Here is a 44798-nt window from a genome sequence, read left to right as displayed (position 1 = left end):
CTGCTCTTCCGTCAACCAAAACAGGTCGCTCATGCCAGTCTCCTTACGCAACCTGAATCAGATCGCGGCCATCACATCAATGGGTCCTGACCCTAAGGCAGCTGCCATCGGATTGGTTGTACCTGCGCTCGGCATGACCGGGGCACCCCGGCCGTCTTCGCCGGCTCGTAGGTGAGGGTCAAGCTCTTGGCGAGCGCAACCGCGTCAAAGGCAAAGGGCGGATCAGAAACGAGAACGCGCGCGGCTGTCGCCGTGCCTGTGGCGCTGATGCTGAATTCGAGCATCGTGCGTCCCTGCAGCATCGCCTGCACGAGGTCCGGCGGGTAATCATCGGCGGTGATGTTGGACGAGGTAAATCGCACGGGCGGAACGGCGACGTTGCAAAGGTCGGGTGCGAAGTCGAACTGCTCAATCAGAGCGGCAACCGCCGCACTGTCTCCTTGCTCGCGTCTGACGCTCAGCAGTCGAAGCCCCAGTGCCATCAGTCGCGGGTCAGTGGCAGGCACGTGCGCGCGTAGCACGGCAATGGTCTGCTCCAGCAACTGCACTCGTAGAGCGGTGGGGGCTTGGGTATAGGCTGTCGCGTTGCTCACCACCGTGAACAGGTTATCGAGCGATACCGCTGAATTACGTGCTGCCTGACCCAACAACGACTGGAACTCGGCCTGCGCGGCAGTAACGGACTTGCTTTGCGCCGCGACGTCCAGTCCGGTTGTGGAGAGCGCACTGAACAGAACCATGTCTGCCGGGGCGCCGTTGGCCGCGATGATGTCGGCGATCCGGTGGGACAGCGCGGCAGCGCGAGCTCGTGCCTCTTGATTGTCCATGCCACTCGCTACCGTTGGGCCCAGTATCTGGACCAGAACGGGCAGCAACATGACCGAGGTCGATCCGTAACGCCGCTCACGCTCGGCAAGCAGGCTTGCCAGCGATGGCGTGTCGCTCTCATCCCCGGTGTCCAGCAACGGATACGCCCCGCGGCTTGTACTCCAGCTAAGGATTTGGTCGTCGAGGTCCGCTCTTACCTGATAATCGGCCGCTGGACCCAGGCGACACTTCAGGACAACGGTGGTCGCTTGACCGTCCTGAACTTGGAACCCAGGGTTCCGTGCAACGCCATCGAGAAACGCCGCGGCAATGCCTGCCCGGCTTGCCCAAACCAACGAGAAGCGCGGTCGTCCGGGAGGAGCTTGCCGCGAGAACTCGACGGCAACGCTGTCGTTCGGAGTAATGCCGGCGGACCCGCAGATCGGCACGTCGGCACCGAGCACCTCTTGACCCGTGTTGGTGCCGCGATTCAGCCGATCAACCGCAAGCATCGCGATCAGCCGTCCCCGATCTCCTTTCCTGCCGGCCGTCACCATCATGTCTGAAGCGACACGGGCTGCGGCACCTTGTTCTGCCCCAGCCATGGGAGCTTCCGACCATGCCCGCTGCATGGCGGCCTGCGCGGCATCGTCGCGGCCCGCGAGCGCCTCGGCTCGTGCCCGTTGCAGATCCACTTCCCATGCCTGAGCCGGTAACGGCTGCGCTGATTGTAGGGCAAAAATCGCGTCGTCTGGGCTGGTCATCATCCGCAACCGTGCATAACCGATGACGCTGCTGGTGCGATCTTCCGCAGACGCCTGCCGATCAGCACTCACCGACTGGTACAGCCGCTCGGCGTTGGTGAACTGGCCGCTCTCTTCCCGCGCCGTTGCCAACAGGAGCTGATAATGCCCGCGGTTCTTCAAGCCTGGCTGCGCGTTCAGCCGCAAGAGCAACGTTGTCGCGCTCGCGGGCGTCCCGTTCGCCGAGATCAGCTCCGCAAACAGCCGGTCGAGAACGGGATCGGGTCCGCCCTTGTCTGACCCTGGCAAACGTTCGGTAATCAGCTTGTTGAGCTCGATGCCGGCTCGTCGATAATCATGGGCATCGAGCGCCCGTTGCACGACGGCGCCGTCCGGCTGCGGGCTCGAAAAAGCGGCCAGTGCCGCCGAGCCCACCCCAACGGACATCAATCCTGCGCAAATCACGTTCAAGCGTTTCAATGCCGTCCCCCCGTTTGCTGAAGCATTCCCGACGGGGAAGTGAGCGTCAAGCAATACGATGACGGCTTGCTAACCGTCAGAGCGGTAGCCGATCTACGTGAACGGACTGCCGCTCTGGGGAAGCGGTGAGGTGGTTCTGAATGACCGCGAATGGGTCTGCCCCGTCGCCCCCGCCAATCTCGTACCGGTAACGAGGCATGCGCATGCTCCGTGTCGGTCGGTAAAAGGCGTGAAGTCTTGTTTCGCAGCGACTGCACCCGCCTTCGTAAAAAAAACATGGGGCGGATCAGCCAACATCGCATGATCAGGCGGCTAAGGCGCGCTCCGTAAATTGCACACTTCCGCCCGCAGGTTGTTGCCGGGTTGCGGACGTCCGTTCACGAAACCGAGATAGGTTTTCGTCGCCAGGTCGTAGCGCTTCCAGTTTGGAAGGCCTGCTGCGCTGGGTGCGCCGGTGCGCGCGAAGGCCAGCCAATAAGCCTGCATCGGCGGCGCGCCGGCTTCAAGATCCTGAGCGCTTTGCATCACGTAGCGGATCTCGCTGCCGTGGGTCACGGGCTTGGCGTCGGGGGCGGTATAGTCGAACTGATATTGCCACACTGGCTGGCCAGCGCGTGCCCGAGCAGCGGAAACTACCGTCACCGGGCAGCGGAAGTTTATGTCGTTCGACAAAATCAGGCCGAGATCGCCCAGTCGCGGATCGGCCGCCGGAGTCGCATTCACCCCGTACGCTTTCCGCGCGAGCGCAGCGTTGCTACCGAACGCGTCCGCGATTGCTTCGTCGGCACGCGACATGCCGCCGTGGAGCGTCAGTTCTCTCGCGTTGCTGCCGATGATCAGCGGGGCGGGGTTGCCGCCTTTTGCCAAAATAGTCGCGGGGGTTTCGGTGAGAAAGCGGCCGTCGACGATCGCCTGGAGCCAGATGAAGCTCTTGTCGGCGAGATCAGGTACGTCGATCGCCTCGCTCGCGGCGATCAGCGTGGCGACGGGGAGTGCGCGCAGCGCCGCAGCCGTCTGCGCGATGCCTGCCTTGGCCGCGATCGCCATGCCAAGGCGTTCGTTCTCGGCGAGGCTGCGGGGTGGCGTGCCGAAGCCGGGCGTGCCGCTCTCCTCGATTGCCTTGGCGAACAGCCCGCGCGATCCGAGGCTGAGCAGGTGCAGGCCGACATCCATCGCGCCAGCGCTCTCCCCGAAAAGCGTGACGTTGGCGGGATCGCCGCCGAAGGCCGCGATGTTGGCGCGCACCCAGCGCAACGCCGCCTGCTGGTCCATCAGTCCGTAATTGCCTGATGCGCCGCCGCTTTCGCGGGTCAGTGCCGGGTGCGAGAGAAAGCCGAGCGCGCCAAGCCGGTACTGGATGCTGACGAGCACCACGCCCTTGCGCACCATTCCGGACTGGATCGTTCCTGAACCGCCCCCCGCATAGTTGGAGCCGCCATGGATCCAGACCATCACCGGCAGCGGCTTGCCTGGCTTGAGATCCGGCGTCGCGACTTCGAGGTACAGGCAGTCCTCGCTAGCGAAGCTTGCCGCCTGCGTGTTCCAGCCGCGATCGACCTGCGGGCACGACGCCGCCGATTTGGTCGCGTCGCGCGCGTGCGTCCAGCGCCGCATCGGCTGTGGTGGTTTCCAGCGGAGAGGGCCGATGGGCGGTGCGGCATAGGGGATGCCGCGGAACAGGTTGCGGCCGTCCTCGGTGACTTCGCCGCGTACGGTGCCCTGCTGCGTCGGCACGACTGTGGTGGCGGCGAACAGCGCGGCGAGCAGGATCACTTGGCGATGACCACGCGTGTCGGGGCCGGACGCGACAATGCCGCGTTGAACGCGCGCTCCGCGACCGGCGCCATGACTGCATAGCCCGCCGGCGTCGGGTGGACGTGATCCGACGATAGGCCTTCACGCATGCCCAGCGTACCGGGCGCGACCAACGCGGACCAGTAATCGGCATAGGTCGAGCCCGTCGCCGCCGCATAGCCCTTGAGCCACGCATTCATCGCCGCGATCTTGCTGCCCGTGTCGAGACCCGGACGCCACGGATACTGATCGGCTGGCGGAATCGAGGCGAGGATGACGCGGATGCCGTTGGCCTGCGCCAATTCTGTCATCGCGCGGATATTGGCCTTGCTCTCGTCCGGTGTCATCGGTCCGGTGTTGAACGCGATGTCGTTGGTCCCGGCCATGATCTGCACGACTGCGGGCTTGAGCGCGACAACGTCGGCGGGGAAGCGCACGAGCATCTGGGGCGTGGTCTGACCGCCGATCCCGCGACCGATCCGGCCGCCCTTGAAGAATGCCGGCACCTGATCGAACCAGCCTTGCGTGATCGAATCGCCGATCAGCACGATCCGCGGTTGGCCTTTGACGGGCGCACGCATCACCGCATTCGCTTCACGGTATCGGCCGAGATAGGCCCAGTCGGTATGCAGCCGCTCCTCGGCCTCCTTCGCCCATTGCGCCTTCTGCTCGGGCGTGGGGTCGGCGGCGAAGGCGGGGCATCCCACGGCAATGGTAAGCGCGGCAAGCAACAGACGGGTCAGTTTCATCATGTTTCCTCTATCGGATCGGCACGAGGCGGATTGCGCCGCCGCCCGATCCTGCAAGCTTCAACGTCACCGTATCGCGTGCAGTGACGATACGACTGGTGGCGACGACATCGGTCGGGCTCGCGCCGTCCTGCCAGATCGTGGCGGTGAAGCGTCCGCTTCCGAGAAAGTCGAGCGGCACGTCGAGGACGCGCGGCGTCTCGTCGGTCATCGCGCCGACGAACCAATCCTTGCCCGATCGGCGCGCAGTCACAATCTGCTCGCCGATCGCTCCCGACACGACACGCGTCTCGTCCCAGCTCGCAGGCACCGCACGCACGAAGTCGAACCCCACCGCGCCCGCGTAGTTGTCGGGGCTGTCGGAGACACCCATGAACGGGCTGTCAAAGACGACGTACATCGCCAGCGCCTGGCCGCGCGTCGTTTGCACCATCGGCGTCTGCGGCTCGATCCGGAACGTCGCGGGCGTCGCGTTGCGAAAGCCGCCCGGCGTATAGTCGTACGGCCCGGCCAGCCCACGCGTAAATGGCAGCGTGACATTGTGTCGCGCAGTGATCCGCCGCGTCCACTTGTTGTATTCGGCGCCGAGCACGCCCTCCTGCGTCAGGAACTGCGGCCAGGTCCGCGTCGCGCCGGTCGGATGATACGCACCGTGCAGGTCCAGCATCAGGTGATGCGCGGCACTCGCCTTGAATATGCGTTGGTAGAAGTCGACGATCTGTTGGTCGCTGCGGTCCATGAAGTCGACCTTCACGCCCTTGATCCCCATCGCGGCATAGTGCGTGAACACAGCATCCATCTTCGCATCGAGCACGCGCCAGTTCGCCCAAAGCCACAGCCCGACCTTTCGGTCTGCGGCATAGCGAACGAGGCTGGGCAGATCGATCGTGGGGACGACCGTCATGATGTCGGCGCCTGGATAGACCACAGGCCCGCCGCCGCTGTTGATGTACCAGCCCTCGTCGATCAGCATGTAGGGCAGGCTGTTCGCCGCGGCAAAATCGATATACGCCTTGATCGTCGCGTCGTTCATGCCCGCGCCGCCGGGGAGCGCCCTCAACGTCGGACCGTTCCACCAGTCCCACGCAGTTTTGCCCGGCTTCACCCATGCGAAGTCGCCCTTCGGGGCCGGGTTAAGGCTGGTCAGGATCGTCGACTCGATCAGTTTGCCGGGCGTGTCGGCGAGCATGACGACGCGCCATGGCGTAACTAGGCCGGTAGTCCGGACATTGGCCTTAACAGCGATCCCGGCATCATCGAGCCGCGGCGTCAGGCGTGTGGCGAAGCCGAGCGCCCCGGTCTCGCGCCCGGTCAAGTACGCGCCTGCATAGTCGTGCAGATCGGCGTCGGTGATTGCGAAGCTCGTATCGCCCGCACCGGTGCGACAGGTGACCGGCATCTCGAATAGGTTGTGCGGACGGACCTGCGACGCCTGAACCGGGTCGTATTCGCCCTCGTGGCTGGTGTCGAATCGTCCGAGGTTGAGACCCCAGCAGCGATAGTCCGCAGGGAAGGCGAATTCGGTCAGTTCACCCGAAAGCCTGAGGTCGGTGAAGCCGGGCTGGACGGGCAATCGGTAGCGGAACGCGACGCCGTCGTCATAGACGCGAAAGACGATATCGAGCCGCCGCCGCGCGCCGCCGGTCTCAATCAGGTTCAGCGTGAGTTCGTTATAATGATCGCGCGCGGTGGAGGTCTTTCCTGCGATCAGCCGATAGCGGGTGTCGACGCTGGTCCGCACAGCGCCGGTGACATTGGTATCGGGACCGAGTTTCTTGTACGCCTCGAACGCGAGGCCGAGCGGGGACATGTCGATCACCGGACGGCCGTGGACCGCGATCGCGTAGGTTGGCCCTCTGGTTGCCGAATCCTGGCCGATCGTGACATCGATCGCGCCGTTCGGGGACTGGAGATGGCGATCCTGCGCCGCGGCAACCGCGGGTGCTGCGAGCAAGGTCAGGGCGGCGAGGATCTTCATCGGCTCAGCGGACCTTGACGGCGGCCGGCGTCACGTTCCAGCCGCGCAACGCCACCGTCGTCCTGCCCTTCGTCGCGGAGGCCGGGTAGCGGATCTCTATTCGGCGTTTGGCGCCCGGCAGCAGCGAGACGTAGTTATCGGTAAAATACGCCGGCAGGACCTGCGTCCCGTCGGCGTTCATCACCGTCAACTTGGTCGCCAGCGCGGCGACGCTGCCCGGATTGGACAGATCGAGCGTGGTGGCGATCTCGTCGCCGTCGCGGTGGCTGGTCGCGGTCGATGTGAGGCGGACCTTCGCCATCTGCGTCATGCCGCGATAAGCGGTATCGTCCGCCCCTTGCCAATAGACGTTCTGCGAGACGGTCTTGCCCGCGACGTCGGTCACGTCGAGCGAAACCAGCACCATGCCCTGCGCCAGTAGCGGCGCGAGATCGAGGGTGAAGGCATCCGCGACCAGCCCGGCGCCGGCGCTGACGGTCGCGCGCTGGTCCGCCAGCACGCGGTTGTCGAGCGACGTCACCCTGGCGTGGACGACAGCTGCCGTCAGCGCCGGACCGTTGTTGACCAGGACGACCTTGTGGTCGGGCAGGTTCATCTGGACGTGGACCGGCTCCGAGGCCTTCTTCGTTCCGTAGAACGCAGCATGCGTGTCATAGTCGGACGAGAAGATCTGCCACGCTGACGATGGCCAAGCCGGCTGCGTCATCCACAGCATCCTCGCGGAATTGGTGGTCCACAGCCCGGCGTTGAAGCCCTCGAAGATCGCGCGATAGGAGTCGTACTCCATCATCTGCGCCTTGCGTTCGAAGTCGGGCAGGCTGGTCCCCGCGCCATAGCGCGTCGCCAGCGTATCCATGTACGTCTTGACCGCGCCGTTCCCGGTCTGGTGCCAGTCGTGATACGCCCATGTATCGCCGATCGGCCACAGGTCAGCCTTTGGGATTGCGCGCGTCCAGGCCTCCAGGGTCGGGAAACTGGGCGTGCCAAGCTCGACCGAAAAGCCCTTGGCGTGATCGGTGAAATAGGTCGACTCCGGCCGCCAGTTATACGGCCCGCTGTTTTGCAGGTTCACGCGGTTCGACGAGCCCATGTACAGCCGCGTACCGTCCTCCCGGTTGATGATCCGCTGCAACGCCTCGTTCAGGATCGGCTGCGGCACCCCCTCGTTGCGGCCGAACCAGACGACGATTGAGGGATGGTTGCGGAAGCGCTTCACCACGTCCTCGGCGTTGGCGGTGAACAGCGGCACGTCCTGTGCCTCGATGTTGTAGTCCTGCGTCGATTCCCAGAAGTCGTTGAGGATCATCAGCCCGTGCTCGTCGGCGAGATCGTAGAACGTCTCTTCGGTATTCTGGCCGACCCAGTTGCGGATGATGTTGAGGTTGGCATCCTGATGCAGCCGGAAGAACGGGAGCAGGCGCGCGCGCTCGGTCCGCTTCATGAAGTCGTCCATGCCGATATTGCCGCCACGCGCGGCGATCCGCACGCCGTTGACCTTGATAAGCAGATACGGCGCGAGACCCGCATCACCCGCGACCGGCGTCACCGCGGGCGACGTCTCCGCGCCGGGGACGAGCGAGGCTGCCCAGCCATTCTCGGTCTGGCGGATGCCCTGGTGCGTGCCGTCGACGATCTGCGTATGTAGCGCGCGCGCCTTGGACAGGTCGATGCCGACGCGGCGCAGCGTATCGGTCTTGTCCATCAGCGAAATCTCGTACGTCACCTGCCGCATGCCAAAGCGCAGCGTCTTGGTGTCCGAAACCGCACCGCCGACCACGCTGGTCAGAGTCAGGTCATGCAACGCGGGGGCGCCGTATCCGTTCGGCCACCACAGCTTGGGATTGCGCACCGCCAGCGTCGGAAACTCGGTGGGGGCCATCGTCACGTCGGCGCTCGCATAGGCGTCTAGCGCGACCGTCCTGGCCACGGTGACGTCATCGAAGGTCGCAGTGACAGTCGCGGTCGTCGGCTGGTCGGTCAGGTTACGGACCGGAACGGTGATCTCGACATTGGCCACGCTGTTGTCGGCGTTCGGCAAGGTCGTCACGACCTGCGCATCCCCCAGCGCCGCCGGTCCGGTCGCGATCAGATCGACGCCCTGCCACAGCCCGGTGTTGCGGTCGCGGATCGAAGGGATCCAGTCCCAGCCCTCGGTGGCGACGAATGTCGGCCCGTCGAGCATCTGCATGCCACCATTCTCGCCGACGCCCGCCGTCATCGACTCCTCGTGCGCTATGCCGGGATGCGGTGGCGGCGAGACCTTGACGGCAATGACGTTGCGCCCCGGTGCAAACTTGCCGGTAACGTCGAACCGTCCGCGGATGAACGCGCCCTTCATCGTGCCGAGCCGAGCGCCGTTGAGCCAAATCTCGGCAGCGTAGTTCACGCCCTTGAAATTCAGTTCGAGATGCTGGCCGAGCGTGCCGGCCGGAACGTCGATCTCGGTGCGATACCAGTAATCCTGTCGCGCAAGCCGCTCGGGAATCGCCATGTTGTTCAGCCCGAACGCAGGGTCGGGATACACGCCGCGATCGACCAGTGTCGTCAGCACGGTGCCCGGCACGGTGGCGACGTACCATGACTTCGCGTCATAGCCAGCGCGCGATACCGTCGCGCCGTCCGCCTTCACATCGGGGGCTTCGGCGAGCCGCCAGCCGGCGACGGTCCATAACCCGGGTGAACGCTGCGTCAGCGCCGGGCCTCCCGGCGCCGGTTTCGCAACCGGCTTCGACAAGGGCGCGCGACTGCGGGGAAGCGTGGCCGGATCCTGCGGAGCGACCTGGCCGAGCGACTGGCGGACCTGCACCGGCCATTCGGACCGAACGGGGTCGCGTCCGGCATACCCGGCGGGAAGCGGGGCGGGCGGTGCTGTCTGGGCGACTGCCGTTGACGCGAGCAGCGACGCGAGCGCAGCGGCGCCGTAGATGCGGATCGAACAGTCGGTCATCAGTCATCCCCTTTTCGGCAGCCGGATCTCTGGCCGGGCTGCACGATCAAGCTCTAAAAAAGCACGAGAAAACCAAAAAGCCAAATTATTTGGCAAATTCGTTTTTACGATCGAACGGGCCGTGGTGGGCGACAAAGTCGGCATGGTTGGGCAATGACTGCGCGCCGCGTATTGTAGCGGCGCGGATCTGGCGGATCGCGTCCGCGACGCGGTCCGCATCGAGTGCATCGACGATCGGATCATGGCCGACCGGGATGACGTTCTGGCCGAGCAGCACCTGCACCCAGCTCGATATCCCGAACAATTCGTCGTCGTAGCGGAACACTCGCCCCTTTTCGCGAAAAAGCGCTAGCTTGCGCGTCAGGCTGTCGGGGATCGGCATCGTCCGGACATGCCGCCAGAAGGCGGAACCGTCGCGGCGGGTGGCATGATAGTGCAGGATGATGAAGTCGCGCACCGAGGTATAGGCGTCGCCCATCAGCCGGTTATATTCGTCGCGCTCGACAGCGGAGAAACCGCGGTCGGGGAACAGCGCGAACAGTTTCGAGATGCCGGTCTGGATCAGATGGATGCTGGTCGATTCGAGCGGCTCGAGGAAGCCGCCGGCAAGCCCGAGAGCGACCACGTTGCCCTTCCACATGCTGGTCCGGCGCCCCGCCTTGAAGCGGAGCTGACGCGGCTCGGCGGTTGGCCTGGAATCGAGATTCGCCAGCAGCACGGCGGTCGCTTCGTCGTCCGAAATGTGCGCGCTGGAATAGACATGGCCGTTGCCGGTGCGATGCTGAAGCGGAATCCGCCACTGCCAGCCGGCGGTCCGCGCCGTCGCGCGTGTATAGGGGAGCAACGGCGCGCTTGGCTCGGTCGGCACCGCCACTGCGCGGTCGCAGGGCAGCCAGTGCGACCAGTCCTCGAACGGTACGCCCATCGTCTCGCCGAGCAGCAGGCTGCGAAATCCCGAACAGTCGATGAAAAGGTCGCCGTCGACCGATCTCCCGTCGTCGAGGCGCACCGCGCGGACATGGCCGGTGTCGGGATCGCGATCGACGCGGGTGATCCGTCCTTCGATCCGGGTGACACCGCCGGCCTCGGCGCGACGGCGCAGGAACGCGGCGTAGAGCCCCGCGTCGAAATGATAGGCGTAGGCGAGCGGCGCGGTCTGCGGCCCGGTGGGCAGGCCGAACCGGTTCAGATAGGCGGCAACGGCGGAGGGGGCATAGGCGTCGATCCCGCCGATACCCGGACGATCGCGCAGCTTGAGCCAGAGCTGATGGAAGGCGAGGCCCTGGATATCGCGGCCATGCCCGCCAAACGCGTGCATGTACCGGTCATCACCGGTGTCCCATCCGACGAATTCTATCCCGAGCTTGAACGTGGCGCCGGTCGCGCGGAGGAACTCGCGTTCGTCGACGCCGATCAGCGCGTTGAACCCCAGGATTGGCGGGATCGTCGCCTCGCCGACGCCGACCGTGCCTATCGCATCGGACTCGATCAGGACGATCTGGCGCTGACCGTCGTCGAGATAGCGCGCGGCGGCGGCCGCGGCCATCCAGCCCGCGGTACCGCCGCCGACGATGACGACCTTGCGGATCGGGCCTGGGTTCGCATCGGTCATCGGCCACGCTCCAGTTGTGCGAGATAGGCGGGGTAGGGGGGCAGGCGCGCAGGCAGCGCCGCGGTCGCGTCGGCAAGCTGCTTGAGCGTCGCTGCGATCAGCTCAGGCGGGCTGGCGGACGCGATCGGATCGGCGATCCGGGGGATCATGCCGAGCCCCAGCAACAGCCCGTGCCAGTCGTCCTTGTCGAAACTCTCGTCCTCGTAGAATGGTAGGCGCCCGCGATGCGCGAATTGCTCGAGCGTGTGCGCCAGGCTGTCGGGCCGCGGCAGGCGCGCGATGCTTTTCCAGAACGGCCCGCGCGTTCGTCCGGTCGGGAGATAATGCGCCGCCTGGAAATCCCGGACACGCGCCGCCTGGCGGTGGCTGCGCTGGTTATATTCGGCAAGTTCGGTCGGCGCGCAGTCCCGCCCCGGCAGCAGGTCGATCGCGCGCAAAATAGCGCTCTGCGCGAGGTGGAGATTGGCGTCTGCCAGCGGATCGAGCACGACCGCGGCATCGCCCAGTGCCAGGACATTGTGCCGCCACGGTTCGGCTCGGACACCCAGTGCAAGCGGAACGACCGTGTCGCCGGCCGGCAATACGCGGCGGGCGCTGGAATCGGACGTCTGATCGGCCGCGTAGCCAAGCCCGACGAGAGTCCGGTCGCGCAGCGGTTGCACGAACCGCCAGCCTGCGGGTACCGCGATTCGGTCATCGGTTGGCGTCGCGACCCGTGCCGGCGCGGCCCCGAGCAGCAGGCGATCGACCGGCAGCCAGCGCCGCCAATCGTCCCACTGCGTATCCAGCGCCGATCGCAACGGTGCGGCGGGGCCCGAACAGTCGAGGTACAGATCGGCTGCGACGCACCGACCGTCGGCGAGCAGGAGCGTCGCAACGTGCCCGTCGCTGCCGCGCTCCACTCCGGCATAGACGCCGGGAACGGGGATGATCCCGATATGCCGGGCAAGTGCTCGCAAGAGGTCGCGGTAGCGCGGCGGGTCGAGCCGCCACGCATAGCCAAACCCCGAGATTGGCGAGCGCGGATCGTCCGACGGATGGACGAACCGGTCCGCGGCAGCGAGCGTCGCAGGTACCGAAAACGCATCGAACGCCGCGGTCTTCCCGGCACGGCGCGCGTTCAGCCAATGCTGGTGAAACGTACCCGGCGCGATCGCACCGCCGCGCTCGCCATGCGCCAGCACCAAAGGCACCCCGTCGGCACGCCAGTCCGACAGCCGTGTGCCTAGCCGGTGTGTCGCCCCCGCCGCCAGCAGATCGCGTTCGCGCAGGCCGATCCGGTCATGAAATTCGGCGATCGAAGGCAGTGTGCCTGCCAGATGGTCGGTCAGTGCGGCCGGATCGTCCGGGGTCTCGATCACTGTCACCGCGAGCCCGGGCAGCACGCGCGCGAACGCGATCGCCGCGGACAGGCCGACGATCCCGGCACCGAGCACCGCGATGCTGCGGATAGGCGGGCGGGCGGTCATGCGGCGATCGTCGCGTTGCGGCGTGCGATGAACGTGCCATGGTCGGGCATCGCGGTTGCCGTGGCGGCAACGTGATCGCGCAGGCTGGCGATCGCGCGATCGAGACCGTCTAGGCCCGGACGGTCGGCACGCTGGTCCCAGGCTTGCGGCACGATGCCCTGTCCGAGATAGACCGCGATCCAGCTCGGTTCGAGGAACAGCCCCTCACTATACTGCGTCACGCGTCCAGCTTGGCGGAACAGCTCGATCTTGTCGGCGAGCGTAGCCGGAACCTCCATCGTCCGGACATGGTTCCAGAAGTCCGAATCGTCGCGGGTCGTCGCGTGATAATGCAGGATCAGGAAATCGCGGATGCGGTCATATTCCATGTCGACCATGCGGTTGAATTCGGTCCGGTCGGCCGTGGCGATACCGTCAGCGCGTATATTCTGCGGGAACAGTTCGATCAGTTGCGTGATCGCCATCTGCGCGAGATAGATGCTCGTCGATTCGAGCGGCTCGAGGAACCCCGACGCAAGGCCGATCGCGACGACGTTGCCGACCCAACTGTTGCGGCGGCGACCGGCGCGGAACTTGAGAACTCGCGGATCGGCGAGCGGCGCGCCCTCGACCGAGGTGACCAGTGCATCGGCGGCGGCCTGGTCCGAGAGATGCGCGCTCGAATAGACATAGCCGTTGCCAACGCGGTGCTGGAGCGGGATGCGCCACTGCCACCCGGCTGGTTTCGCGGTCGCGCGCGTATAAGGCTCGATCGGCCCGTCCGGCGAGGTGCAGGGCATCGCGACGGCGCGGTCGCAGGGCAGCCAGCGCGACCAGTCTTCCCAGGGTTCGGCCATCGCGTCGCCGAGCAGCAGGCTGCGGAACCCCGAACAATCGACGAAAAGGTCGCCCTCGACCGCTTCGCCCGAGTCCAGGCGGAGCGCGCGGACGTCGCCGTTCAGCGGATCCCGGTCGACCGACACGATCCGCGCTTCGGTCCGGCGCGCGCCGTGGGCTTCGGCAAAATGGCGGAGATAGGGGCCGAACAACGTCGCATCGAACTGATAGGCATAACCGAAGCTCGCGGCCAGATCGTCGGGCGCGCCATCCGGGATGGCGAAGCGGTGGCGCTTGGCGGCGGCGACCGCGACCGAATAGTCGCCGATCGGCCCGGCGCGGCCTGCCGCGGCAAGGCGGAGCCAGTAATGGTGGAAGCCGACATCGTCGAGCGGTCGGCCGAAACTGCCGAACGGGTGAATGTAGCTGTCGCCGATCGCGCCGAAATCGCGGAAGTCGATCCCGAGCTTGAAGGTCGCATGCGTGGCGCGCATGAAATCGGCCTCGTCCAGGCCCAGGCGTTCGACGAAGGCACGGATGTGCGGCAGCGTTGCCTCACCGACCCCGACGATCCCGATCTCCGCCGACTCGACCAGATGGACCGAGCACGCGACCGGCAACAGCCGCACAAGCGCCGCGGCCGTCATCCACCCAGCCGTCCCGCCGCCCACCACGACGACCCGCGTTTTGCGCATATCCATTGGCCCTCCATCCTCGCGCCACACCGCTTTGCACAGCCCCTTATCGTTAGGGCCGTTCCGAACCTGTTACACTTTGGCAACACATCGGACGTGTCCGACATATCTGTATTTCAAATTGTCTTATTCAACTTGTGATCCGAAATATTGCTGCCTAACATCTTGGCAAGACGGGCGATGGACGTTCGTCGATCTGGGGAAGCGCGACAAGACCGTCTGCTCGATGAGCAGCGGCGATCGTGCTGAGGATGTTTGGGGAAGTATCATGGCTGGTGTTGCATCATCGCGGGCGATCGCCCGCGCGACGCGTCTGTTTGGCGCGAGCGTTTCGATAATCGCGATCGCCGTGATGGCGCCGTCCGCCTTCGCGCAGGTCGCCGATTCTGGCCCGTCCGATCCACAGGCCGTTCCGGCGCCGGCAGGCTCTGGCGTCGCCAGCACGACGTCTGGCTCTGCCAGCCTGGACTCGGCGACCGCGGGCACGGCGCCCGGTTCAGCGAGCAACACGACCGGCACGTCGGGCGCGGCGCAGGATGCCGGCAACCCCACCCCGGACACCGAGCGCGGCGAGATCGTCGTTACGGGCATCCGTCAGAGCCTCGCCAACGCGCAGAACATCAAGCGTAACTCCGATACCGTCGTCGACGCGATCACGGCCGAAGACATCGGCGCGCTGCCCGACCGCTCGGTCAACGAAGCGCTGCAGCGCGTGCCGGGCGTGTCGATCAGCCGCTTCGCCGCCCCAAGCGACTCCGCGCATTACTCGGCGCAGGGCTCAGGCGTCGTGATCCGCGGCCTCAGCTATGTCCGTGGCGAGTTCAATGGCCGCGACGCGTTTGCCGCTGGCGGCGGCCGCGAGATCGGCTTCAACGACATTCCGGCGGAGATCGTCGGCTCGGTCGAGGTCTTCAAGAACCTCACCGCAGATCTGGTCGAGGGCGGTATCGCCGGCACCGTCAACATCAACACGCGCAAGCCATTCGATTCAAAGAAGGACTTGTTGTTCCTCTCGGCGGGCATGAACCTCGGCGATCTGGAGAAGCGCGGCGCGCCGCAGTTCGTCGGGCTCGTCTCCAAGCAGTTCGATCTCGGCAGCGCAGGCCGGTTCGGTATTCTGGCGAGCGGCACCTATCAGAAGCTGTACAGCCGGTCTGACTCGGTGTTCATCTCGTCGATGCTGCCGCGCTACAACGACGACAAGAACGGCAACGGCGTCCAGGATGCCGGCGAAGGTCGCGTGCTGAACGCGGGTACGCCGTATCAGTCGACGCTGTTCGATACCTTCCCGCTGCCCGCGGGTCGCAACGTGGTGTACGCACCGCTGGGCGCAGGCTCGCGGACGCAGGATTTCGATCGCACGCGCATCGGCTATTCGGGCGCCGCGCAGTACGAGACCGCGTCGGGCAACCTGCTCATCACTGCGCAGTTCGTTCGCGCCGAGTCGACCGACGACTGGCTTGAGCACACCGTCGAGCCGAACGTCTATTACGGCGATGCCAACACGGTGTTCCCGGTCGGCGGATCGGACTTTACGTACGACGACAACGGCGTCTTCACGAGTGGGACTCTGGGCAAGCGCAGCGGCGCGGTGCAGGGCAACGGCCCGAACGGCTATGGCGTGCTGTCGCAGTTTTCGCCAAACGGTGTGTTTACGACCGAATCCAACCGGCACTTCCTCTCGAAGTCGATCTCGCAGGATCAGTCGCTCAACATCAAGTTCGAGCCGATCGATCGCCTCCACCTGAACTTTGACGGGCAATACGCCACGTCGAAGGTGAAGGTTCGCGACGACATTCTCGATACCGCGACGTTCAGCCAGACCGCGATCGATCTGCGCGGCAGCGTTCCGCAGATCACGTCGATCACGCCTGGGTTCGAAACCACAAGCTATTTCGCCAACCCGAACTCGATCTATTTCCGCGACGCGTTCAATGGCCGTCAGGACAACAAGGGTCACGAGTGGGCGTTCCGCGGCGATGCGCAGTTCGATGTCAGCGACACCGCGTTCCTGCGCAACGTGCGGGTTGGTGGTCGCTATGCCGATCGCAAGCAGCTGGTGAAGTCGGTCGACTACAACAACTGGGGCTATCTGTCCGAGACGTGGTCGGCCAAGGGCCCAGTGACCTATGCGGCGCTCGCTCAGGACGAGCAAAGCTTGCATAATTTCACCAACTTCTTCCGCGGGAAGACCAACACGCCGCCGAGCGCGACGTTCGTCGCCGACGACATCCTGCGCGATCATGATGCGTTCACCGATTTGTTGCGCAAGATCACGACGCTTGGGGGCGGTACCTATACGCCAGCCGAGGACCGCAAGACGTCGGATGGCAGCGCGTTGATCGACGGCGCATACCTGCCGAGCGAGTTGTATCGTAACCGCGAGCAAACCATGGCGGCCTATGCCCGGGCCGATTTCGGCGTCGAGGATTTCGGCAACGGCATGAGCCTGACCGGCAATATCGGCCTGCGCTTCGTACGGACCAAGGACAGCTCGGACGGTGCGATCACCTTCCCGCAGCAGAACACGATCTTCGATCCGAACAATCTGCCCGCCAATCCCAATGGCGGCGCCTATCCGGCGACGCTGGCCGGGTTCTGTCAATCGCAGCGCGACGTGCCGCCGACATCGGGTTCGATCAACGCGATCTGCACCGTGCCGGCTGCCCAGCAAGCCGCGATCCTCGCTTATGCCAATGGATCGTCGACACCAGACATCGCCAAGCAGAAGTTCAACTTCTGGTTGCCGAGCGCGAACGTGAAGCTTCAGGTCACCCCGACCTTGCTGTTCCGTGCGGCCGGATCGAAGGCGATCTCGCGACCGAACTTCGGCGATCTGCGCAACTATGTCGGCGTCGGCACGTCGGGTGGCAACACGGCCGGCAACTTCCAGTTCGCCGCGCAGTCCCGGAACCCATTCCTGCGTCCCGTCGAGGCACTCCAGTTCGACCTTACCAGCGAGTGGTATTTCTCGAAGGTTGGCTCGCTGACCGCGACTCTGTTCCACAAGACGCTGTCGAACATCATCGTCGACAATCTCGGCTACACGCGCACGCTGACCAACAATGGCCAGACGTTCGACGTGCAGGTCAGCGGCCCCGCCAATGTCAACGGCAAGTCGCGGATCAAGGGTGCGGAAATCGCGTACCAGCAGACTTTCGACTTCCTGCCCGGCGCACTCGGTGGCCTAGGGCTGCAGGCGAACTACACCTATGTGAAGGCCGGCAAGATCCCCAACCCGGTGCCTGCCAATGGCGCCGCGGACGGTAGCCGCCCACCGCAGGATGTCGCCGGTCTCTATGACAACTTGCCGTTGCAGGGGCTGTCGAAGCATACGGTTAACGTCGCCGGTTTCTACGACAAGGGTCCGTTCTATGCACGTGTCGCGTATAGCTGGCGCTCGAAATTCCTGCTGACGAACCGCGATTGCTGCTTCCCGTTCCTGCCGGTCTATGCACTGCCAACCGGCCAGCTCGACGCCTCGGCGTTCGTGACGGTGAACGAGCATTTCAAGCTCGGCGTGACCGCATCGAACCTGCTGGACGAGACGACCAAGACCAACTTCCTGCTGAACGGCGCGGGGCTCGAAGCGCCGCGCAGCTTCTTCAAGAACGACCGATCGTACACGCTGTCGGCACGCATGACCTTTTAAGGTCTGGCAGGGCCGAAGGCCGGGGATTACACGCACGCTATGAGTGACATCCCCGGCCTCGCCGTCGCCGAGACCGGCGCGATCGATGCGGCGCGGTTCGAAGCCGAAATCGCGCATGGTTACCGGCCCGTGGTCATGCGCGGATTGGCCGCGCACTGGCCCGCGGTGCGTGCCGCGCAAAGTTCCGACCGCGCGATCGGCGAGCATATCGTGTCGTTCGACGGCGGGCGCTCTGCCGACGTGATGGTCGCACAGCGCGACGTTGGCGGCCGTTTCTTCTACAATGACGATCTGAGCGGCTTCAATTTCGAGCGCGCCAAGGCCCCGATCCCGACGTTGGTCGACCAGTTGATCGCGTTGCAGGGTGTGCCGGGTGCGCCTGCGATCTATGCCGGGGCGGCCGCGGCGGGTGAATTCCTGCCGGGGTGGGCCGAGACCAACGTCCTGCCGCTACCTACGCCCGAAGCGGTGCCGCGCGTATGGCTTGGCAACGAGAGCCGCGTCTCGACGCATTACGACGTGTCGAGCAACGTCGCGGTCGTAGTCGCGGGGCGGCGGCGGTTCTGCCTGTTTCCACCTGAGCAGGGGCCCAATCTCTATGTCGGTCCGCTCGATGTGACGATCGCCGGCCAGCCGGTCAGCCTCGTCGATCTCGAAGCACCCGATCTCGATCGCTACCCCCGGTTTGCGGACGCGCGCGCGCAGATGCAGGTGACGGTGCTGGAGCCGGGCGACGCGATCTTCATCCCGTCGATGTGGTGGCATGACGTCAAGGCGCTCGGGCGGTTCAACGTGCTGGTCAATTACTGGTGGGGGCAGGGAGGTGCGGCATCGCCGTTCCCCGCGCTGATCCACGCGATCCTGGCGATCCGCGATTTGCCTGAGGGCGAGCGCGCGGCGGTGCGGGGGTGGTTCGATCAATATGTCTTCGGTGACGAGGCCAAGGCTGCAGCCGCGCATCTGCCGGAGGCGATGCGCGGCGTGCTCGGCGAACCGTCGCCGGAACGGACCGACTCGATCCGCGGGTATCTCGCGCGGACCCTGGAGCGGCTCTAGCGCGCGCGGGTCGCGTCTAGGAACGCGGCCGTCCAGACCAGGGGGGCGTTCCAGTTGATCGCGACCTCGTTGACCGTGAAGGCGCGGTAGTCGTCGATCCAGCAGGTTTGCGGCGCACACCCCTTCATCGGCCCAAGTTCGCGCGCGGCGGCGGAGTTGGGGCCGCCGGACAGGACGCCGGTCGGCGGTGCGGGATAGCGCGGGTCCGCCGCGGCAGCCCAGAAACGGTGGTGTGGGTACTGCATCGGACGCGTACCGATGCCGGTGACGTAGGACCGGTCGAGCGGGTTGCGGCCGACGATATAGTCGACGCTGGCCACCACGGCGTCACGATAGGCGGGTTTGCGGTCGATCTGCCACGCGACGCCGAGTACGATCGCCCGGTTGAGGATCGAACTGCTCGAGCCCCAGGGATAGTTCGTCCCGGCGAACGGAATACCGTAGCCGCTGCGTTTGCCCTCCGCGACGAAGCCGTCAGCGAGCGCAGCGATGCGGGTGCGCAGCATGGCGCGATCGTCGGCAGGCAGCATGCCGCCCGGCAGCGTCGCCAGCGTCAGCGCGCCGGCCAGCCTTAACGAGCCCCAGCTTATCTCCGTGCCTGGATCGGTGAAGAGGCGGTCGTCGCGCAGGCGATCGAGGAACGATGGCTCGCGCGTGGTCGCGTAGAGCTGGGCCGCCGCGAAGGTGAATTCGTCGCGGACGTCCGGGTCGCCATAGCCGCCGCTGCCGGTGAAATCCGAACTGGTGAGCAGCGCGGGGTACCGGAGCGCAGCGGCCCACCCGCGGTGTGCCGCGGTGAGGCAGCGGGTGGCGAAGGCGGGGTCGATCGTCCGCCAGATTCGCGCGCACTGCGCGGCGACGCCGGCCATGTTGAGCGTCGCCGCAGTCGACGGCGGGTAAAGGAATCGGGTCTGGCGATCGTCGGCGGGTGCAGTCGGAATCGTCGTCCAGTGCTCGTCCGCGATCTTGGTATGGACGAGGCCGCTTGCGTCGATCGTCTCGAACCGCGTGATCGCCTTGCCTGCGACGCCGGCATCGGGCGCGACAGCGAGCCGCGTGCCCTCGGGGATCTGCATCGACAGGAGGAACGCGACTTCGATGCGCGCTTCGTCGAGCAGGTCGTCGACATGGTTGGCGTGTTCGGGCAGCGCGAGGCGGCCGTCGGCGAACGCGTTTGCGTCACCGAGCGCGGCAAGCCGTTCGTGGAGATCGAGCAGGGTCCAAGTCGAGACGCCACCGTTGACGACGTATTTGCCGTGGTCGCCCGCGTCGTACCAGCCGCCGGTCGCGTCGATCCGGTACGGGCATCCGGGCCACTGGACGCCCTTCTGATCGCGCCCGGCGAAACAGGTGGCGATGTCGGGGGCGTGGCCGGCGGGGCGCGCAAGGTCCTCGCGTTCGAGGAAGGCGGGGAGGATCGGTACGCCGCTGCGCTGTTGATAGAAGAAGGCCATCGCCGCGGTCGCGAGCGGCGCGAACGGTCGGTCGGCGATCGCGAAGGCGTGGCTGGCGGTCGCTCCGACATGGAGGTGATAGCCGGTACCGGGCATCCGGAATGCGCCGAAGTCGATCCGGTGGACGCTTTCGCCTGAGGCGGAGTCCGGTCCTGCCGGGATCGTCCGGCCCGACGCGACGACGGCGCCGCGCGCATCGGTGAGCGTCCACGCAAGCGGGCTCGCCTGCATGGATGGCAGGACCGCGATCTTGGGACCGCGCGTCTCGAACCCGACCTGGTCGATGCGGATCGGGGCGGGCGGGGCTTGCGTGGCGGAGGTCGTCAGCGCGACCGCCGCCATACCTAGCAGCCGCGGGGTCAGTCGCCGCATTTGGTAATCGATACGGGTGCGGAATCGATCTTCACGTCGGAGATCGACACGCCGAGCGTGCCGTCCGTGGCGATCAGGAACGGCGCGGTGACGTGCGCCATGTCGATGCCGCGCTTGGCGAAGCATTGCAGCGGGACGATCACCTGCTGCCAGTCGCCGACCTTGGCCGTAGCGAGCATCCTGGTGATCGGGACAGTGACCGCCTTGCCGTCGGTGCTGACCATACCGAGCGCGACCGGCGCGGTGGCGGGACGGTCGACGCGGACGTCGACGACCAGGCTCAGTTCGCCGTTGCTCTCGCGTGTCAGGTCGAGCGGGCCCGACGCCTCGATCCGCGTGTCCGCAGGACCGCCCGCCCAGACGAACGCGCGTGCGTCCTCCTGGCGGCGACGATCGACGGCGGAGGCGGCGAGGCGCCTGGTCGCGGTCGTTGCGTTGACACCGAGCAGGCGAACCTTCGACTGGCCCTGCTCGACCAGGGTCAGCGACCAACCCTCGGGAACGCGGCCCTTGCCGAAGACCGTTCCGTTGAACGACGCGGCCATGCCGGCGGGACGCGCCTCGTCGAGCTTGGGGACCGTGCCCGGCTTGGCGTAGCTGAGGCCATAGCCGAACGCGAACAGCGGGTCGTAGCCGGGGTCGGTGCGGTTGAGGACGTACTGGTCGGGGCGCTTCGGCCAGGAGAAGCTCAGCTTGCCGCGGAAGTCGTTGGCGACGCTGCCGTCTTTCTTGCGGAACAGCACATCGGCGACGCCGCCGCCCTCGCTGCCCGGCAGGAACGCCGCGACGAACGCATCGGAGGCGTTGAGTTCGGCGTTAACCCAGAGCGGGCGGCCGGACAGGAATACCGCGACGACGGGGACGCCTGCGGCCTTCAGCTTGCGCAACAGGTCGAGGTCGGCCTTGTCGTCGGGGCTGTATTCGAGGTTCGGGCGGTCACCCTTGAACTCCGCATAGGGCTGTTCGCCGAACACGACGATCGCCGCGTCGGGCTTCTTGGCGTAGCTGCCGTCCGCCGAGAGCGTCGCGGTGCCGCCGGCATCTTTGACCGCGGTGCTGATCCCCGACCAGATCGTCTGCGCGTTGGGGAAGTCCGCATTGGTGGTGCCGCCGCCCTGCCACGTCAGCGACCAGCCGCCGGCCTGTTGCGGGATGTTGTCCGCGCCGCCGCCGGCGACCAGGATGTTCGCGGCGGGTTTGAGCGGGAGCAGGCCGCCTTCGTTCTTGAGCAGGACCATCGACTCGCGTGCCGCGCGCCGAGCGATCGCGCGGTGGTCGGCGGCCCCGATCAGGGTCATCTTGCCCGCGAGCGCACGCGACGACGGGCGACCGCGATCGAACGTGCCCGCACGGATCTTCACGCGCAGGATACGGCGGACCGCGTCGTCGAGGCGCGCGGCGGGGATCTCGCCCGACTGCGCCTGTTTCAGCGTGTTGGCGTAGAGCGTCTTCCAGCCGCTGCCCGAATACATGAACATGTCGAGCCCGGCGTTGATCGCCGCGGCGCAGCTCTCGTTCGAGCAGCCGTCGACCTGACCGTGGCCGTTCCAGTCGCCGACGACGAAGCCGTCGAAGTGGAGGCGGTCCTTGAGCACGCCGGTCAGCAGGCTCTTGTTGCCGTGCATCTTCGCGCCGTTCCAGCTGGAGAAGCTGGCCATCACCGATTGTGTGCCCGCCTCGATCGCCGCGGGATAGCCGCCGAGATGGATGTCGCGCAGCGTCGTTTCGGGGATGCGCGCGTCGCCTTGGTCGCGGCCGCCGGTGCCGCCGTCGCCGAGGAAGTGCTTGGTCGTCGCGATCACGTGGTCGGGGGCGAGGAAGTCCTTCGTGCCGACCTTGCCCTGGACGCCTTCGATCACCGCGCCGGCATAGTCGGCCTGGATCTGCGGCTCTTCGGAATAGCTCTCATAGGTGCGGCCCCAGCGATCGTCGCGGACGACCGCGAGCGTCGGCGCGAACGTCCAGTCGATGCCGGCGGCGGCGGTCTCGATCGCGGTGACGTGGCCGATCTCGCGCATCAGGTCGCGATCGCGCGCGGCGCCGAGGCCGATATTGTGCGGGAAGAGAGTCGCACCGGGGATGTTGTTGTTGCCGTGGACGGCGTCGGTGCCCCAGATCACCGGGATCGCCGGGCGGCCGTCGCTGCGTGCCATCGACGCGTCATAGAACTGGTCGGCGAGTTTGAGCCACTCGATCGGCGGGGCGAGATCGTTGCCGCCAGGGCCCGCATTGCCGCCGTTGAGGATCGAGCCGAGCTTGTAGGTGCGCAGGTCGGACGGCTCGATGCTGGCGATGTCGACCTGGATCAGCTGGCCGATCTTGTCCGCGACCGACATGCGTTTCAGGAGCGCATCGATCCGCGCCTCGACCTTCGGATCGCGCAAGGGGCGCGCGTTGGCGGTCGGCCAGATTTCGGGATGCGCGACCGCCGACACGGGGGCGGTGGGCGGGGCTACCGGCGTCGCCGCCGACTGCAGCAGCAGCGCGATCGTTAACGTGGAAAACCCTGCCGACATCTTACTCTCCCCGGATGGTACGCGATCGTGATCCGTACCTTTGCGGCCTTGCTACCGGCTTCGGGCAACAATGCGCAATTCAATTGCTTATTCGATCACCTACATTTTCGGATACGCGTTGATATCGGTGGATAACCGGCCGGCGATCCGGGCAACGCCCGCGGTTGGGGGATGCGTCTGGCCATCCGTGCGAATCAGGCCTGAAGCGAAATGGTTGAGTTCGGTCTGCGCATACGCACGGGTCTGCCGTGCCGCAGTGGATGCGGCCATTTTCAGTCGAGCGCGATGGCCTGACACATGGTATGGATGCCGCAACGCTGGGGACGTGGCATGAGGCTTGCGCGCATAGTGTGGCTCTTAATCGTTGCGACAAGCGGGGGCGCCGCACAGCGCGCTCCGTCCAATCGCGCAAGCTATGAGTTTTCGTCCCGCTACGACGCCGAAATCGCGGCCCCCATGGTCCATCGCGTGCGGTATGCGGATGACCACATCATGCTGCTGGAGGTCGCAAATCCGCCGGGCTACCCGATGCAGATGCATGGCCACCCGTACCCGTCGGTTTTCGCGCGATCGTCTGGACGGACCAGCCTCGGAGGACTCGGGCCGCGCGAGCAGTATCTCGAACCGGGGGGTGGCCGGAACGGCGAACATTGGCACAGCGCGCCGCCGCCGAAAGGCACGCCGGCGCTCGAATGCACCGCGGCGGATCCGCAGGCGCCGCACCGGCCAGTCAATCAGGGCACCACGCCGCAACATTTTTTTCGGATCGAGTTCAAGCGGACCGACGAGGATTCGCCGAGCGTGGGGTGGTCCGGTCGTGGCGTTGCACGGGACCGGACGCTGTTTGAAGACGCGGCAATCCGTCTGTCCGAAGTAACGGTACCGGCCGGTCGCAGCGGTTCTGCGAGGGCTACCCGCTTTCCAGCGATACTCGCGGTTGATACGACGCGGGCGTTCGATGCGCTCGATGCTGTGGTGGGAGGCGATGCGGGTCGTTCGCAGCCGCCGACCGGATTGTCGATGCCGCGCTGCATCACGCTCGATGCCGGGGCAGTACTGGCCTTTCGCAACACGGGCATCGCGCCAGTTCATTACTACCGGATCGAGTTCAAGAGGATCGAGGGGGATGCGCTCAAGGGCCATTGGCGCGACTGGTATCCGTTCATGGCGACGATGCACTGAGGCCGAGCGGATCGGGACGTCGTGCACTGCGGTCGGGAGCAACTGTCAGAATGCGAGCTTCGGTTAGTGCTGTCGCCTCTCCCTCGATGCAGGTGACCCGCGCGGCGAAAGCCCACCCGTGAGGCCGGTCACAATCCTTGTTACGGACGCTTCATCATGCCTGCTACGCCGTCTAAGCTTGCGTGGCGCAGCCGCATTCATCGTCGGCCGGAACGGTGCGGCGACGTTCGTCGTTGGTGATGGTGAACCGTCGGGGCTGATGTCGGATTACATGACCGCCGTCTTGACCGGGGCGCTGTAGCTCAGCACGCCGTCCAGCCAGCCATCGCGCATCACGACTGCGATCATATGGGCCCTGTTCCGGGTCCGCGTCTTGAGCCGGACATTTTCTATATGCCGCTCTACGGTGCATGGCGCGATGCTGAGCTCAACGGCGACTTCCTTGGCGGAGCGGCCCAGAGCAACGAGGCGGAGCACTTCCGCTTCACGCGCGGTCAGGTGTGAAATTGCTGATGCATATTGCATATCGTCCCCCAATTTATCGCTACGGTGTAACTGAAAAATTGCGGGATCCCCCGCCGCGGCGTGTTTGGATATGCCTTTAGGTCAAGAATCAGCAATAATTGATCATGATTTAATAAGTATAATCAGTCACATACCCCTATTGCCAAAACCATACCTTGATTTATTTAATTAATGTATCGTTAATTCGCTGAACGGGCTGTGCGTAACGTACAAGTCCGCCGTGTAGTCCGCGACCCCGACAGTGCTAGACGCATCCGTTTCGCACTGCGAAGGCGACCATGTGCGAACGGTTGCGGGTCCGGGTCTTGAGACGGACGTGATCGATATGTCGCTCGACGGTTCGCGGTGCTATTCGCAACTGCTTGGCGATCTCCTTGGCCGAAAAACCCGCGGCGGTAAGGCGAAGGATATGAAGTTCTCGAGCGGTCAAGGAACTGACCCCCTCGGGATCAACTGGATCCATAATCTACCCCCCTCGTATTGGCCTCGGATTATATGTCAATGTGGGTTCATATTGGATATCCGTATTTTGCAGTACGGTGTTCCCGCGCTGATTTGGGGCGATAATCGTTTGCCCGGATCGCTGGCATCATTCGGCAGATGCGACATTTTTTCCCGAACACCGCGCTCCGGCAGCCCAGCCTCGGGGACGTGCAGGGCGTCTGGTCGACCGGCCGCACTACGGCCGCGAGGCAATCGCGACCGCGATGGGCGCTGTCCAGAAGGGTGCCCGGCGCGGTCGCCGATATCGTGGCGATCGGGCTCGAAGTCCTGGGGCTTCTCGCCGCCGCGTGGTGGGCGGCGACCTCGCTGTACGGGGCAATCGCGCCTCCCCTGGCAGAGGCCCTTATCCGGTCCACGCTGGTCATCACCATGCTCCATGTCGTCGTGGTCCATGGCTTGGGCGGCCTCGGGCCGGAGGATCGCTTTTCTTACACGGCCGCAATCCGGTCGGCGATCATCTGGTCGTCGGTCATCATGTTCGTTGCGATCATTGGCTTCCTTCTGCGGGCGTCGATCGACGTCCCGTCGCGCTGGGCGATGCAGTTCGCGATGCTGGGGGGAATCGCCGTCCCGGTAATGCGGTTCGCCGGCGTTGCGCTCGCGCGGTGGACGCGGGGTCAAGGTGCGTTCGATCTGCGCAGCGCGGTCGTCGGCACGACCGCCAGTACCCGGCGAATAACCGAGCATCTGGAAAAACATCCATGGCTGACCGTTTCGATCTGCGGGCAATATGCCGATCTCGACACGACGCGCAGCGGCTTGGATGATCACGCCGGTGCGGGGGGAATGTCCGAGCTGATCGCCGCGATCAGGCGCGGCCAGCTCGACCAGGTGATCGTGATCCTGTCCGAGGTTGCGCCGGAACGGATCGCGACCGTCCTCGACCTGCTGGCGCAGACACCCGTGCGCGTCCGCCTCGTCTCCAGGCTTGATCCTGCGCCGCGCAGCCGGACCGTGTTTCTCGGCAATCTGCCGTTGGAAACGGTGGCGGACCCGCCGCTGACCGGACTGGCCGCGGCGACCAAAAGCGTGGCGGATCGCGTGGTTGCCACGGGTCTGCTGGTGATCCTCGCGCCGTTGCTGCTCGGCATCGCGGCCGCGATCTGGATCGAGACGCGCGGGCCCGTCTTTTTCCGGCAGGACCGTGAGGGGTATAATTGCAGGAGCTTCCGCATCTGGAAATTTCGCAGCATGCACGTCCGGGCGTGCAACCACACGACGCTCGAACAGGCGCGGCGTGGTGATCCGCGCGTTACCCGTGTCGGCGCGTTTCTGCGGCGATGGAGCCTCGATGAGCTGCCCCAACTCGTCAACGTCGTGCTCGGCGAAATGTCGATCGTCGGTCCGCGCCCGCATGCCGCCTCGACACGGGCGGGCGGGGTGCGCTTTGGCGAGGTGACGCACGACTATCATGCCCGGCACCGGGTCAAACCGGGCATCACCGGTTGGGCGCAAGTCTGCGGGCTGCGTGGAGAGACGGACACGTGCGAGAAGCTGATCCGCCGTTTGGAGCATGACCTTTATTACTGCGAACGCTGGTCGCTTGCCTTCGACGTACGGATCCTGTTCCTCACGATCGTGACCGTGCCGTTCCAGCGTGGAGTCTAGCGGCTTCGAGACACCGCTGCCCCGTGTTGGATCAGATCGAGCGGGCCACGGGATTTGCGGCCAGCGGACACGGACCGGTGGTCGTCGCGGAGGCCAAGGCGGCGTTTGCGCGAATGTCGAGATGCGCCATCGCGGAGTAGCGTAGAAAGTCCCGGACGAAATGGGGGGACGCACCGTGCGGGCGGCGTCGTATCACGCAGCGCAGGCGCCAGATCGCGATGCCGAGGAGCGTGATGAGGTCCGTGACGACCGCATAGGCGCGCCCGTGATTCTTGACCAGGTACCGGCGGCGGGAATGGTGCCAATAGGCCGGAACGCGGCGTCGTGCGGCGTCGTGCGCGGTCAGTCCGGTACTTTGTCCCGATATGTGCTGCACGCGCGCTTGCGGCACATACCAGCGCTCCCAACCCGCGCGGGCGACGCTGTGGAAGAAATCGGTTTCCTCGAAATAAAGGAAATAGTCTTCGTCGAACATGCCGGTGGTTTCGAACACCGCCCCGCGCAGCACCATGCTCGCGCCCGATACCCAATCGACTTGAGTCGCATGCTTTGCCATTTTCTGGGCAAGGGACCGGTCCCGCAGCAGACGGGTCGCAATACCGCTGCGCAGCGCGTTTTCAAGCTCGCCGGCGAGCGAATGGAAGCGGAAGGCATAGGGCCACAAGTCTCCCGACGCGTCCTCGATAGCGGTCCCGATCGCGCCGGCATGGGGATGGGCCTGCATGAAGCGCAGGATGTGCCCGACCGCGCCGGGCCGTACGAGCGTGTCGGGGTTAAGCATCCATATCAGCGCGCGACTTCGTGATAGTGCGGAGCTGCATGACGCGAGGATCTGCGCGATGGCGATGTTGTTGGCATAGGCAAAACCGCCGTTCACGTCCGATCGGTGGAGGCGTGCCCAGTCGTCCCAGCCTCTGTCCCGTAGTGCGTCTTGCAGCAGCAGGTCGGAGCCGTCGTTCGACGCATTGTCGACGATCAGCACGTGTACGCCCGGGTGCGCGGCGATCTCCGGTGCGAGGCTAGCAAGGCAGTCGATGACCAGCTTGCCGGTGCGATAATTGACGATCACGACCACGAGATCGGTCGCCTGTGACGCCAGTCCGCCGACCTCCGCCTTCACGATTCCACCATTTCCGCCAATGCGCGGGAGGGGCGGTCGTCACTCTCGGCCACCGCGGGGGAGGGCGCGGTGATCGAATGCGACCGCCCGCGTGACAAGCCGGTATAGAGTCCTTCGCGGATCGCCTCTGCCAGCGTGGCGACGTTGGGTTCCTGCAGCGCGCTGACATGGCCGCCCGGCACCGTCAGTATCTCCACGCCATCCGCGACCCGCGCGCCCCAGCCGAGCGCGCAGTCGCTGAACTGCTCGGAGAAGGGCATGTCGTCGGGAGCCCCGGTCCCGGCCTGGGCACGGTACAGGACGACGTGCGCGTTATGCAGCAACCCGTGCGGGCGGTGCTGGCGGTGCGCGATCTTGTACAGGTCGAGGAAGGTGATCCGCGGCGTTCCCTCCGCAATCGCGGCGGTCGAATGACCCGGGGGGGCACGAAGATCGTTCACCTGGCGCTGCATGCGCCGACGGTGGCGCCAATCCTCATGCTCGTAGCGCAGGAATCGCCAGGCCTTGGCCGTGATCTCACGGCTGACCGTTGCCAAATCGGAAAGACGGGACACGGTCAACAGCGCGGCGAACCGCTTCAAGCGCAACCGCGCCACGAAGAAGGGCCGCTCGCGCGCCTCGACATCGGCGGCATCGATGATCCCGACATACCAGACCGCTTCGCCGAGATCCTCGAGCTGGCGGGCCATCTCGAACGCGATGACGCCGCCGGCGCACAGGCCGGCGAGCAGATAGGGGCCCTTGGGCTGGACCTGCCGGATCTTGACGATATGCGCGGCCGCCATCGTGGCGATAGCGGTATGGATGAAGCTCCCGTCGGCGCGCACCTCGGGCTGAAGCCCGTATATCGGTCTCTCATCGCCGATCCTGGTGGCGAGCGTTCGATATAGCAGGATCTCGCCGAGCCCGTCATGGACCAGGAATAAGGGTGTCGCCCGCCCGCCGCCGGCAATCATCACCGCGTCCCGGCCCAGGCCAGCGGGTCGCGCGGCCGATCCCTCATCGTCTGTCAGGCCGGGTGAGGCTGCCGGTTCGAACCGCGCCGCGAGCGCACCCAGCGTCGGCGTCTCGATCAGCGCGGTAACTGGGACCGGAACGCCGAGCCGCTTGCGCAGCTTGTTGATGAACTGAACCGCAAGCAGCGAATGCCCGCCCAGATCGAAGAAATTATCCGCCGGGCTCAGCCGGTCGACCCCGAGCATATCGCGCCACATGTCCGCGATCAGGCCTTCGGTCTTCGTCATTGCCGTCCGACCGGGATCGTCATCACCCGCTCCACCGCCGTCGCGGGCCGCGCCGCGCGAAACCGCCGACGGCGTCCGCGCGGCCGCCAGCGATGCGACGAAGTCCTGCGGCGCGACGACGATCTGCGGGCCCAGCGACTGCGCCAGCAGGCAGTCGATCACGGCCATCCCCTCGTCCGTGCGGATGCCAGTAGAGTGCGTGGAAGCGCGGGTCGGCGAGTTTCCACGACACGTTGGTGCCCGCGCCAGGGGCACTGCCGGTTCCGGTGCAGCCATGGTCCGCCCCTGCACTCGGACCATCGTGAACTCGCGTATGTCCGCGATGACGAGGCCGTGGACGTCGCTGATCGTCACGTCGTAGCACGCAACGTCTGCGCCGGAGGCCTCTGGCAGCAGCCGAACATGGCTGACCATCGTCGCGGTCATCGGGCTGTATAGGCGGATCTGTGCATAGGAGGCCGGAACGAAGAAATCGCGTGCCGGGTCGAGACCGAGGCATATCATCTGCGCGCCTGCGGTCGCGAGATCGAGCAGCGCCGGGTGGATGCCGGGCGTATCGAGGTCCGCCGCAAAAGCAGGGGGCAGGGCGAGCGTCAGCAGGGCTTCGCTCTGGCCGACAGCGATCTCGGCCACGTTTGCCCAGCGCGGACCGAACTTCATGTGCGCGGACGGCACGATCGCCGCCCGCCCGCGACACCGCGCGCGGATCGCGGCGATCGGCAGCCGGTCTGGATCTGCAAAAGCCGCGTGGCTCAGATGCCCGCGAACATGCGCGACCGTGGCGCCAGCCAATGACTGGCTGGTCAGCTCGAACTGCCACATATCGTCGGCGCCACGACTGAAATGAAGGTGGAGGTCGCGGTCGGCGTCGTCCTCGACGAAAAACGGTTCCAGGAAGAGGACGTCCTGTATGCCCGGCGCGCCGCTGTTGGTGCGCGGGATCGTATCCGCCGCAGCGCGAATGATCTCGATAAACCCTGTGCCGGGGATCAGTGCCTTGCCGTCGCCGAGGACGCGGTGTTCGTCGAGCAGCCAATGGCGCCTGGCGTTGAACCGGGTCGCAAACCGATATTCGCGGGGGCTGCTAAGGCGCGTGTCGAGTAGCGGGTAATCAGACGCCGTGCCGGCATCGTCGCCGATGACATCGATCGACAGCCCGCCACGCGCGAGCGCCGCGGCCATGCCGATATCCTGCCATTGCGACCAGTCGACCGCGACGACGGTACCACTATCCTTGAGCGCCTCGGACTGGGCAAAGGCATCGAGAAACGCGGTTGCGCCGGCATAATCGACCTGTCCCGCGGCACCGAGCGATGCGCTGACCGACGAGAACAGCATGACGAAGTCGGGCGTTTCCTTGGCGAGTGCGGCGTGCAGCGAAAGCGTGCCGTGTACCTTGGGCGCCAGCACACGCGCGGCGCCCGTGGCGTCCTTCAGCTGAATGAGCCCGTCGTCGAGGATTCCGGCTGCGTGAAAGACGCCGTGGATCGGACCGAAGGCAGCACGTACGTCGCGGATCGCCTTTTGCATGGCACGGCGGTCGGCAACGTCGGCGGTGACGAGGAGGACGCGGCTGCCCGACTGTTCCATCGCCAGGATCTGGCGCACGCACCGCACGTCGCGAGCATCGCGGGTGCGATCCGTGAGCATTGCAGGCCAAAGCTCGCGTGGCGGCAATGACTTCCGCGCGACGAGTCCGATCTGCGTCTTGGCGGTAGCGGCGAGGTGCTGTCCGAGCGCCAGTCCGATTTCGCCCAGGCCACCGGTGATGACATAGGTGCCGCCCGGCTTGATCCGCGGTGGCGCCTTGTCACGGCGAGACGGGCGAGCGGGCGCGAACTGCTGTACCCAGCGCTCGCGGTGGCGCAGCGCCACCGTCTCGGCGTGGTCCTCGGCATAAGGTTCGGCCAGCAGCGCGTCGATCAGCCACGCCTCGCTCGCCGAGCCGCTGCTAGGCAGACAGACGTCGACCGAGCGCGCGCGGATATTGGGCAATTCGCGTGGGATGACCCGGCAAGGTCCGAGCAGCGTGGCCTTGGTCGGCGAGGGCGCCTGCTCGTCGCACACGCGCTGCATGCCGTCCGATACGACCACCAGGTCGATTGCGTGCGACGCATCGTCCGCGCCGATCGCCTGCGCAAGGTAGAGCAGGCTGTAGAACCCCAGCGCCAGCGTCGTATCGACCGACTTCATAGGGTCGCGTTCGGCTTGCGCACCCGTGACGGACCAGAGATGATAGATGAGGTCGGGCAGTTTGCCATCGGTTGCCAGCGAGGCAATCAGGCGGGCGTAATCCTCAGGCACATCGCAGCGAATGCGATATTCGTCATCGTTAAGACGCGCGAAGCTGCGACCGGCGTGCGCCATGACGACCGCGTCGCCGCGCAAGCGGGCGGCCTCTGCCAAACGGGTTCCGAGTTTGCACCGGTCGGCGAAGATCAGGGTGGTGTGGCAGCTATCGGCGTCCGGCGCGGGCTGTGTCTTGATCCATGACGGGCAGTAGAACCAGTCCGCGATATCGTTTCGGCGCTGCTGCGGATCGCCAACCTCGGCGACGGCGGCGCCGCGGCCAGGCTCGATCCAGTGCCTGACATGATCGAAACGGTAGGTCGGCAGCGGGACGCGCAGCCGCGCGGTGCCGGCATGGAGACAGTCGAGGTCGACCGGCGCGCCGGCAGCCCACAACCGCCCCAGCGCGTCGAGCATCTGCACCGCGTCGTCGACGGGGTCATCGACGTGGCGCGACGACGGTATCACGGCGGTCGTCTTCGCGCGGCTTGGGTGCTGCAACGCGTGGCCGACCAGGACCCGTCCGGGTCCGACCTCCAGCAGCACGTGATCGTTACCGTCGAGCAGGCAGGCAAGTCCGGCATGGAAGCGGACCGGTTCGCGCAAGTGACGCACCCAATAGGCTGGGTCCTGCACCTGATCGGCGGTAACCCAGCGTCCCGTCAGGCTCGAGACGAAGGCGAGTTTGGGGGGGTGAAGCCGGATCGTGGCGAGAAATTCCGCAAATGCCGGCAGCATCGGTTCGAGCATCGCCGAATGGGCCGCGACGTTGATCCGCAACAGCGAGCTCGGCGTCTCGATCTCGAGCAATTTCAGGCGAAGCTGGGTAATCGCTTCGACCGGGCCCGAGACGACGGTTGCGCGTTCGCCGTTGATCGCGGCGATCGATACGACCGGTGGCAGATGCGGCGCGAGGTCATCGACACCGAGCGGTACGCTCAGCATCGCACCGGGCGGCAGCCGCTCGAATAGCTGGCCGCGGCGCTGCACGAGCCGGAGCGCATCGCCGAGCGTGAAGACGCCAGCCAGATGAGCGACCACATATTCGCCCATGCTGTGACCGATCATTCCGGCCCGAACGACGCCCCAGGACTGCCACAGTTTCGCCTGCGCATATTGGATGACGAAGAGAGCGGGCAGGCCGATCGATGGTCGCTCAAGCGCCGCCGCGGCCTCGGCTTCCCGGGCAGGCGGCGGATAAAGCGCGGTGCGAAGGTCCGATCCTTGCTGGCCGCCCAGGAGATCGAGACACTGGCACACCGCATCGCGGAACACGGCTTCGCTGCGATAAAGGCCCAGGCCCATGTTCGGATGCTGCGCGCCGCCGCCGGCAAACATGAACGCGATGCTGCGTGCGCTCGCCGGCCCCTGTGGCGCATGCGGCCTGGCGCCGTTCGAACCACGAAGCGCTGCGATCGCGGCTTCGCGCGTCGTCGCAACGACGGAGCGCCGATAGGGGAGACGTTTGCGGCCAACGTCCAGGGTGTAGGCGACGCTGCCGAGATCCTGCTCGGGATGCAGCGCGAGATGGTCGGCAAGCGCGACCGCGCCGGCGTCGAGTGCGCTTTCACTGGCCGCAGAAAGCACCAGCAGCTGGGGGCGATCCACCGGCGGTGCAGCCCGGCGCGGCGGCGCCTGCTCCATGATGAGATGCGCGTTCGTGCCGCCGACACCCAGCGAGCTTACACCGGCGCGAAGCGGAGCTTTCGTCGTGCTGGTCCAGGGGCGCAGCGCGCTTGCCACGTAAAACGGACCATCCTCCATGCCGCAGGCGTCGTTCGGCGCGGAATAGTTAATCGATGGCGGCAGTTCGCCCTCGCTCAGCGCGAGTGCCACCTTGATGACGCCGGCGACGCCAGCGGCCGTGTCCAGATGCCCGACATTGCCCTTGAGCGAGCCGATCGCGCAAAAGTTGGTGTCGGCGGTCCCGGACCGGAATGCCATGGTCAACGCCGCGACTTCGATGGGATCGCCGACGGGCGTACCCGTGCCATGCGCTTCGACATAGCTGATCGTGTCGGGCGCGACCCCCGCGATCGTCAGCGCCTCCATGATCGCGTGCGCCTGGCCGTCGACGCTCGGCGCGAAATATCCAACCTTGCCCGAGCCGTCATTGTTGATCGCCGACCCCTTGATGACGGCATGGATATGGTCGCCGCTCTCGATCGCGTCGCTCAACCGGCGCAGCACGACCATGCCGACGCCGCTGCCGAACACCGTGCCGCTCGCGTCGCGGTCGAACGGCCGGCAATGGCCGTCGCGCGACGTCACGCCGCCGTCTTCATGCAGATAGCCGTGGCGATGGGGCAGTTCGATCGTGACGCCCCCGGCCAGCGCCATGTCACATTCGAGCGCGAGCAGGCTCTGCGCCGCAAGATGGATCGCGACCAGCGACGACGAGCAGGCAGTCTGCACGGCGACGCTGGGGCCCTTGAGATTGAGGAGATAGGAAAGCCTGGTCGTCAGGAAATCCTTGTCGTTGCCGGTATGCCGCAACATGAACATGCCCGTCGAGCGGACCAGATCGGGGTTGCTGAGCAGATTATAGGGCAGGTACGCATTGTGTCCCGATCCGGCGAAGACGCCGACGGGCCCCGGAAAGCGGCTGGTGTCGTATCCGGCATTCTCGATCGCCTCCCACGCGCATTCGAGGAAATGGCGATGCTGCGGATCCATGATCGCAGCTTCTCGCGGCGTGAGTCCGAACAGCGCGGCATCGAACAATTCCATGTCGGCGAGTGGTGCACCCACCCGGACATAGTCCGGATCGTCGAGCAGGTGTTTGGGAACGCCGGCTGCGAGAAGATCCGCGTCGCTGTAGGTCGTGACCGACTCAACGCCCTCGCGCAAGTTGCGCCAGAAGCTCACGAGGTCGGGCGCACCAGGAAACCGGCCTGCCATGCCGACGATCGCGATGTCGGTCGCGAGCGCGGTCGCGGGGGCATGAAAACCGTGATGGTCGGGTGACACCGGCTATTCCTCCCCGTTCATCAGGACACGCGCGACCGGCGGTTGCCGCCGGCCCAGTGCCGCGAGGCGCCGGAGCGCACGGTCCTGTACCCGGTCCAGCGCCGAGTCCTTTGGGGTGACGCCGTCGATATGCGCGCACAGGCTGGCGACCGTGGGAAACCGGAAGACGTCGGTGATCGATAGCGTCGGCGCCATCTCCGTGCGCAGGCGACGATGCAGCTGGACGGCGAGCAGCGAATGGCCGCCGAGATCGAAGAAATTGTCGCTGGCTCCCACGCGTGGCAGCCTGAGGATGTCGCGCCAGATCGCCGCCACCCGGGCTTCGCTTCCGTCCGCGGGGGCCGCGAACGGCGCCGCCGTCGGCGCGGGCACGTCGTCGTTCACGGCAGCCGGTGCCGGCAGTGCCTTGCGATCGACCTTGCCATTGGGCGTTTGTGGAAAGCTGTCGAGCAGGGTGATGTGCGAAGGCACCATGAACTCCGGCAGTCGCGCGCGGAGGCGTTCTCGCAGCGCGGCCACGTCTGCCGTCTGCCCGGGCCGCGGCAGGATATACGCACAGAGCCGTACGTCGCCCGGACTGTCCTCGCGCGCCACGACGAGCGTCTGGGCGACCTCGCCCTGTTCGGCGAGGGCGCTCTCAATCTCGCCCAGTTCGATCCGATGGCCGCGCACCTTGACCTGATGGTCGAGCCTGCCGAGGAATGCGATCCGGCCGTCCGGCTCGTGGCGGCCGAGATCGCCGGTACGATAGGCGCGCTCGCACTTGCACAAGGGGTGGGGGACGAACCGTTCGGCGGTCAGTTCGGGGCGGTGAAGATAGCCGCGCGCGACGCCACGGCCGGCGATGACGATCTCCCCCGGCATCCCCGGCGGCACCGGTGCACCGCGTGAATCGAGAATGTATATCTCCTGATTGGCGAGTGGCCGGCCAAGTCGCAATGCGTCTTCGTTGCCGGGAATGACGCCATCGGTCGCGGACCAGATCGTGGTTTCCGTCGGGCCATACATGTTGGTGATCCGCGCAGTCGTCACCGCGCCCAGATCGCGCGCCAGCGTCGGAGCGAACGCTTCCCCGCCGATCATCACGTGGCGCAAGCCGGCAAACGCTGCCGCCGCGACTCCGCTGTCGAGCATCATCCGCGCCATCGACGGCGTGCATTGGAGATGGGTAACGCCGTGGCGGCGGATCAGGCCTGCGATCGTTTCGTCGCGCGTTTCGTCGGTCGCTGCGGCGCTACGGACGCGATCGAGCCAGGGGAGGTGATCGAGCACGACCTCCGGGGCGATGCCGAAATCGATCAGGCATGCGATCTCGTCGACGCCGGCCTGTGCGACGCGCGCGACCATGGCGGCGCAGGTCGCCGGCGTTCCGAACAGCCCGGCATCGGCATAATAACGTTCGAATGCATGCTCGAGCACCGAGGTGAGCTCGTCCTCGCCGAGCTCGGCGAGATCGATGTCGTTCGCCTGCACCATCCCCGGGCGACGCTTGAAGGCGGGGAACGACCAGGCATATTGCTTGATGAGGCTGGCCGAGCTGCGCAGATAGGCGATGAGCGGCTCGCGCACCGTATCGCGTACGGCGTCGGCATCCGGACCGACGAAGCTGTGCAGCATGAGCGAGACATGGCCAGTTCCGGGATACCCGGCCGCTGCCCTGGCATGGCGATACGCGGCGATCTTCTCGACCAGCTCGTCGACGGTCTGGCCCAGCAGGTGCGTCAGCAGGTTCGCGCCCATCGCGCCCGCCGCCGCGAAGGTTTCGATGTTGCCGGCGGCGGTCAGCCAGAAGGGCAATTCGGGCTGAACCGGTCTTGGCTGCGTGCCGACGGCCACGGGCTTGCCGAGCGCGCCGTCGAACGCAACCGTCTCGCCGCGCCACAGGCGGCGGACGACGTCGATCTCGCGCAGCATGACCTGTTTGGCGTCAGCGAAACTGTCGGGCCGCAGCACGAAATCATCGGGTTGCCAGCCAGCGGCGAACGAGATGCCGACGCGTCCGTTCGACAGATTGTCGACCATCGCCCAGTCCTCGGCGACTCGCACCGGATGATGCAAAGGCAAGACGACGCTTCCTGCGCGGATTTGGACGTGCTCGGTGACCGCGGCGATCGCCGCGCTGGTCACGGCAGGGTTGGGATAGAGTCCGCCGAACGCGTGGAAATGTCTTTCCGGGGTCCATACCGCCGCAAAGCCGTGCGTGTCGGCGAACTTGGCGCCTTCGAGCAGCAGCCGGTATTTTCCAAGCTTGGCGTCGTTCGCCGCGCTGGAGAAATAGAACAGGCTGAAATCCATCGGGCGCTGCCGCGCTGGCGCCACGGACATGGCGTCCGCCGGATCGCCGGCATGGATCACGACCGTGAAGCCCCGCGTCAATGTCCAGCAGAGTTCGAGGACGGAGATGTCGAAACTCAGACTCGTGACGGCGAGCAACGTACCCGGAGCGCCGATGCCGGCATCGATACCGGTGCAGAAGTTGACGACGTTGCGGTGCTCAACCATCACGCCCTTGGGCCGGCCGGTCGAGCCCGACGTGTAGATGACATAGGCAAGATCGCCAGGCGCAGCGCGGGGGGCGAGGGAGGTATCGCTCTGCACTGCGATCTGGGGTGCGACCGCGTCCAGGTCGATCGCGATCGCGTCGATAGCCGGAAGCTGGTCGCGCACATGCCCGGTGCAGAGGACGACCGGCATGCGCGCGTCTTCGATCATGTAGGCGATCCGATCCGCCGGATAGGCAGGATCGAGCGGCACATAGGCGCCACCAGCCTTGTGGATGGCCAGCAGCGCGACGACGAGCGCGAGGGACCGCTCCAGGAAGAGGCCGACGAGAATGCCCGGAGCGACGCCGCGCTCGATGAGGAAGCGTGCGAGCTGGTTCGATTGCGCGTCGAGCGCATGATAGCTCAGCATTTCATCGTGACATACGAGCGCAATCGCGTCGGGCGTGCGACGCGCCTGTTCGACGATCAGGTCGTGCAGGCAGCGATCGTCCGCCACCGGCATCGCGGTCGCGTTCCAGTCGAACAGGACGCGTTGCCGCTCCTCTGCCGTCAGCAGGGGCAGCTGCGAGACAGGACCCTCCGGGTTGGCAAGCGCGGCGGCGAGCAGTCCGGCGAAGCGATCATGCATCGTCGCGATCGCCTCGGCGCTGAAGTGCGTCGCATCGTAGAGCCAGCGACAGGCGTTGCCCGAGGGCTCGAGCGCCAGCATGAGCTGCGTTCCGTCGAGGGGGCGTGCATCGTCCAGCGTATCGACCTCGACGACGGCGACCGGCATGATGTCTCGCGCGCGCATGCCCGACGGCGCGCGCAATTCGGGCGCGCGGGCTACCAGATCGGTCAGGAATCCAATATGGCGGTGCAGTTCGCGGATGTCCGCGCCGGTGGCCGCGCACGTGTCGTCGAAGGACTTGTCAAAGGCGATGGGTACGGCGAGCGGCACCTGCCTTGCGCATTGGCCGTGGCCGCTGTCGATCTGCGCCATCAGGACCGGATTGGCATAGCCAAGCACGATATCGCTGCGGTCGCAAAGACGTGCGAAGAAGCATAGCGCGGCTGCGACCTGGGCGGTGCGGGGTGCGGTCGCGCTCGCCGCCGGAAGACGACGATCGAGCGCGACCGGCGCCGCGTTGGGGGGACGCGGCGACCCGACTCCGACCGGCGATAGATCGAAGCCGACAACGGCGGCGAGACGGGCTCGCCAAAACCCCTCATGCGGTGCCATCGCGGCATCCAGCCTGCCCAGCTCGGCGGCGGCAGCATCGTCGAGGACATCGAACCGTCGCCCTTCCGCCAAGCCGAAGCGTTCGACGGCGACGGGCATGTCCAGACTGCACCGAGTCCGGTCGGCGAGCCGGTCGATGGCCAGGTCGACGGTAGTCGTCGCCACAAGGATGCGACCAGTCTCGACGCGCACGATCGTGCCGGGCGGCAAGGTGGAGGTCGCGCCGGTCGCCGTGGCGGAGAGGATGATGATCGTCTCGCCATCGATGACCGCGCGTGCCGTCACGAGCGGGTTCGCATGCGTTCCGAAATCCAATGCGCGGACGAGGCGTGCGATCTGGATCGCAGCGCGGTTCCAGCGGATCAGTCCTGCTGCGGGGATGCGCGCGCTTCGCCCGTAATAGGTCCGCTTCCCTGCGGCCTGCGGGACTGGCTGGATACCGCGGACCGCCAGATCGTCGAGCAGCGCCTCGAAACTCTCCACGCCTGCGGCGAAACATTTGCTGTTGAGCGTGAAGGCGCTGTCATGGTCCTCGATCGGGATCGCACTTTCCCGGAGAATGGCGCCGCGGTCGATCCCCGTGGTCATGATATGCCAGCTCACGCCGTGCGAATCTTCCCCGTTGAGCAAGGCCCAGACCGGCGTGTTGAGACCGGCATAGGTTGGCAGCGGACCGTCATGGTAGTTGATCGCCGCGATCCGGCACAGATCGAGCACGGCCTGCGGAAGCACGACGAGATTGGCGATGCTGAACAGATAGTCGACGCGGGTTGCCCCCATCCTGTGCAGCAGTGCTGCAGGATCGGCGCATAGAGGCAGATCGTTCGCTCTCGCCCATGCGCTGACCGCCGGGCTGATCGAGATTACGGCGGCGATGCCCCAGCGTCGGCGCAGCAGCGTTCGCCCGCATTCTATCAGCAGCGATTCGTCCCCTATGAGAACGCACTCATGCGGTTCATCACCCCTATGCCGGGGCGGTGGTGCCGCGTGGGGAAAAGGGCCGTTATGCGCGAACGGAGAACGGTCCAGCCGGTCCCCGCTCACGACGCCATCGCCCGATCGTCGTGGAGGCGGCGGGCCTTGCGCCCGGCGATGGAGAGCAGCAGGGCAAGGAGCGCGAAAGCGGCAACATCCTCGGACAGCGTGCCGTGTCGGGGTGTCATCGGTTCCAGCATGGGCGCTGGCAGTGGTCGTTGTGCGGACGCGCCAGCTGCGCTGACGTGGATCGTCGGTGCTGCCGAAACAGGTGACGCGCCGATGTAAAGCAAGGCAGAGGCTAGCAAGGTATATCGGAAAGTCTTCATGGATCATCCCCACGTGATCTGAAGTCGGTTCTCGCAATGGAACTGGATTTTATCGTGTGCCCGTTTCTTGGAAATCATGACGATTGGGTGCGGAAAAACCCGAGGGTATTCATTTATATTCTATGAGTTGGATGTGCCGTTCCGACCTGGGTCTAAGCCAATTTTCCAGCTGCCCGACGGCGTGCGGGACTTTGCCGAGCATGATGTGGGTGGCGTACAGTCCCCCGGACCGCCGGGCGACGCGGAGCCATAGCACCGGCCACAGTGGCCAGGCGGGGGGTATCGCCCATAGAATGTTGCTGAGCACATAGCGAAGCAGTCTTGGATCCTCGCGCCCGCGCAATCGCCATGCCTCGGCACCCGCAAACCCGCTGCGACGATTGCGCTGCCACCATTGCTGCCAGCGGGTCATCGCTGCGTCATGCATGGTCATGTCATCGGCGATGCGCTCGATCAGCCATCCGTCGCGTCGCAGCCGGTGGCATAGATCGGGCTCTTCGCCCGCGATCAACGTTTCGCGAAAGCCGCCGACGGCGCGCAGGGCTTCGACACGCATCGCGGAGTCGCCACCGCAACTCTGCACGAGGCCGGGCGCCCCATCCCATTCCATGTCGCACAGGCGGTTATAGACGGTCGCGTCGCGGAACCGTTCGCGGCGACGGCCGAAGACGATCGCGAGATCAGGCCGTGACATCAGCGTGACGAACGCGACGGAGACCCAGCCTGGGGCGAGTTCGCAGTCGCCGTCGATGAACTGCACGATGCCGATGTCGGGCCATCGCGCCAGCAATCGCGCGAAGCCGGCGTTGCGCGCGCGGGCCGCGGTGAAGGGACGGTTGGCATCGAGCTCGACCGTCTCGACCCCCCTCTCGCGAGCCCAGGCGACGCTCGCGTCGTTCGAGCCGGAATCGACATAGACGATCTGCTCGGTTTGATCGCGGGCAGATGCCAGTGCGCGGTGCAAACGCTCGCCTTCGTTCCGACCGATGACGACGATCCCAACCATGCGTGACACGCGGTCCTTGGACGCGTTCTCCGCCGGGCCGGGGGACGCAAACTGTTGCGCCAGCAGCGTCATGGCGTGGTCTTTCGAGCCGTCCGGATCCATCGGCGCTCGCGGCGTCCGATCAGCCGGAGATAGATGGGCAGCTTCCAGACGATATAGGCCGGCAGCTGAAGCAGCGTCGTCGCCGGCAGCGCCCGGCGGCCGAACCGCCACCACGCCAGTAGGAGCGCGACCGCCATCCAGGCGATTTCGGCCCCGATCGTAACGAGGACGCCAAAGCCGCCACCGGCTAACCCGATGCCAAGTCCCGCCAACGCCAGCACGAACAGGATTAGGGTCAACAGCGCGACGGGGGGGACGCAGAGATCGAGCAGTACCAGGATCAGCTGCGGGCGGCCGCGGACTGCCGCCAACAGGAGCCGGGCAGAATAGCGCGTGGCGATACCGATCGCGCCATGCTCCCACCGCGTGCGTTGCGTGGCCAGTGCGGCGCCAGTCGTTGCCGCGCTACGAAAACAGGTCGATTCCGAGAACTTGATCGGAACGCCCGCGATTGCCAGCTCGATGCCGAGTTCCAAGTCTTCGACGATGTTGCCGCTGGCAAGCGGTGCGGCATCGAATATGCTCCAGGGAAATGCCATCCCCGTGCCCTGCAACAGGGCAGGGGCACCGAACCTGCGAAGGCCGCGTTGGCGTACATGGTTCTTTATCAGAAACGCGAATGTCGAAATCGCGGCATTCGGGCCGGGGTGCGGCGCGTCCTCGAGCAGGTACAGGCCTTGGATGACGGCTTGGTCGCGCGCCGCCGTCGCCGCAAGTGCCGGGAGCGCGCCTGGATCGGGGAGGCAATCGGCATCGACGACGATGGCGACCGTCGGTGGCGCCGCGCGCAAGACCGCGCGGCCGGCAGCGAGCGCGAAGCCCTTGCCCAGGTCGCGATCGCAGTTGCGTACCACCAGTTCGGCGCCTGCATCACCGGCGATCGCGGCTGTCTTGTCGGTGCAATTGTCGGCGACGACGATCACCCGATCAACGGCACGAAGCTGCGCTTTGACTGCGGCGATCGTAGCCGCGACGCCCGCCGCTTCGTTGTGGGCGGGGATGATGACCGCAAAGGGCGGGGGAGCCTCGCTCGGCGCCGCGACACCGCTACCGCCGAGTCCGGCAAGGCATTCGGCGCCGAATACCAGCGGGGGCAGAGCGGCAAGGACCGCAAGGACGGTCAGCGCATCGCTCATGCCGCTGCGGCCAGCTCAATCGGGCGACGATGCCACGATGTCGAGAGAAGGTCTGCGAGCACGGCGGCGTTCGTCGCTGCGTCATGCCGTTCGCGCACGCGGGCATGCCCGGCGGCACCCCGGGCCCTAAGCATTTCGTCGGTCGCGTCCAGGACTGCGATCATCGCTTCGGCAAGTGCGTTTGCGGAGCCCGCCGGCACCAGCCAGCCGCACTGCGCGTCGACCAGCTCGGGCACGCCGGCGACGAGCGTTGCGATGACCGGCCGTCCGAGCCCCAGCGCCTCCATTAGCACGACCGGCAGGCCTTCGGCAAAGCTCGGCAGGATCAACGCGCGGGCGGCAATGAGTTCGTCACGGATTGCAGCACCGCTTTTCGAACCGAGCAGGTGGACGCGCGAGCCGAGTCCAAGCGTCGCGATCTGCGCGGCGAGTTCCAGCCGCATTGCTCCGTCGCCGATGATCCGCAGACTCACGTCGTGGGTCGCGACGACCGCCGCCACCGCGTCGAGCAGCAGAGACAAACCCTTTTGACGATCCAGCCTTGCAATGCACACGAATGTCCGCCGCGACGGCGCGACTGCGTGGTCAGCCGGTTGGTCAAGAAACTGCGCGTCGAGCCCACAGCGAACGACCGCGATCTTCTTCCAGTCCGTCCGCTCGCACCAGCGCATCAGTTGCCCACGCCCGTAGCTCGATATCGCCACGACGAAGCTTGCTTCCGCGATCTTGCGCGGCAGCGACAGGGCTAGCGGCGCATCGAACTCGTCGGGGCCATGGACGGTCATGCTGTAGCTGATTCCGCCCAACATCTTTGCCAGGAGCGCGACCGCCGCCGGATTGGTGCCGAAATGCACATGGAGGTGCCGAATGTCCCGCAACTCCGCCATGCGTACCAGCAGCGCCGCCTCGGCGAGGTAGGCGACATGGCGCATCCATCTCCCACCGGCGGCGCGGCGCAATATCGTCATCGTCCGCACGGCGCGCCAAAACCGGCCTGGTCGCAGCAACGCCAGTCTCAGTGTCGCAACACACAGGGCCGTTCTGCCGGCATCGAGCAAGACGGTCGTGCGCGACTGTTCGTTCTGGTCTTTCGGGTCTGGCAAGGCACCGACGGCGCGGCGGACAGAGAAACGGGCGATCGGCAAACCCTGGTTTTCAAGCGCGAGGATCTCTCGCCGGATGAAGCTGTGGCTGACGCTCGGATAGACATTGGTGAGGAAGCCGATCGGCCCCACCGTCATGTCGCCTGTCGCGCCAACGCCTGCGTTTGCGAGTTGCGCGACAGCCGGTTCGGCAGTGTGCGACGGCGCTGCCGACAGGCGCGAAAGCGTCGGTATGGAATCGCTGGTCGGCTGCTCCATCTTTATACTCCCCGCTTCGCCGCCCCGCTGACGCACCCGATGGACGGGCATGCCGCGACACGTCGAACCCTATCGCGGGACCTGCCGGTACGCGCTCCTGCAACCGCAGTGGGCGAGGATATCCTCGATAAACTCCCCCCGAGAACTACGCGGGCGTTGGTCGCAATGGTGACGCCGTGCGGCCGTCCGTACAGTCCGGGGCGATCCAACCATGTCCGGGACACACTGCGTGGAACACAAGCCCGATCGTCTTGAAGATGATGCGTGTTCGACTTTGCGGGTGCTGGTCGTCGCGGAGAATATTGCGCTGCGCTTGAGTGGCGAGACGCTGGTTCCCTATTATTATTTGCAGGGGTTTGCGAACGCCGGCATCGAGACCTGGGCGATCTGCCACGAACGCGTTCGCGACCAACTCCGCGAGGATCTCGAGCCCGCGCAATTCGACAGGATGACGTTCGTGAAGGACCGCGCGGTGCAACGCGTCCTATTTCGGATCGGTGCGCTCTTTGCACCGCGGATTGCCGATCTCGTGTTCAACCAGCTCATCGCGATCGTCACGCAATGGTCGATGCGCGCCGCGGTACGCGATCTGGTCGAGAGGCATGCGATCGACGTGGTGTTCCAGCCGACCCCGATCGCGCCGAAGTCGCCCAGCTTCCTGTTCGGGTTCGGCGTGCCGGTGGTAATCGGACCGATGAGCGGCGCGATGGACCTGCCGGCCGCGTTTCGCGATATGGAAGGCGCTGTTGTCCGCGCAGGCATCGCAGTGTCGCGGTGGCTCGCGATCGGCCTCCACCAGATCATTCCGGGCAAACGCTACGCTGCCGCGCTGATCGTCGCCAACCGTCAGACCCGCGCGGCGCTCCCGCGTCCGATCAAGGGGCGGATCATCGAACTGACCGAGAGCGGGGTGGACCTCGCGCGGTGGATCCCGCGTGACTACCCATGGGAGCGCCCGCCGGGCCCGGTCCGCTTCGTGTTCTGCAGCCGGTTCGTCGACTGGAAGGGCATAGGGTTCCTGGTCGATGCTTTCATACCGCTCGCCCGTGCTGGCAGTAGTGAATTGCATCTCGTCGGCGATGGCGAGCTGTTCGACGCGATCGGGCGGCAGATTGCCGAAGCCGGTATCCGTGACGCCGTGACGCTGCACGGGCGTTTGCCTTTGGCTGAGTATGCGACGTTGTTGCGGCGCTGTGATGTCTACGTGACGCCGTCGCTGCGCGAATGCGGTGGCATGGCAATGCTCGAGGCGATGACCGTAGGGTTGCCGGTGGTCGGCGTGGATTGGGGCGGCGCGGCGCACTACACGACACCAGCGTGCGCGATACTGGTCAGCCCCAGTTCGAAGAGCGCGCTCGTTGCCGGGTTGACGCAAGCAATGCTGGAGCTTGGGGGCTCGTATGCGCGCCGGCGCGCGATGGGCGAAGCGGCGCGACGGCATGTGATCGACGACAATATGACATGGCGCGCAAAAGCCGAGACGGTGGCGGCCATTTTGCGCGACGTCGTTGCCGCGCCGCCGCATGCCCGCCCTCGCACGACGAACGCTGTGCCAAGCGCGTTGAGGTATCGGCCGCCTGC

The 44798-nt window shown here is 65.9% G+C and carries 24 protein-coding genes and 3 pseudogenes (1 of these 27 running past the window's edge); 5 read left to right on the top strand and 22 right to left on the bottom strand.

Going from position 1 to position 44798, the window contains the following annotated elements; translation table 11 throughout:
• Nucleotides 1-92 precede the first annotated feature (92 nt).
• From C8J26_RS17030 to C8J26_RS16995, 8 genes are all read right to left on the bottom strand, one after another.
• On the bottom strand, nt 93-2030 hold the full coding sequence (locus C8J26_RS17030; RefSeq protein ID WP_146168877.1) for an energy transducer TonB: 1938 nt from the start codon (nt 2028-2030) through the stop codon (nt 93-95).
• A 312-nt stretch (nt 2031-2342) separates the two neighbouring features.
• On the bottom strand, nt 2343-3803 hold the full coding sequence (locus C8J26_RS17025) for a carboxylesterase/lipase family protein (protein WP_167398883.1): 1461 nt from the start codon (nt 3801-3803) through the stop codon (nt 2343-2345).
• Nucleotides 3800-4576, bottom strand: coding sequence for a GDSL-type esterase/lipase family protein (locus tag C8J26_RS17020; RefSeq protein ID WP_107959385.1), 777 nt, complete (start codon nt 4574-4576; stop codon nt 3800-3802). The genes C8J26_RS17025 and C8J26_RS17020 overlap by 4 nt, the downstream gene beginning before the upstream one ends.
• Nucleotides 4577-4583: 7 nt before the next feature.
• Nucleotides 4584-6551: a glycoside hydrolase family 97 protein gene (locus C8J26_RS17015; protein WP_107959384.1), complete on the bottom strand. Its 1968-nt coding sequence runs from the start codon at nt 6549-6551 to the stop codon at nt 4584-4586.
• A 4-nt stretch (nt 6552-6555) separates the two neighbouring features.
• Nucleotides 6556-9498: a glycoside hydrolase family 2 protein gene (locus C8J26_RS17010; RefSeq protein ID WP_107959383.1), complete on the bottom strand. Its 2943-nt coding sequence runs from the start codon at nt 9496-9498 to the stop codon at nt 6556-6558.
• A gap of 85 nt (nt 9499-9583) precedes the next feature.
• Entirely contained in the window at nt 9584-11110 is a 1527-nt protein-coding gene (locus C8J26_RS17005; RefSeq protein ID WP_107959382.1) for a tryptophan halogenase family protein, read from the bottom strand.
• Nucleotides 11107-12579: a tryptophan 7-halogenase gene (locus C8J26_RS17000; protein WP_107959381.1), complete on the bottom strand. Its 1473-nt coding sequence runs from the start codon at nt 12577-12579 to the stop codon at nt 11107-11109. The genes C8J26_RS17005 and C8J26_RS17000 overlap by 4 nt, the downstream gene beginning before the upstream one ends.
• Complete coding sequence (locus C8J26_RS16995; RefSeq protein WP_107959380.1) at nt 12576-14096, bottom strand: tryptophan halogenase family protein; 1521 nt, start codon at nt 14094-14096, stop codon at nt 12576-12578. The genes C8J26_RS17000 and C8J26_RS16995 overlap by 4 nt, the downstream gene beginning before the upstream one ends.
• 262 nt (nt 14097-14358) lie before the next feature.
• Here C8J26_RS16995 and C8J26_RS16990 point away from each other — a divergent pair, with 262 nt between their 5' ends.
• Nucleotides 14359-17742: a TonB-dependent receptor gene (locus C8J26_RS16990; protein WP_167398882.1), complete on the top strand. Its 3384-nt coding sequence runs from the start codon at nt 14359-14361 to the stop codon at nt 17740-17742.
• Nucleotides 17743-17781: 39 nt separating this feature from the next.
• Nucleotides 17782-18798 (top strand): cupin-like domain-containing protein, encoded by a 1017-nt coding sequence (locus C8J26_RS16985; protein WP_056415233.1) that lies wholly within the window; start codon nt 17782-17784, stop codon nt 18796-18798.
• Here the strand turns inward: C8J26_RS16985 and C8J26_RS16980 are convergent.
• Nucleotides 18795-20624 carry a glycoside hydrolase family 9 protein gene (locus C8J26_RS16980; protein WP_107959378.1) on the bottom strand — a complete coding sequence of 610 codons (1830 nt, stop codon included), beginning with the start codon at nt 20622-20624 and terminating at the stop codon, nt 18795-18797. The genes C8J26_RS16985 and C8J26_RS16980 overlap by 4 nt on opposite strands.
• Nucleotides 20612-23140 carry a glycoside hydrolase family 3 protein gene (locus C8J26_RS16975; RefSeq protein ID WP_107959377.1) on the bottom strand — a complete coding sequence of 843 codons (2529 nt, stop codon included), beginning with the start codon at nt 23138-23140 and terminating at the stop codon, nt 20612-20614. Before C8J26_RS16975 ends, C8J26_RS16980 begins: the two co-directional genes overlap by 13 nt.
• A 330-nt stretch (nt 23141-23470) precedes the next feature.
• Here C8J26_RS16975 and C8J26_RS16970 point away from each other — a divergent pair, with 330 nt between their 5' ends.
• Nucleotides 23471-24322 carry a hypothetical protein gene (locus C8J26_RS16970; protein WP_146168875.1) on the top strand — a complete coding sequence of 284 codons (852 nt, stop codon included), beginning with the start codon at nt 23471-23473 and terminating at the stop codon, nt 24320-24322.
• Nucleotides 24323-24589: 267 nt separating this feature from the next.
• Here the strand turns inward: C8J26_RS16970 and C8J26_RS16965 are convergent, their stop codons facing one another.
• Both C8J26_RS16965 and C8J26_RS16960 read right to left on the bottom strand, forming a co-directional pair.
• The gene (locus C8J26_RS16965; RefSeq protein WP_107959426.1) at nt 24590-24847 is read right to left on the bottom strand and encodes a response regulator transcription factor; all 258 of its coding nucleotides are present in this window, start codon (nt 24845-24847) and stop codon (nt 24590-24592) included.
• A gap of 244 nt (nt 24848-25091) precedes the next feature.
• On the bottom strand, nt 25092-25310 hold the full coding sequence (locus C8J26_RS16960) for a response regulator transcription factor (protein WP_082445211.1): 219 nt from the start codon (nt 25308-25310) through the stop codon (nt 25092-25094).
• A 263-nt stretch (nt 25311-25573) separates the two neighbouring features.
• Here C8J26_RS16960 and C8J26_RS16955 point away from each other — a divergent pair, with 263 nt between their 5' ends.
• Nucleotides 25574-26959, top strand: a complete 1386-nt coding sequence (locus tag C8J26_RS16955; RefSeq protein WP_208631434.1) for an exopolysaccharide biosynthesis polyprenyl glycosylphosphotransferase — start codon at nt 25574-25576, stop codon at nt 26957-26959.
• Nucleotides 26960-26990: 31 nt separating this feature from the next.
• Here the strand turns inward: C8J26_RS16955 and C8J26_RS16950 are convergent, their stop codons facing one another.
• The 10 genes and pseudogenes from C8J26_RS16950 to C8J26_RS16925 all read right to left on the bottom strand — a co-directional run bounded on the left by C8J26_RS16950 (nt 26991) and on the right by C8J26_RS16925 (nt 43217).
• A complete protein-coding gene (locus C8J26_RS16950) occupies nt 26991-28079 on the bottom strand; it encodes a glycosyltransferase family 2 protein (protein WP_244185367.1) in 1089 nt (362 codons plus the stop codon).
• The gene (locus C8J26_RS16945) at nt 28076-34582 is read right to left on the bottom strand and encodes a type I polyketide synthase (RefSeq protein WP_107959374.1); all 6507 of its coding nucleotides are present in this window, start codon (nt 34580-34582) and stop codon (nt 28076-28078) included. Before C8J26_RS16945 ends, C8J26_RS16950 begins: the two co-directional genes overlap by 4 nt.
• Before the next feature lie 3 nt (nt 34583-34585).
• Nucleotides 34586-34897: a phosphopantetheine-binding protein gene (locus C8J26_RS21270; protein ID WP_483009888.1), complete on the bottom strand. Its 312-nt coding sequence runs from the start codon at nt 34895-34897 to the stop codon at nt 34586-34588.
• A 114-nt stretch (nt 34898-35011) separates the two neighbouring features.
• A pseudogene (locus C8J26_RS21265) lies at nt 35012-36865 on the bottom strand (MupA/Atu3671 family FMN-dependent luciferase-like monooxygenase); the annotation flags it as partial.
• 108 nt (nt 36866-36973) lie between these two features.
• Nucleotides 36974-38407 (bottom strand): annotated as a pseudogene (locus C8J26_RS21260) (AMP-binding protein); the annotation flags it as partial.
• A gap of 33 nt (nt 38408-38440) precedes the next feature.
• Nucleotides 38441-39352 (bottom strand): annotated as a pseudogene (locus C8J26_RS21255) (formyltransferase family protein); the annotation flags it as partial.
• Nucleotides 39349-39612 carry a hypothetical protein gene (locus C8J26_RS20690; protein ID WP_208631432.1) on the bottom strand — a complete coding sequence of 88 codons (264 nt, stop codon included), beginning with the start codon at nt 39610-39612 and terminating at the stop codon, nt 39349-39351. The pseudogene C8J26_RS21255 and the gene C8J26_RS20690, both read right to left, overlap by 4 nt.
• A gap of 109 nt (nt 39613-39721) precedes the next feature.
• The gene (locus C8J26_RS16935) at nt 39722-40690 is read right to left on the bottom strand and encodes a glycosyltransferase family 2 protein (RefSeq protein ID WP_107959424.1); all 969 of its coding nucleotides are present in this window, start codon (nt 40688-40690) and stop codon (nt 39722-39724) included.
• Nucleotides 40687-41856 (bottom strand): glycosyltransferase family 2 protein, encoded by a 1170-nt coding sequence (locus C8J26_RS16930; RefSeq protein ID WP_107959372.1) that lies wholly within the window; start codon nt 41854-41856, stop codon nt 40687-40689. The genes C8J26_RS16935 and C8J26_RS16930 overlap by 4 nt, the downstream gene beginning before the upstream one ends.
• Entirely contained in the window at nt 41853-43217 is a 1365-nt protein-coding gene (locus C8J26_RS16925) for a glycosyltransferase family 4 protein (protein WP_167398881.1), read from the bottom strand. Before C8J26_RS16925 ends, C8J26_RS16930 begins: the two co-directional genes overlap by 4 nt.
• A 229-nt stretch (nt 43218-43446) precedes the next feature.
• Between C8J26_RS16925 and C8J26_RS16920 the strand changes: the two genes are divergently transcribed.
• Nucleotides 43447-44798, top strand: partial view of a glycosyltransferase family 4 protein gene (locus C8J26_RS16920; RefSeq protein ID WP_167398880.1) — the 5' portion only. 22 nt of this gene lie beyond the right edge of the window; the window shows 1352 of its 1374 coding nt (coding positions 1-1352); the start codon lies at nt 43447-43449; its stop codon lies beyond the right edge, outside the window.

Source organism: Sphingomonas aurantiaca (assembly GCF_003050705.1).
Classification (GTDB): domain Bacteria; phylum Pseudomonadota; class Alphaproteobacteria; order Sphingomonadales; family Sphingomonadaceae; genus Sphingomonas; species Sphingomonas aurantiaca.
The sequence above is the reverse complement of the archived record's forward strand: the minus strand, read 5'-3'. Positions and strand labels throughout refer to the sequence as shown.

Bases quoted from the DNA above. Each gene is read 5' to 3' on its own strand.
- C8J26_RS17020 (WP_107959385.1), bottom strand. From the start codon at position 4,576: ATGATGAAACTGACCCGTCTGTTGCTTGCCGCGCTTACCATTGCCGTG.
- C8J26_RS17015 (WP_107959384.1), bottom strand. From the start codon at position 6,551: ATGAAGATCCTCGCCGCCCTGACCTTGCTCGCAGCACCCGCGGTTGCC.
- C8J26_RS17010 (WP_107959383.1), bottom strand. From the start codon at position 9,498: ATGACCGACTGTTCGATCCGCATCTACGGCGCCGCTGCGCTCGCGTCG.
- C8J26_RS17005 (WP_107959382.1), bottom strand. From the start codon at position 11,110: ATGACCGATGCGAACCCAGGCCCGATCCGCAAGGTCGTCATCGTCGGC.
- C8J26_RS17000 (WP_107959381.1), bottom strand. From the start codon at position 12,579: ATGACCGCCCGCCCGCCTATCCGCAGCATCGCGGTGCTCGGTGCCGGG.
- C8J26_RS16995 (WP_107959380.1), bottom strand. From the start codon at position 14,096: ATGGATATGCGCAAAACGCGGGTCGTCGTGGTGGGCGGCGGGACGGCT.
- C8J26_RS16990 (WP_167398882.1), top strand. From the start codon at position 14,359: ATGGCTGGTGTTGCATCATCGCGGGCGATCGCCCGCGCGACGCGTCTG.
- C8J26_RS16985 (WP_056415233.1), top strand. From the start codon at position 17,782: ATGAGTGACATCCCCGGCCTCGCCGTCGCCGAGACCGGCGCGATCGAT.
- C8J26_RS16980 (WP_107959378.1), bottom strand. From the start codon at position 20,624: ATGCGGCGACTGACCCCGCGGCTGCTAGGTATGGCGGCGGTCGCGCTG.
- C8J26_RS16975 (WP_107959377.1), bottom strand. From the start codon at position 23,140: ATGTCGGCAGGGTTTTCCACGTTAACGATCGCGCTGCTGCTGCAGTCG.
- C8J26_RS16970 (WP_146168875.1), top strand. From the start codon at position 23,471: ATGAGGCTTGCGCGCATAGTGTGGCTCTTAATCGTTGCGACAAGCGGG.
- C8J26_RS16965 (WP_107959426.1), bottom strand. From the start codon at position 24,847: ATGCAATATGCATCAGCAATTTCACACCTGACCGCGCGTGAAGCGGAA.
- C8J26_RS16960 (WP_082445211.1), bottom strand. From the start codon at position 25,310: ATGGATCCAGTTGATCCCGAGGGGGTCAGTTCCTTGACCGCTCGAGAA.
- C8J26_RS20690 (WP_208631432.1), bottom strand. From the start codon at position 39,612: ATGAAGACTTTCCGATATACCTTGCTAGCCTCTGCCTTGCTTTACATC.
- C8J26_RS16935 (WP_107959424.1), bottom strand. From the start codon at position 40,690: ATGACGCTGCTGGCGCAACAGTTTGCGTCCCCCGGCCCGGCGGAGAAC.
- C8J26_RS16930 (WP_107959372.1), bottom strand. From the start codon at position 41,856: ATGAGCGATGCGCTGACCGTCCTTGCGGTCCTTGCCGCTCTGCCCCCG.
- C8J26_RS16925 (WP_167398881.1), bottom strand. From the start codon at position 43,217: ATGGAGCAGCCGACCAGCGATTCCATACCGACGCTTTCGCGCCTGTCG.